The organism is Mesorhizobium sp. CC13 (genome assembly GCF_039907765.1).
Lineage (GTDB): Bacteria > Pseudomonadota > Alphaproteobacteria > Rhizobiales > Rhizobiaceae > Aminobacter.
This window is the reverse complement of sequence record NZ_JARDJI010000002.1, coordinates 503,719-558,516: the sequence shown is the minus strand read 5'-3', so window position 1 is coordinate 558,516 and position 54,798 is coordinate 503,719. Positions and strand designations below refer to the sequence as shown.

Here is a 54,798-nt window from a genome sequence, read left to right as displayed (position 1 = left end):
CCCCCCTCTGCCCTGCCGGCGTTCGTCGTTCGAAAAGCCAAGCAATTGGCTTTTCGTCGCCTTCGGCGACCACTCCTCACCCCCCACAAGGGGGGAGATCAGGCCGCCATCGACGTCCCGGCCAATCACCGACCTGCAAACCGCTGATCACGGCTAACCCACTCGCCCGGCAATCACTTTTGGCGAGCGGTCGCAGGATAGGCGCCGCCGGCGACGCGACTGATCTCCCCCCTTGTGGGGGAGATGGGCGGCAGCCCAGAGGGGGGTGGGAAGAAACGAGACTTTGAAATGGACGACCCTCAGGCAGGGACAAGGCGAAGGACCGCACAGACAGAAAAATCTCCGGCCCAGAGGAAAAGATCTCCACGTTGGGCCAAATCTCACGGCATGGATCCTAGGGTCCTCGCCACGGCGCTCACGCGCCTGCTTCACCCACATGACGACCCCGCGCCTACGCGTTCCGCCAACCTCGAGGCCGCAAGGATAAGCAGCTTGCGCTGGCGATTTGGCTTTGGCGCAGATGACGGCCGCAAGGCTGCACCCAGGTCGAAGGTCGAGCATGATCGCAGAGCCGCCGATCGCATTGGACAGCTTGCGCTGCCGCCCTGGCGGCGTCCCCCAATGAACGGACGACGAGGTCTCGACCGCCAAGACCTAGCTGGCAGCCCCGACCGCGACAGCTCTAGCTCGGCCTAGACCTAGTGGATCAGGGTGGGCCGCCCGCCGGGGACATGGCGCAGCCCCAGCGACGACAGCCGCTGCTTCTGTATAGACCTGATGATGGCTCGGGGCGGGCCGCCCGGCGAACATGGCGTCGGCGCAGCCCCGGCAATGACTGCCGCTGCCTCTGTTTGGACCTGATGATGGCTCGGGGCGGGTCGCTCGATGAACCTGACATCGGCGCAGCCCCGGCCACGACGGCCAATTCCTCGGCTTGGACCTGATAGCTCACGGCGGGCCGCTCGACGAACATGACGTCGACAGCGTCCTGGTCCGTCAAGAAATCTACGCCGTCGCGATCAGAACGGGATTTCGTCGTCGAGGTCGCGCGAACCGCCGCCACCGCCGCCCATGCCACCGCGGCCGCCGCCACCGCCGCCGCGGCCGTAACCCTCGGTCGGGCTCGACTGGCCGAAATCGGAGCCACGGCCGCCGCCGCCATAGCCACCGCCCTGCCCGCCGCCATAGCCGACCTGGCCTCCGCCACCGCTATAGCCGGACTCACCGCCCTGGCCGCGCGCGTCGAGCATCTGCAGCTCGCCGCGGAACTTCTGCAGCACGATTTCGGTGGTGTAGCGCTCGATGCCGTCCTTCTCCCATTTGCGGGTCTGGAGCTGGCCTTCGATGTAAACCTTCATGCCCTTCTTGAGGTACTGCTCGGCGACCTTGGCGAGGTTGTCATTGAAGATGACGACCTGATGCCACTCGGTCTTTTCCTTGCGCTCGCCGGAATTCTTGTCGCGCCAGCTTTCCGAGGTGGCGATACGCAGGTTGACGACCGGCTCGCCGGAATTGAGCCGGCGGATTTCAGGATCAGCGCCCAGATTGCCGACCAGAATGACCTTGTTGACGCTACCTGCCATGACACCGCTCCGCGCTCGTCCGAAACCAGATCCAAATTGTGAGGGCGCACATTAGCCCAATGCGCCATCCGCCCGCGCCCCCTGCGGGTGGAAAAGGACTTGCCGTCCACAAGTCATTTTCGTTCTTATTTTGTTCTATATCAGTCCACAACCATTGGCAAGAGCCGGCGGCATTGCCCGCATTTGGCCATCACGCCAAGCTGGTGCACCAGATTGACAGCTGCGAATGCCAAGGGCATCGTTGGCGTGCTTCATGGGGCGCATCGGCAGAACGCCGAAAGGGCAATGCCCACCTGGGACATCCAACTGCAATTGCGCCCATGCCGAGCCTCGAAAACCTCAGGAAGCAGGCCAAGCAATATCTCCGCTGGCATCGCCAGGGCTACTACCCGGTCGCCGCCGTGCTGAGAGCCGGCCTGCCGCGGTTCGCCTGCCTCGACGACGGCCAGATCATGCAGGCGAACTTCAAGCTCAGCGACGCGCAGGAATTGGTCGCGCGGCAACAGGGCTTCGACGGCTGGCAGGCGCTCAAATCGGGAGCCGATGACATGAGCCGACAAGACCTGCCGGCGCAGCCGCCTGTCCTTGCCGCGATTTCTGCGCAGCTGTTCGTCGCCGATATGGCCGCGTCCTGCGCCTTCTTCACCGAAAAACTCGGTTTCGCGGTCGATTTCGCTTATGGCGAGCCGCCCTTCTACGCCCAGGTCGTTCGCGACCATGCGCGCATCGCACTGAGGCTGGTCTGCGAACCGGTCTTCGTCGGCGATGTCCGTCGGCGCGAGCACCTGCTTTCAGCCTCGATCACCGTCGCAACCGCAAGCGAGATCAAAGAGCTGTTTGCGGAATTCCACGCCGCAGGGGTGACGTTTCACCAGACGCTGCGAAAGGAGCCCTGGGGCGCCCGCAACTTCATCGTGCTCGACCCCGATGGCAACCTGATCCTGTTTGCCGGACCGGCGGGCTAGGTAGGCGGCACGCCGTCGGGAAAGCAGCGGTCGCTAGCCTTCCAGCCGACCGGTTCGGTCTTGCGCGAGGGCAAGCTCGACCGCCGCCTCGGCATGAAGCTCCACCATGTCATGGGCAGGCACCGGGTAGTGTTCCATGGCCAGCAGCAGCGGCAGCTCGGTGCAGGCGACGACGATGCATTCCGCCCCCCGCTCCGCCAGCCCCTTGGCAAGTTGCAAGAGCAGCGCCTTCGAGTCCGGCTTCACCACGCCGAGCGTCAGTTCCTCGATGATGACGCGTTGCAAGGCGGCCCGCTCGTCCTCCGGCGGCACCAGCGCCTTGATGCCGAACTGCTTCTCCAGCCTTTCGCCCAGGAAGCCGAGCTCCATCGTGTAGCGCGTGCCCAACAGCCCTGCCCGTCTGTGCCCGGCGGCCTCGAGCGCCCTGCCGGCCGGATCGGCGATGTGCAGCAACTGGCCCGATGGCCGCAGCGGCCTTGTCGGCGACGCAATGCGGCGTCACCGCCGTCAGCATGGCGAAGGCCGCGCCGCCGGCCTCGAGATGCCGAGCCGCTTCTGAAACCACCGCGGCGACCCGCTGCCACTCGCCCTTGGCGGCGAGATCGTTGAGTTCGTCGAAGTCGAGCGTGAACATCAGCGAGCGTGCATTGTGATGCCCGCCCAGCCGCCGATGCGCCGCCTGGTTGACGAGACGATAGTAGAGCGCGCTGGATTCCCAGCTCATGCCCGATCAAGCCGATGAGCTGCGTCTGACGTTCGGCCATGGTTCTCCCCTCGCTCGGTCGAGCCTGGAGGGTCAGGTCGGAATGCGCTGTCGGGAAGACAAGAGCCGACCCTGGAGAAATTCCGCCGAATGCGCCGTGAGACTATCGGCGCAAGATATGGGGCGCAAAAATATGGCCCCGCCGCTCCCTGGAGCGCACGGGGCCGTTTTGTCGGGTTGTACCCTTGATTGCCGGGAGCGGTTTACCGGCTTTGCTCTCTCGGATGCTCGTGGCTCTCGGCCACCGATCCGACTACGGTTTCTGATTGTATGGGGGACAGCAGGTCACGGTCTGCGGGGCTGTTCACTCAGGAACGGCCAGGCACCTGCGCCTGCCGCGGCTCCGTCTCTCTAGCGGAACCTTTCGGGACTGTCCGGTGGAGTCATGCCTAGCTCCTACGTCAGTTGCGCCAAATGTACGCCTTCCGCTCAACTCGCGTGTCTGCGGCGTCTCGCAGACCGTCCGTAGCATGGTGAGGAGCCATTGAACGGGCTCGGCATCGGGCGACAAGGGCAGTCTGCATCCCTGATTCGGCCACGTCAACAGCAACATTGTCGGGCGGGAAAAATGTGAACGGCACACCGTCTTTCCGGATCTTGGCCCTGCCCCGCTCCTGCCATACCGTTGTCAGGATGCCGTTCGGCCTTTGTTCTTTTCGCTTGCCCGCCGGCGCCAAAGGCGCTTAAACGCTTGCCGGTGTGCGCGGCGCTGCTCTCGACCGGGCGTCGAAAATACCTACATAGGGGGATGGCCGGGCTCGCCCGCCACTCCGAGACATCCAGATTTGAGGCGGCGGCGCGGCAATGGCCGATCACAAGTACATTTCCATTCGCGGTGCGCGCGAGCACAATCTCAAGAACGTCGATCTCGACCTGCCGCGCGACAAGCTCATCGTCATGACCGGCCTTTCGGGCTCGGGAAAGTCGTCGCTCGCCTTCGACACCATCTATGCCGAGGGCCAGCGCCGCTACGTCGAGAGCCTCTCGGCCTATGCCCGCCAGTTCCTGGAGATGATGCAGAAGCCGGACGTCGACCAGATCGACGGCCTGTCGCCGGCGATCTCGATCGAGCAGAAGACGACCTCGCGCAACCCGCGCTCGACGGTCGGCACCGTCACCGAGATCTACGACTACATGCGCCTGCTGTTCGCGCGCGTCGGCGTGCCCTATTCGCCGGCCACCGGCCTGCCGATCGAGAGCCAGACAGTGTCGCAGATGGTCGACCGGGTGCTGGCGCTGGACGAAGGCACCCGCCTCTACATCCTCGCGCCCATCGTGCGAGGCCGCAAGGGCGAGTACAAGAAGGAACTGGCCGAACTGCAGAAGAAGGGTTTCCAGCGCGTCAAGATCGACGGCGCCTTCTACGAGATCGGCGACGCGCCGGCGCTGGACAAGAAGTACAAGCACGACATCGACGTGGTGGTCGACCGCATCGTCGTGCGTCCCGACCTCGCCACGCGCCTCGCGGATTCGATGGAAACGGCGCTGAAGCTCGCCGAGGGCCTGGCCGTGGCCGAGTTCGCCGACCGGCCGCTGGACGCCAGCCTGACCGGCGAGGACTCGGTCAACAAGTCCGCCAACGAAACCCACGAACGCATTCTCTTCTCTGAAAAATTCGCCTGTCCGGTGTCGGGCTTCACCATCCCCGAGATCGAGCCCCGGCTGTTCTCGTTCAACAACCCCTTCGGCGCCTGCCCGGCCTGCGACGGCCTCGGCAGCCAGCGCGCCATCGACCAGGCGCTGGTGGTGCCCGAGGACCATGTCTCGCTGCGCGAGGGCGCCGTCGCCCCCTGGGCCAAGTCGACCTCGCCCTATTACGCCCAGACGCTGGAGGCGCTCGGCAAGGTCTACGGCTTCAAGCTCGGCGACCGCTGGCGCGAGCTTTCCGGGGAAGCGCAAGATGCCATCCTGCACGGCACCGGCACGAAGGAGATCACCTTCAACTATGACGATGGCCTGCGCTCCTACAAGACGACCAAGACCTTCGAGGGCGTGATCCCCAACCTCGAACGCCGCTGGAAGGAGACCGAATCCGCCTGGATGCGCGAGGAGATCGAGCGCTTCATGTCGGCCACCCCCTGCCCGACCTGCGCCGGCTACCGCCTCAAGCCCGAGTCGCTTGCCGTCAAGATCGGCGGCAGGCACATCGGCGAGGTCACCGAGCAGTCGATCCGCAAGGCCAATGCCTGGTTCGAGGCGCTGCCGGCGCAGCTCAACGACAAGCAGAACGAGATCGCGGTGCGCATCCTCAAGGAGATCCGCGAGCGGCTGCGCTTCCTCAACGACGTCGGCCTCGACTACCTGACGCTGTCGCGCAACTCCGGCACGCTGTCGGGCGGCGAGAGCCAGCGCATCCGGCTGGCATCGCAGATCGGCTCGGGGCTGACTGGCGTGCTCTACGTGCTCGACGAGCCGTCGATCGGCCTGCACCAGCGCGACAATTCCCGCCTGCTCGACACGCTGCGCCACCTGCGTGACATCGGCAACACGGTCATCGTCGTCGAGCATGACGAGGACGCGATCCTGACGGCGGATTATGTCGTCGACATCGGCCCGGCCGCCGGCATCCATGGCGGCAGCATCATCGCCGAGGGCACGCCGCAGCAGGTGATGGCCAACCCCAATTCGATCACCGGCAAATATCTGTCGGGCGAACTGGAGATCGCCACGCCGCCGATCCGGCGCGAGCTCAAGAAGAACCGCCGCATCAAGGTCGTCGGAGCGCGCGGCAACAACCTCAAGAACGTCACCGCCGAAATCCCGCTCGGCACCTTCACCGCCGTCACCGGCGTGTCGGGCGGCGGCAAGTCGACCTTCCTGATCGAGACGCTGTTCAAGGCGGCTTCCCGCCGCATCATGGGCTCGCGCGAGCACCCGGCCGAGCACGACCGCATCGAGGGCTTGGAGTTCCTCGACAAGGTCATCGACATCGACCAGTCGCCGATCGGCCGCACGCCGCGCTCGAATCCTGCCACCTACACCGGCGCCTTCACGCCGATCCGCGACTGGTTCGCCGGCCTGCCGGAAGCCAAGGCGCGCGGCTACCAGCCGGGCCGCTTCTCCTTCAACGTCAAGGGCGGCCGCTGCGAGGCCTGCCAGGGCGACGGCGTCATCAAGATCGAGATGCACTTCCTGCCCGACGTCTACGTCACCTGCGACGTCTGCCACGGCAAGCGCTACAACCGCGAGACGCTGGAGGTGCTGTTCAAGGGCAAGTCGATCGCCGACGTGCTCGACATGACGGTGGAGGAAGGCGTCGAGTTCTTCGCGGCGGTGCCTGGCGTGCGCGACAAGCTCAGGACGCTCGACCAGGTCGGCCTCGGCTACATCCATATCGGCCAGCAGGCCAACACGCTGTCGGGCGGCGAGGCGCAGCGCATCAAGCTCGCCAAGGAGCTGTCGCGCAAGGCGACCGGCAAGACGCTCTACATCCTCGACGAGCCGACCACCGGCCTGCATTTCCACGACGTCGCCAAGCTGCTCGAGGTGCTGCACGAACTCGTCGACCAGGGCAACACGGTCGTCGTCATCGAGCACAACCTCGAGGTCATCAAGACCGCCGACTGGGTGCTCGACCTCGGCCCCGAGGGCGGCGACGGCGGCGGCGAACTGGTGGCTGCGGGCCGGCCGGAGGACATCGTCGCCGAGCCGCGCAGCTACACCGGCCAGTTCCTCAAGGAACTGCTGGAGAGAAGGCCGGGCGCGAGGAAGCGCGAAGCGGCGGAATAGCTCTGAGACAGACCTGTAGCAGGAGGGGGCAGTATGTCGATAAAGTTGCAGATTGCCCGCAACCAGCTGGGAGCTGCGCTTGAACTTTTCATTAGGAACAAGGACCCATTTTCCGTACAGGCCTTGGCGTGCGGTGGAAGCGAAGTAATCGAGGGACTGGCGTCACAGGCACAAATCCCCACTCTATCGACCCATATTCTGAGGACATTTCCGGACGTTGACATACGCAAGATAGCGGCGCTGCGGAATCAATATTGGAACGCGATCAAGCACTATCATAGGCGTGACAACTCAACTGCTCGGAACGACGAAGCGCTGTTGGCGGAATTCACAGACGCGGCAAACGACGCTCCCTTATTTATGGGCTGGCTGGACTATATGCTGCTGACAAAAATCCTACCTGTTGAAGCTCAAATCTTTCAAGTTTGGTGGTATGCAACAAACGAAGACAAGATGAATCCGGCAGTTGATCCAACTCCCTTTCGGACATTCTTTCCTCGAATTGGGGAAGTTGGCCGCATTGAACAAAAGCGTAGGCTTCGGAGAGCAGTCGAGAAATATCGAAATAATCGTGAGATTTTGGCCGATCCACGCACGGAGCGTGGTCCACTTCTGCGAAGTGCTTGACTGCGAGGGACTAAAAAGATGACCGCTTCAGGAAAAATCCGCGCCGGCATGGGCGGCTGGACGTTCGAGCCCTGGGAAGGAACGTTCTATCCCGAAAAGCTGTCCAAGGCGAAGCAGCTGACATTTGCCAGCAGTCAGGTGCCGGCGATCGAGGTCAACGGCACCTACTATTCCGGGTTCAAGGAGCCGACCTTCCTCAAATGGGCCAGCGAGGCGCCGGACGGCTTCGTCTTCACGCTCAAGGGCAACCGCTTCGTCACCAACCGCCGCGTGCTGGCGGAGTCCGGGGAGTCGGTCACGCGCTTCGTCACGCAAGGGATCACCGCGCTGGGCGACAAGCTCGGTCCGATCCTGTGGCAGATGGCGCCGACCAAGAAGTTCGACCATGACGACTTCGAGGCCTTCCTGAAGCTGCTGCCGGAGAAGCAGGACAGCATCATGCTGCGCCATGCCGTCGAGGTCCGCCATCCGAGCTTCGTCGTGCCCGAATTCGTGGCGCTGGCGCGCAAGCACAACGTGGCAATCGTCTATGCCGACCACGCCACCTACCCGGCGATCGCCGACGTGACCGGCGACTTCGTCTATGCCCGCCTGCAGACCGGCAGCGACGACAACCCCGACTGCTACGCGCCGAAGGCGCTGGACGAATGGGCCGGGCGGGCGAAAACCTGGGCGCAAGGCGGCGTGCCGGCCGACCTGCCCCGCGCCGACCCTTCGACCGACGCGCCCGTCAAGCCGCGCGACGTCTTCGTCTTCTTCATCACCGAGGGCAAGGTACGCGCCCCGCACGGCGCGATCGCCCTGATGAAACGGGTGAACGGAGGCTGAGCCGGGCACCGCGTTGCTTCCTTCCCACCCTGCTAGGTTTGCAGGACAGAGGGGGGTGGGAAGAAATGAGACGGTGAAAATGAGGGGAGATTGGCAGCTCCGGCGCGGGCGCTGCACTCCGTCCAGCACCCCTCATCCGCCTTCACTTCGTTCAGGCACCTTCTCCCACAAGGGGAAGGAAAGACGGCCCGCCCCTCACCCGCTCAACGCCGCGACGACCTCGCGCAGCGCGAGCGGAAGATCCTCGGCGATCAGGCCGGGGCCGAAGCGGCGGGCGGCGGCGGCATGCATCCAGACCGCGGCGCAGGCCGCCTCGAAATGCGGCATGCCCTGGGCCACGAGTGCCGCGACGATCCCTGACAGCACGTCGCCGGAACCGGCGGTGGCGAGCAGCGCCGTGCCGTTGGCGTTGATCGCCGCCCGCCCGTCGGGCGCCGCGATCACCGTGTCGGGCCCCTTGTAGACGATCGTTGCGTCCACCCTGGCGGCTGCCGCCCGCGCCCGTTCGAGCTTGGACAGCGCGGCATCGGCGGCGAGGTCGGGGAACAGGCGGCCGAACTCGCCGTGATGCGGCGTCAGCACCAGCGCCGGGCGGCCCTGCCGCCGGCGAGCCTCCAGGAAGCCCGCGCGCTTGTGCGACAGCGAGGTGATGCCGTCGGCATCGAGCACGAGCGTGCCGAAGCGTCCATGTCCTTGCATCATCAACTCGAGCGCGAAGCGGCCGACCTCCGGCTCCGGCCCCAGTCCCGGGCCGTAGACCAGCGCCGCGGGCCGGCGCGCCTCGAGGAAGGCTAGCGCGTCCTCGAGCCCGTCGCAGCGCCTGAGGATGATGGAGGTGAGATGTGCGGCATTGGTGGCCAGTGCCGATCCCGGCGACAGCACCGTCACCGCCCCTGCCCCGGCCCGCGCCGCGGCCATCGCCGACAGCCGCGCCGCGCCGGTGGCCGCGACCCCGCCGGAGAAGACGCCGACATGGCCGCGGCTGTATTTGTGGGCGTCGTTGGCCGGCGATGGAAACCGGCTGCGCCACCAGGCGGGATCGTTTTCCAGGCAGCGCGTGCCGGTGGCGGCGATCGTCGCGGTGGACATGCCGATGTCGGCAACGACGACCTCGCCGCAATGCTCACTTCCGGGTTGCAGCAGATGGCCGGGCTTCTTGCGCGCGAAGGTGACGGTCACGGCCGCATTGAACGTGGCGCCGAGCACCGCACCGGTTTCGCCCGATACGCCGGACGGCAGGTCGACTGCGACGACGGTCACGCCCGAGGCGTTCGCCCGCTCGACCGCCGCAAGGGCCTCGCCAGCCAGCGGCTTCGACAGCCCAGCGCCGTAGAGCGCGTCGACGACCAGGCAGCCTGGCTCCGGCAAGAAGCGCGAAAGCGGCTCCGGCGCGACCGGGCACTCGGCCGCCGCCAGTGCCGCGTCGCTGCCCGTCTTCGGCGTGCCGTCGGCGAAAAGCCTGACCGGCACCCCGCTTTCGCGCAGCAGGCGGGACACCACATAGCCGTCGCCGCCATTGTTGCCCGGCCCGCAGAGCACATGCACGGGGTGCGCGCCCGGATAGCGCGCCAGGACCAGATCGGCGACGGCGCCCCCTGCCCGGCGCATCAGGCCGATGCCGTCGATCGGCCCTGCCGCGATGGTCAGCCGGTCGGCCTCCGCCATCTCGTTCGGGGTCAGCAGTTCGAAGGCCATGGCACTATCCGTCCGGTCGTTGTCATGATGGTTATCACAGTGCGGGCGCGGACCGAAAGACACCGGTCAAAGCCCAATTCCTCGGCACAATGATGCATTTTTAGGCAGGCCCCGAGCGCAATTCGCGATGAAAATTTGTGCGCCCTCTGGTCAGCGGGGCGGAATCCGCCGCAATATCCCGTTTCTGCGGCCAGTGCGTGGGCAAACCGCTCAATTGTGTCGCAGGCGATGCAACTGGCATGCTTCGTGCTTCGATGAGCGCGAGCGGGTGCATCACCCCAAATGGATTCGGCAAGTGGAGGCCAGTATTCGCATGAAAAAGATCGAAGCGATCATCAAGCCGTTCAAGCTCGACGAGGTGAAGGAAGCCCTCCAGGAAGCAGGCCTCCAGGGCATCACGGTGACCGAGGCCAAGGGCTTCGGCCGCCAGAAGGGCCACACCGAACTCTACCGCGGCGCCGAATATGTCGTCGACTTCCTGCCCAAGGTGAAGATCGAGGTCGTGCTCGGCGACGAGGCCGTCGAGGCGGCCATCGAGGCCATCCGCAAGGCCGCCCAGACCGGCCGCATCGGCGACGGCAAGATCTTCGTCTCCAACATCGAGGAAGTGGTGCGCATCCGCACCGGCGAAACCGGCATAGACGCCATCTGACCCCTTTTTCTTCAGTCCATCCGATCCAACGTCATCAGACAGGAAAACAGCATATGACGACAGCCAGCGACATCATGAAGCAGATCAAGGACAACGACGTGAAGTTCGTTGACCTGCGCTTCACCGACCCGAAGGGCAAGCTCCAGCACGTCACCATGGACATCGCCGAAGTCGAGGAGGAAATGTTCTCCGACGGCGTCATGTTCGACGGCTCGTCGATTGCCGGCTGGAAGGCCATCAACGAGTCCGACATGGTGCTGATGCCGGACACGGACACGGTCCACATGGACCCGTTCTTCGCCCAGTCGACCATGGTGATCCTGTGCGACATCCTCGACCCGGTCTCGGGCGAGGCCTACAACCGCGATCCGCGCGGTACCGCCAAGAAGGCCGAGGCCTACATGAAGGCGGAAGGCATCGGCGACACCATCTTCGTCGGCCCGGAAGCCGAGTTCTTCGTCTTCGATGACGTCAAGTACAAGGCCGACGCCTACAACACAGGCTTCAAGCTCGACTCGACCGAACTGCCGTCGAACGACGACACCGACTACGAGACCGGCAACCTCGGCCACCGTCCGCGCGTCAAGGGCGGCTATTTCCCGGTGCCGCCGGTCGACAGCTGCCAGGACATGCGTTCCGAGATGCTGACGGTGCTGACCGAGATGGGCGTGCGCGTCGAGAAGCACCACCACGAGGTCGCCGCCGCCCAGCACGAGCTCGGCATCAAGTTCGACACGCTGGTCCGCAACGCCGACAAGATGCTGATCTACAAGTATGTCGTGCACCAGGTCGCCAACGCCTACGGCAAGACGGCCACTTTCATGCCGAAACCGATCTTCGGCGACAACGGCTCGGGCATGCACGTCCACATGTCGATCTGGAAGAACGGCAAGCCGACTTTTGCCGGCAACGAGTATGCCGGCCTGTCGGAGAACTGCCTCTACTTCATCGGCGGCGTCATCAAGCACGCCAAGGCGGTCAACGCCTTCACCAACCCGCTGACCAACTCCTACAAGCGCCTGGTGCCGGGCTACGAGGCGCCGGTGCTGCTGGCCTATTCGGCCCGCAACCGCTCGGCCTCGTGCCGCATCCCGTTCGGCTCGTCGCCGAAGTCGAAGCGCGTCGAGGTCCGCTTCCCCGATCCGGGCGCGAACCCCTATCTCGGCTTCGCCGCCCTGCTGATGGCCGGCCTCGACGGCATCAAGAACAAGATCCACCCCGGCCAGCCGATGGACAAGGATCTGTACGACCTGCCGGCCAAGGAGCTCAAGAAGATCCCGACCGTCTGCGGCAGCCTGCGCGAGGCACTCCAGAGCCTCGACAAGGACCGCGGCTTCCTCAAGGCCGGCGGCGTCTTCGACGACGACCAGATCGACAGCTTCATCGAGCTGAAGATGGCCGAGGTGATGCGCTTCGAGATGACCCCGCACCCGGTCGAGTACGACATGTACTACTCGATCTAAGGTTCGAGAAACAAAGCGAAAAAGCCCCGGAGCGATCCGGGGCTTTTTTATGCGCTGAGGCGCTGAATCGCTACGCGGCGCAGGCCATCCGCATGGCTCGTCAGCCCTCTCTCCGCTCCCTGGAAACGAAAAAAGCCCCGGACCGAAACCCGGGGCTTTGTTGTTCGACGCTGCCTAAAGGTTAGGCAGCTTCCTTGGTCTCGACGCTGGTCGGCACCGAAGCGATCGTCTTCAGGATCTGCGAGGCGATCTGGTAGGGGTCGCCCTGCGAGTTCGGGCGGCGATCCTCGAGATAGCCGCGATAGTCGTTGCGGACGAAGCTGTGCGGCACGCGGACCGAGGCGCCGCGGTCGGCCACGCCCCAGGTGAAGACGTGGATCGAAGCGGTCTCGTGCTTGCCGGTCAGGCGCAGGTGGTTGTCCGGGCCATAGACGGCGATGTGGTCGGCGCGGGCTTCGCCGAAGGCTGCCATCAGCGCCTCGAAATAGGCCTTGCCGCCGACTTCGCGCATGTAGGCGGTCGAGAAGTTGGCGTGCATGCCCGAGCCGTTCCAGTCGGTATCGCCGAGCGGCTTGCAGTGGTACTCGATGTCGATGCAGTACTTCTCGGTCAGGCGCTGCAGCAGGTAGCGCGCCAGCCAGATCTCGTCGGCCGCCTTCTTCGAGCCCTTGCCGAAGACCTGGAATTCCCACTGGCCCTTGGCCACCTCGGCATTGATGCCTTCATGGTTGATGCCGGCGGCCAGGCAGAGGTCGAGGTGCTCCTCGACGATCTGGCGGGCGATGTTGCCGACGTTCTTGTAGCCGACGCCGGTGTAGTATTCGCCCTGCGGAGCCGGGAAACCGCTCTCCGGGAAGCCGAGCGGGCGGCCGTCCTTGTAGAAGAAGTATTCCTGCTCGAAGCCGAACCAGGCGCCCTCGTCGTCGAGGATGCCGGCGCGGCTGTTGGACGGATGCGGGGTGACGCCGTCGGGCATCATCACTTCGCACATCACCAGCACGCCGTTGGTGCGGGCCGGATCGGGATAGACGGCGACCGGCTTCAGCACGCAGTCGGAGCTGCGGCCTTCGGCCTGCCGGGTCGAGCTGCCGTCGAAGCCCCATAGCGGAAGCTGCTCGAGCCTGGGGAATTCCGCGAACTCCTTGATCTGCGTCTTGCCGCGAAGATTGGGGGTCGGCGTGTATCCGTCCAGCCAAATGTACTCGAGCTTGTACTTCGTCATGCTGTCCTCTCAGTGTCGTGCTGCCGCCGGGGCGGCTGTTTTGCCGACATATGAGAAGCAAGCCTCGTGCCAACTGCGAAATGCAGCTGATGCAAGGCTTGGCACGACGGCACGCGATTGAAGTGCACAACAATTAGGCAGGTGGATGCCGGTCTCCGGCTCGTCCTGCACAAGCGACGTGCTGCGCCGCCCCGGCGGGTCAGGCCGGCTTCAGCGCGGTCAGCAGGGCAACGGCCGCCTGCATGTCGCGCTTGCGGTTGGCGCGGCGGGCGACGGCCTCGGAATCCTGGCCCCAGTGCTCGATCTGCCAGTCCTCATCGACGTGAGCGGCCGTCCAGGCCTCCTCGACGTCGAGTTCGCCCATCTCCACGGCCAGCGCCAGCAGCGCCGAACCGGTGAGCGCCGTCATGACATGCAGCGCTGCCAGCCGCATCGGCTCCGAGCGCTGCGAAAGATGGACGCCGAGCGCTGCGATCGCCTCGCGCGGCTGGTCGACATGCATCACGCCTTCGGCGAGCACGAAACGCGCGCCCAGCGACGCCCGCGCCCAGTCGATCACCGGATCCCAGGCATCCGACTGGCGCTGGACGAGCTTTTCCGGGCTGTCGGCGCGGTAGCACAGCAGATCCGAGGAGGCGAAGCGCAGGATGTCCTCGAGCACCGCCTGCGGGTCGGCGGCGACGCCGTCGATCGCCGTGTTGACGAGCCGCAGCACGGGCATGGTGAAGGGGTCGATGACTTCGGCCTGGGCGGCGAATTCGTCGGCGACGAGCTGCGCCGCCGCCGCGGTGGGCAGCGCGAGCAGGGCCTTGCCGGGCGTGCGCACCGACTTGCCGTCGAGCTGGACCGCATGGGCGCCGTCCGTTTCCGCCACCGATGCCTGCTTGTAGAAGCGCTTGGGCAGCGGCGTGCGCATCTGGATCTGCGCCCGGCGGATCGGATCGGGATCGGACAGCTGCGGGCCGGCTTCGAGATCGCTCAGAATGTCGCGCATGGTTCGCTCCTGTCAGTCGATGAGGGCCAGCAGTTCGGCGGGCGTGTCGATCACGGCATCCGCGCCGGTGGCGAACAGGCCTTCACGGTGGTGGTAGCCCCACGACACGCCGACCGCGCGTGCACCCGCGCTCTTGGCCATCTGCATGTCATAAATGGCGTCGCCGACCACCAAAGTCGAGGCCGGGTCGACGCCCATCTCAGCGCAGCATTCCAGCACCATGGCCGGATGCGGCTTCGACGGGCAGTCGTCCGCCGTGCGCACGGTGACGAAATAGCGTTCGAAGCCATGCGCTTCGAGCACGCGACGCACCCCTCGCCGCGACTTGCCGGTGACCATGCCGATCAGCACGTCGTCGCGAGCCGCCAATGTGCCTAATAATTGTGCAATGCCGTCGAACAGCGGCTCCTCGAAGTCGGGCCGGCGATGCGTGGCATTGAAATGTTCCTTGTAGCGGACAGCGAGTTGCCGGCACTCGTCGTCGAGCGGACGCTGCAAAAGGGCGGCGATCGCGATGTCGAGCGTCAGCCCGATGATGCCCTTGGTGGCGGCGGGCGTCGGAAGCGGCAGGCCGGCCTCGCGAAACGTCGCCACCATCGAGGCATGGATGATGTCGGCGCTGTCGACCAGCGTGCCGTCGCAATCGAAAAGTACGAGTTTCATGATGGTCCGGGGGTTCACTCGGGCGAGCCGCTTTCCTCGTCGAAGCCGATCAGGTTCCAGCTCTGGCGCATATGCGGCGGCATCGGTGCGGTGACGTCGATCACGCCCTGGTCGGGATGCGGGATGACGATGCGGCGGGCATGCAGGTGCAGGCGGTTCTGGATGCCGCCGGGGAATTCCCAGTTGGTGTCGTGCTCGAAATATTTCGGATCGCCGATGATCGGGCAACCGATATGGGCGGCGTGGACGCGCAACTGGTGGGTGCGCCCGGTATAGGGCTCCATTTCGAGCCAGGTCAGCGCCTGGGCCGCCTGCTCGAGGATGCGATAGTAGGAAACGGCATGGTCGGCGCCCTTTTCGCCGTGCTTGGCGATGCGCATGCGGTCGCCGTCCGGCGTCTGTTCCTTGATCAGCCAGGTCGAGATCTTGTCCTCGCGCTTGGGCGGCACGCCCTTGACCAGGGCCCAGTAGGTCTTCCTGGTTTCGCGGGCGCGGAAGGCCTCGGCGAGCTTCATCGCCGCAAGGCGCGTGCGGGCGACCACGAGCACGCCGGAAGTGTCGCGGTCGAGGCGGTGCACCAGGCGCGGCTTCTCGCCCTTCTTGTTGCGCCAGGCCTCCAGCATGTCGTCGAGATGGCGCGAGACGCCGGAGCCGCCCTGCACGGCAAGGCCGGCCGGCTTGTTGAAGACGAAGACCTTGGGGTCCTCGTAGAGCAGCATCTGGGCGAGCACGTCGCCATCATCCTGATTGCGCATGGTGCGCGCCGTCAGCGGCCCCTCGCCCTTCTTGTCGACGTCGAGCGGCGGAATGCGGATCACGTGTCCCGGCTCGACGCGCGTGTCGGCCTTGGCGCGGCCGCCATTGACGCGGATCTGGCCGGAGCGCAGCAGCTTCTGCAGATGGCCGAAGCCGAGCCCGGGAAAATGGGTCTTGAACCAGCGATCGAGCCGCATGCCCGCTTCGCCGGCTTCCACCGTGATCTGTTCGACGCCTGCCATCATTCACCTGTACGTTTCGAAGCGGCCCAATAGCATCAGCCGATGCTTCTTGCGAGCCACAAGCCGCAAAACAGCGCCAGGACCGCGCCGATCACGCTCGCGAGCGCATAACCCGCCGCCGAAACGGTCGCGCCACGTTCCCAAAGCGTCGCGACGTCGAGCGAAAAGGCAGAGAAGGTCGTGAAGCCGCCGAAGATCCCCGTAGCCACGAACAGCCGCAATTCGTTCGATGCGCCGGCGCGGCGCGCCAGCCAGCCGATGAACAGCCCCATGGTGAAAGACCCGACGATGTTGATGACCATCGTGCCCCAGGGAAAGTTCGGGCCGAACAGGCGCAGCGACACCAGGTTGACCAGATGGCGCAGCGAGGCGCCGATGGCGCCGCCCATTGCAACGAGAGATAGATGCAGCATGGCGACTACCTGCCTGCGCGCGCCATGGAGGTCAATGGGCAATGCGCCACACGAGGCCCGCTCAGGGCTGGAAGTGGGACCTGCAGGCATCCCAACTACGTTGTGGACAAGCCTTCGGCCTCCAAGGCCATTGTTGGGTCTGGCGCGAGCGGGTAATAGCATCGCTCTCATGCACCCTTCCAAGGACATCACCCGCCTGATCGAGATCATGGCAGCCCTGCGCGAGCCGGAAACCGGCTGCCCGTGGGACATCGAGCAGAACTTCGCGACGATCGCCCCCTACACCATCGAGGAGGCCTATGAGGTGGCCGACGCGATTTCGCGCAACGACATCGACCATTTGCGCGAGGAACTCGGCGACCTGCTGCTGCAGGTGGTCTACCACGCCCAGATGGCCGCGGAGGCCGGCGAATTCTCCTTCGGCGACGTGGTCCAGGGCATCACGACCAAGATGATCCGCCGCCATCCGCATGTCTTCGGCGACGCCGAGGCGCGCGAGGCGCGTTCGGCCAAGGGCATGTGGGAGAAGATCAAGGCCGAGGAGAAGGCCGAAAGGCGTTCCGCCCGCATCGCGCGCGGGCTCGACCCCGAGGACCACGGCAACGGCTTCCTGGACTCCGTGCCGGTAGCTCTACCGGCGCTGACGCGGGCGCTGAAGCTGCAGGAGAAGGCGGCGCGCGTCGGCTTCGACTGGGGCGAGGCAGCCCCCATCCTCGACAAGATCGAGGAGGAGATCGGCGAGTTGCGCGAGGCCATGGCCAAGGGCGACCAGGCGGCGATCAAGGACGAATTCGGCGACATGCTGTTTGCGCTGGTCAATCTCGGCCGCCACCTGCAGCTCGATTCCGAGGCGGCGCTCGGCGGCACCAACGACAAGTTCCGGACGCGTTTCCATTATGTCGAAAAGGCGCTGAACGAGGCCGGCAGCGGCCTGGAAGCGGCGACGCTCGACGAGATGGAAGCGCTCTGGCAGCAGGCGAAGACGGCGAAGTAGGTCGTCGCCGGCGAATGAGCTGGCTGCCCCAGCACACACGGGATTGAGACCCCCCCTCACCGGTTCGCTTCGCGAACCACCTCCCCCCACTTCGCGGGGGCGAGGAACCCAAGCTGGAGCAGCTCAGTGCCTGCCCTTGCGCACGATCCGAGCCGCGATCTCTTCGCGGGCCGAGGCCGTGGCCCTGATGGTCATCGACACGCTGCCGTCGTCGTTGTCGGTGCGCGAGACGACGTCGCCATTGCGGTAGAGCCAGTCGATCTGGCCGAGCTGGCTCGGTTCGAGCATCACGTCGATCGTTTCCAGCTCGCCCGAGACCCGTTGCTCGATGAGCGCGGTCAGGGCCGGAATCCCCTCGCCCGTGATCGCCGAGATCGCGATCGGCGGCGTCCCGCGGTCGCCGGAGCTGTCCGAAAGCAGGCGCTCGCGATTGCCCTCGTCGAGCTGGTCGATCTTGTTCCAGACTTCGATGACGCGGTCGGTATCGCCGGCATCGACGCCGAGATCGGCCAGGATGCGCTCGACGTCGTCGGCCTGGGCTGCCGTGTCGGGATCGGAAATGTCGCGGAGGTGGATGACGAGATCGGCCTCGACCACCTCTTCGAGGGTGGCGCGGAAGGCGGCGATCAGGTGCGTCGGCAGGTCGGAGATGAAGCCGACCGTGTCGGACAGGATGATCGGCGTGCCGTGCGGCAGCCGCACCCGCCGCAGCGTCGGGTCGAGCGTGGCGAACAGCATGTCCTCGGCGAGAACGCCGGCGCCGGTCAGCCGGTTGAACAGCGTCGACTTGCCGGCATTGGTGTAGCCGACGATGGCGACGACCGGGAACGGCACCTTGCGGCGCTTGGCGCGGTGCAGGTCGCGGGTGCGGCGCACCGTCTCCAGCTCGCGCTTGAGCTTGAGTATCTTTTCCTGGAGCGCGCGCCGGTCGGCCTCGATCTGGGTTTCGCCGGGACCGCCGAGGAAGCCGGCACCGCCGCGCTGGCGCTCGAGGTGGGTCCAGCTGCGCACCAGCCGGCCCTTCTGGTAATTGAGGTGAGCGAGCTCGACCTGCAGCGTGCCTTCCTTGGTGCGGGCGCGGCGGCCGAAGATTTCGAGGATCAGGCCGGTGCGGTCGAGCACCTTGGCGTTCATCTCTTTTTCGAGGTTGCGCTGCTGCACCGGCGTCAGCGGATGGTCGACGATGACCAGCTCGGCGCCGCGCTCCTTCACGATCTCGGCGAACTCCTCGACCTTGCCGCTGCCGAGCAGGGTTGCCGGCCGTGGTTCGGCGACCGCCACGACGGCCGTGTGCACCGGCTCGAGATCGATTGCCTTGGTCAGGCCCACGGCCTCGTCATGGCGCGCGTCGGACGAGCGCGACAGGCGTGGCCGCGCGCCGTCGTCGTCACCCTTGGCCTGGCGCGTGAGCACCGGCACGATGACGACCGCACGCGTGGGGGCTTTGTCGCCCCCTACCGAATCGGGTCCGTTGCTGGCACCGGCCTTGGAGCCGGAATTCCTATCGCGCGCCAATCAGCCGCCCTGGCTTTCCTCGCCGTCGAACATCTGAACCGGCTGGCTCGGCATGATCGTCGAGATGGCATGCTTGTAGACGAGCTGGGAATGTCCGTCGCGGCGCAACAAAACACAGAAGTTGTCGAAGGAGGTCACGACCCCGGTCAACTTCACGCCGTTAATGAGGAAAATGGTGAGTGGGTTTTTGCTCTTACGAACTGAATTCAGGAAAAGGTCCTGAAGATTCTGCGATCGTTCCGCCATTGTTTTTTTCTTTCGCCGATCCCTGTCTGCCCGCCAATGCGCCAAATTACACGGCCCATGTCAAGCCGGCAGACACCCCCTTGCCACAACCTGCAGCAAGCTGAACGAGATGAATTTAACCATTTACGCCCAAGCGGTTATCAGGCTTGGATTTTTTCCGCAACGTCAAAAAACGCCTCGCGCAGGGAAAGTGCCACCGAGCCGGGATGGCCGTTGGCGACCGGCTGGCCGTCGATCGCGACGATCGGCATGACCAGCGTCGTCGCCGCGGTGATGAAAGCCTCGCGCGCCGCCTTGGCCTCGTCGACGGTGAAGCCGCGCTCCTCGACCCTGAGGCCGAGCTTTGCCGCCACTTCCATCAGCGTGGTGCGGGTGACGCCCCTGAGGATGCCGTGGTCGGCCGGCCGGGTGACAAGCCGGCCGTCCTTGGTGACGATCCAGGCATTGGTCGCCGCACCTTCCTTGACCGTGCCGTCGGGATCGACGAACCAGGCTTCCTGGGCGCCGGCTTCCTTTGCCTGCTGGCGCGCCAGCACGTTGGGCAGCAGGCCGACCGACTTGATGTCGACCCTGTCCCAACGGTTTTCCGGAACCGTGATCACCTTGAGGCCGGCCGCTACCTTCCTGGCGGCGGCGGCCGGGTCGGTGCGCTTGGCGGTCACGACCAGCGCGGGGCGGGTTCCGGCCAGCGGGAAGACGTGATCGCGCGGCGCCACCCCGCGGGTGACCTGCAGGTAGACCATGCCGTTGACGACGCGGTTGCGGCGGATGACCTCGCGCATGATGTGGACCAGCGCGGCCCGCTTGAGCGGCCAGTCGATGCGCAGCTCGGACAGCGAGCGGTCGAGCCTGTCGAGATGCCGCTTGCTGTCGACGATGAAGCCGCGGGCCACCTCGCAGACCTCGTAGACGCCGTCGGCGAACTGGTAGCCGCGGTCCTCGATGTGCACGCTGGCATAGGCATGCGGGAGATAGCGGCCGTTGACATAGGCGATGCGCGGCATGAATTCGAACCCCTCGGCAAGTTTGCGGCGTTCTACCCGATCCCGGCCGGGCAGCAACGGAGATACTGGTGATCCAGGTCAGAAGAATTCCAGGCTGACACGGAACATCTGCTCGACCTGCTTGACCGCCTTGTCGAGCGCGAAGATGACGACGCGATCCTTCGGCCTGATCTTGACCGAGCCCCCCGGCTTGATGACCTGGCCATCCCGGTAGATCGCGCCGATGCGCATGCCGTCGGGCAGTTCGAGGTCGCGCAGCTGGGCTCCGACCAGCGGCGAGGTCTCGAGCGCCTCGGCCTCGATGATCTCGGCGGCTCCCCGCTGCACCGAATGCACCTGCCGGATGCGGCCGCGGCGGACATGCTGGAGCACGCGCGAAATGGTGACGGCGCTCGGATTGACATAGGCGTCGATGCCCAGCGACTTGGTCAGGTCGTGATAGGACGGGCTGTTGATGAGCGCCAGATTGCCCTTGCAGCCCAGACGCTTGGCCATGACGCTCGACAGGATGTTGACCTGGTCGTTGTTGGTCAGCGCCACCATGAGGTCGGCGTCCTGGATGTCGGCCTCGAGCAGGAGCTTCTGGTCGAGCGCGCTGCCGTTGAGCACCACCGTGCGGCGCAGCGCATCCGCCGCCTTCACCGCACGCTCCTTGCTGGCCTCGATGATTTTGATCCTGGTGCGCCCCTGACGCTGCTCGATGGTGCGCGCGACATAGAGCCCGATATTGCCGCCGCCGGCGATGACGATGCGCGTCGCTTCCTGTTCGTCGTGGCCGAACAGGCCGAGCGTGCGGCGCACCTGGTCCTTGGTGGTGACGACATAGGCGAGATCGCCGACCATGAGCTGGTCGGCCGAATGCGGGATGAACAGCTGGCCGTTGCGGCTGACGCCGACCACCGTCGATGGCAGGTCGGGGAAAAGCTCCGTGAGCTGGCCCAGCGGCGTGTTGATGACGGGGCAATCGTCGAGGCACTCGATCGCCACCATGACGATGCGGTTCTCGGCGAAGCGCACGACGTCGGTGGCGCCCGGCAGGGTGATGCGCCGAAGCACCATCTCGCCGACCTCGAGTTCCGGCGAAATGATGACGTCGATCGGCAGGTGGTCGCGCGAGAACAGATCCTGGTAGTGCGGCTGCAGATAGGCCTGGGAGCGGATGCGCGCCACCTTCATCGGCACGTTGAACAGCGCGTGCGCGACCTCGCAGGCGACAATGTTGACCTCGTCGAACAAGGTGACGGCGATGATCATGTCGGCGTTCTGGGCGCCCGCGGCCTCCAGCACCTCCGGATGCGAGCCGTGACCGACATAGCCGCGGACGTCGAGTGAATCGCGGACCGACTGGATCAGCTCCGGCGCCGTATCGATGATCGAGACGTCGTTCTTCTCGGCCGCCAGCCGTTCGGCGATGCCGTAGCCGACCTGCCCCGCTCCGCAGATGATCACGCGCATGTGGGATGTCTATCCTAGCTGGCCGGCGGCGTTCAGACGCCCAGCGACTTCAGTTTGCGGTGCAGGGCGGAGCGTTCCATGCCGATGAACTCGGCCGTCTTGGAGATGTTGCCGCCGAAGCGGTTGATCTGGGCGATGAGATATTCCTTCTCGAACATCTCGCGCGCCTCCCTGAGCGGCAGCGCCATGATGTGCTGGTCGGACTGGCTCGGCGCGCGCGGCATGACGTCGCCGATCTCGGACGGCAGGAGGTCGGCGGTGATCGGCGCCTCCGGATCGTCGCCGCGGGCGAGGATGAGCAGCCGCTCGATGTTGTTGCGCAGCTGGCGGACGTTGCCCGGCCAGTTGTGGGCCTGGAGCACGGCCAGCGCGTCGTCGCCGATGCGGCGCGGCTTGATGCCCGCCTGCTTGGCCATCTGCTTCATGAAGTTGTCGACGAGATAGGGAATGTCCTCGCGCCGCTCGGCGAGCCCCGGCACCATCACCGGGACGACGGCCAGGCGATGGTAGAGATCCTCGCGGAACCGCCCCTCGGCGATCATCGCCTCGAGATTCTGCGCCGTCGACGAGATGATGCGCACGTCGACCCTGACACGCTTGGTGCCGCCGACGCGCTCGAACTGCTGGTCGACCAGCACGCGCAGGATCCTGTTCTGCGTCTCGCGCGGCATGTCGGCGACCTCGTCGAGATAGAGGATGCCCTGATGCGCCTCCTCCAGCGCGCCGACCTTGCGCTCGCCACCGTTCGATTCGGTGCCGAACAGCTCGATCTCCATACGCTCGGGCGTGATCGTCGCGGCGTTCAGCGTCACGAACGGCCCCGCCTTGCGGCCCGAATGCGCGTGGATGGCGCGCGCCACCATCTCCTTGCCCGAACCGGACGGCCCGATGATCATCACGCGGCTGTTGGTCGGGGCGACGCGATCGATGGTCTGGCGCAGCTGGCTCATCGCCGAGGACATGCCGATCAGGTCCTGGGTGTCGCCGCTGCGCATCTTGAGCTCGGAGACTTCGCGCCTGAGCTTGGAGGTCTCGAGCGCGCGCTCGGCAATCAGGATCAGCCGGTCGGCCTTGAACGGCTTCTCGATGAAATCGTAGGCGCCGCGCCGGATCGCCGAAACGGCGGTCTCGATGTTGCCGTGGCCCGAGATCATCACCACCGGCAGATTGGGGTGCAACGTCTTGATCTCGTCGAGCAGGGCCAGCCCGTCCAGCCGCGAGCCCTGCAGCCAGATGTCCAGGAACACCAGGCGCGGCGCGCGATCGGCGATCGCGGCGAGCGCGCTGTCGGCATCGAACGCGGTGCGGGTTTCGTGGCCCTCGTCGCTCAGGATGCCGGCGACCAGTTCACGGATGTCTTCCTCGTCGTCGACGATGAGAATATCAGACGCCATTTCCGACCTTTTCGTTTTGTCCGTCCTGCGCTGCGTCTCCGGCATCGGCCGAGGGGGCCTCTTCGGCCGCCGCAGGCAAGATCATGCTGATCATCGCGCCGCGGCCGCCGTGGAAATCGGCAGGCGCGTCGTGAAGCTCCAATCTTCCGCCATGGTCCTCGACGATCTTCTTGACGATAGCGAGGCCGAGGCCCGTGCCTTTTTCGCGCGTCGTCATATAAGGCTCGAGCAGGCGCTGGCGGTTCTCCCGCGGCAGGCCCTTGCCGTTGTCGATGACATCGATGCGGATCGTCCGGCCCTCCCGCCTGGCGCGGATCCTGATGACGCCGCGCTCGCCGATCTGGCGTTCCACGGCCTCGATGGCCTCGGCGGCGTTCTTGATGACATTGCCGAAGGCCTGCGCCATCAGCCGGCTGTCGAACGTACCCTTGAGCGGTCCGGGCGGCACGTCGCGTTCGAAGGCGATGTCCGAACGGCTCACCTCGACCAGGAACGAGGCCTCGCGCAGCGGCTCGCGGATGTCGACGACCTTCATTTCCGGCTTCGGCATGCGCGCGAACGCCGAGAATTCGTCGACCATGCGGCCGATGTCGCCGACCTGGCGGATGATGGTGTCGGTGCACTGGTCGAAGACCTCGCGGTCCTCGGTGATGACCTTGCCGTAGCGGCGGCGGATGCGCTCGGCCGACAGCTGGATCGGCGTCAGCGGGTTCTTGATCTCGTGGGCGATGCGCCGCGCCACGTCCGCCCAGGCAGAGGTCCGCTGAGCTGTGACCAGGTCGGTGATGTCGTCGACGGTCACGACGAAGGACTTGTCGTCGGTTTCCTTGTCGCCCTCTTCCACGGTGACCTGCACGTTGAAGGTGCGCTCCGCCCCGGCACGGTAGAAGGTGACCTGCTCGCGATAGACCGGGCGTCCCGACCTGCGGCCGATCTCGAAGACGCGGCCGACATGCGGCAGGAGGACCGAGAGGTTCTGGCCGAGCGAGGCATCGGCCGGCAGCGCCAGCATGGCCTCGGCGGACCGGTTGACGATGGTGATGCTGCCGTAGGGGTCGACGCCGATGACGCTGGCGGTGACGCCCGAGAGCACGGCTTCCGAGAAACGCCGCCGCTCGTCGATGACGTCCTTGGCCGTCAGGATCTCGTTGCGCTGCGACTTGAGTTCCTGCAGCATCTTGTTGAACGTGCCCGCAAGCGCCGCCACGTCGCCGTCCGACGGCCGCACCGGAACCGAGACGTCGAGATTGCCGGTGGCGACCTCGTCGGCAGCGCCGATGAGCTGCCGGATCGGCCGCACCAGCCGGTCGGCGACGGCGATGCCGGTCCAGATGGCCGAAAGCACCACGATCAGCGTCAGGCCGAGGTAGAGCAAGGCGAAGGCGATCTGCGTGGTGCGCCGGTTGGCGCCGAGGTCGCGATACTCCTCGGTGTTGGCCGTCACGATCTGGCGCGCCCTGATCACGTCGGGGTCGACCAGGCGGATGGTGTAGAGGTAGAGCCCGTCGATCTCCCGCAGCTTGATGATCGCGCCGACGATGTTGCGCGTCCTCGGATCGATCAGCACCGGCTTGCCGTCGGCAGCGGCTTCCACCGCCGCTGCCGGCGGCTCCGGCATGGCAAAGTCGGCGCCCGTCTTGGCGCTCATGACGAAGGAGCCGTCGGGCTTGATCAGGGCTGCGTGGGCGAGCGCGCGCAGCTGCGCCTGCCTGCCCATGAAATCGAGGAAGCCGCCGCGGTCGAGGCCATAGAGCGACCGCGCATTGTCGAGGTCGTTGGCCATCGACAGCGTGGTGTTCTGCAGGTTGCGGGCGTTTTCCTGCACATAGGCTTCGGCGATCGACAGCGACGAATTGACGATCGTCTTGGTGCGGATCTCGAACCAGCGGTCGAGGCCGATGTTGAGCGTGATCGAGGCGACGATGGCGACGAGCAGCGCCGGCAGCGCCGCCACCAGCGCGAACATGGTGACGATGCGCACATGCAGGCGTGACGCCGCCTTGCCGTGGCGACGCGCCATGACGATGCGGCGCACCTCGAAGACGATCAGCCCGACGAGGATCAGGACAAAGCCGGCATTGATGGCGATCAGCGTCAACGTGGTCGTCGAATCGGGCGTGATCGGCGTCACGCCGACGAGAATGGCAAACGAGACCGCGGCCGTGACCAGGGCCGCGGCGATCGCCACCACGCCCGGAAGCGCGAGCAGCCGGCGGCCGTCCTGCGCGCCGCGCGGGCTAAAGATCGGTTGCTTCAGAGATGGAGTCTGAATCGCCATGCTGCCTTGTTGAGACGCGAATGCGTCACATCTATGCAACGCATTGTGGCGATTGTGCAACATTTCCGCCGCCGGCGAAAATGTTTCGTCGGCCTATCGACAGCTGGACTCGGCGGTGGCGATCAGCTGAGGCGCGACGATTTGTAGACGTTGACGCCGAGTTCGCGGATCTTCTTGCGCAGCGTGTTGCGGTTGAGCCCCAGGAGCTCGGCCGCCTTGATCTGGTTGCCGCGCGTCGCCGTCATCGAGGCGAGCACCAGCGGATATTCGACTTCCGCGAGGATCCGCTGGTAGAGGCCCGGCGGCGGCAGTTCGCCGGCGAACATGGCGAAGTAGCGCTGCAGGAAATGCTCGACGGCCTGGCCGACCGACAGGTCGTCGGGGATGAGATTGCCGCCGGGCATGACCGGCTGCTGCTCGCCGGTCTTGAGCTCCGCCTCGATGATCTCGGCCGAAATCTCGTCCTGGGGATAGAGTGCCGCCAGGCGCCGCACCAGGTTCTCGAGCTCGCGCACGTTGCCCGGCCAGGGATAGCGCTTCATCAGCTCCACGCCGGCGACGGAAATGCGCTTGGCCTGCAGGCCCTCGTTCATGCCCTGCTTGAAGAAATGGCGCACAAGATCCGGAATATCCTCGGCTCTTTCACGCAAGGCGGGCAGCCGCAGCGGCACCACGTTGAGGCGGTAGAACAGGTCCTCGCGGAACAGGCCCTGGTTGATCAGCGTACGCAGGTCCTTGTTGGTGGCGGCGACGATGCGGACGTCGGTCTTGATCGGGGTGCGCCCGCCGACGGTGGTGTATTCGCCCTGCTGCAGCACGCGCAGCAGCCGGGTCTGGGCCTCCATCGGCATGTCGCCGATCTCGTCGAGGAACAGCGTGCCGCCTTCGGCCTGCTCGAAACGGCCGGTCGAGCGGTTCTGCGCGCCGGTGAAGGCACCCTTTTCGTGGCCGAACAGCTCCGATTCGATCAGGTCGCGCGGGATGGCGGCCATGTTGATCGCCACGAACGGGCCGCTGCGGCGCCGGCCATACTCATGCAGCGCGCGCGCCACCAGTTCCTTGCCGGTGCCCGACTCGCCGGTGATCATGACCGTGAGGTCGGTCTGCATCATGCGCGCCAGCATGCGATAGATGTCCTGCATCGCCGCCGAGCGGCCGACCAGCGGCATGGCGTCGGGCTGCTCGTCGTGGCGCGCGTCGAGCTTGGGCCGCCGCGGCTCGGCGAGCGCGCGGTTGACGATCGAGAGCAGCTCGGTCAGGTCGAAGGGTTTTGGCAGATATTCGTAGGCGCCGGTCTCGGACGCGCGGATCGCGGTCATGAAGGTGTTCTGCGCGCTCATGACGATGACCGGCAGCTCCGGCCGCGCCTTCTTGATGCGCGGCAGCATGTCGAAGGCGTTCTCGTCGGGCATCACCACGTCGGTGATGACGAGGTCGCCCTCGCCCGCCGCCACCCAGCGCCACAGCGTGGCGGCATTCGACGTCACCCGCACGTCGTGGCCCATGCGCGACAGCGCCTGGTTGAGCACCGTGCGGATGGCGGCGTCGTCGTCGGCGACGAGGATGTTTCCGCGCTGGCTCATGCGTGATCTCCCTGGATGTCGGCGTCCGGCGCCTGCAACTCCTTCCAGGCGGGCAACAGGATGCGGAAGGTGGTGCCACGCGGGGTCGAATCGCATTCGATCACCCCGCCATGGTCGCCGACGATCTTGGCGACGAGCGCTAGACCAAGGCCCGAGCCGTTGGGCTTGGTGGTGATGAAGGGGTCGAACAGGATCGGCAGGATGTCTTCGGAGACGCCTGGCCCGTTGTCGTGGACGCAGAATTCGAGCGGCAGCGACACGCGGTCCTGGGTGCCGGGGATCGACATGCGGATGCCGGAGCGGAAGGCGGTAGACAGCGTGATCTCGCCGCCCGGCTGGTGGCCGATGGCCTCGGCGGCGTTCTTCACCAGGTTGAGGAAGACCTGCACCAGCTGGTCGCGGTTGGCATAGACCGGAGGCAACGACGGGTCGTAATCCTCCAATATCTTGATGCCGTTGGCAAAACCGTTGCGGGCAATGGCCTTCACATGGTCGAGCACGACGTGGATGTTGACCGGATAGCGGTCGATCGGGCGCTCGTCCGAAAACACCTCCATGCGGTCGACGAGGGCCACGATGCGGTCGGTTTCGTCGGTGATCAGCCGCGTCAGCGCCCGGTCCTCGTCGGAGGCGGAGAGTTCGAGCAGCTGGGCCGCGCCGCGAATGCCCGAGAGCGGGTTCTTGATCTCGTGCGCCAGCATGGCGGCGAGGCCCGTCACCGAACGCGCCGCACCCCGGTGCGTCATCTGGCGGTCGATCTTGTCGGCCACCGAGCGCTCCTGCAGCATCAGCACCACCGATCCCCGCAGTTCCGGCACCGGCGACACGTAGATGTCGACCATCTTCTCGATGCCGAGGCGCGGCGAGGAGACGTCGACGCGGTACTCGTTGACCGGCGTGTTGCGCTCGCGCACCTGCTCGACCAGCGTCAGGATCGGGCTGCCGAAGGGGACGAAGCGGGACAGCTCGCTGCGCGCCAGCACGGCGGCGCTGGAGCGGAAGAAGTCCTCGGCGTCGGCGTTGGCGAAGGTGATGAAGTTGTCGCGCCCGATCATGATGACGGGGCGGCGGATCGTGTTGAGCACGATCTGCGCGGCATCGGCGGCGGCCGGAACCATGCTGGAGCTCATGCCGCATTCCTTTCGGGCAAACTTCCACCGAACGACGCAAGGGCTTCACGCAACGACGAAATCACCTGTTTTGGTTCGAAGGATGTGAGCACCCCGCGACGCAGATCGTCCGACACGTCGCGGGTATGTCGCTCGAGATACCAGCCGAGGTGCTTGCGTGCCTGGCGCAGGCCGCTTTCGGTGCCATAGAGCGCGAGCATGTCTTCGTAATGGGCAACGACATAGTCAGCCAATTCAGCTGCGGACGCCGGCACGCCGGCAGCCGTCCCCCCTTGAGCGGCAGCGGCGATCGCGCCCGCCGTCCAGGGCGCTCCATAATGCGAACGCCCCGCCATCACGGCATCGGCGCCCGACTGCGAAAGAATTTCGGCCGCGTCCTCGGGCGTGGCGACGTCGCCATTGGCGACCACGGGAATGCTCACTGCCTGCTTGACGCGGGCGATCGCGCGCCAGTCGGCCCTGCCCTGGTAGAACTGGCAGCGCGTGCGGCCATGCACGGTCACCATCCTGACGCCGGCCTGTTCGGCGCGACGGGCGAGTTCCGGAGCGTTAAGTGCGTCGTCGTCCCAGCCGAGCCGCATCTTGACGGTGACCGGCACCTCGACCGCCCCGACCACCGCATCGATCAGCGTCAGCGCGAAGTCGAGATCGCGCATCAGCGCCGAGCCGGCATAGCCGCCGGTCACCTTCTTGGCCGGGCATCCCATGTTGATATCGATTACATCGGCACCTTCGCCGGCGGCGATGCGGGCGCCCTCGGCCATATGGGCGGCCTCGCGTCCGGCAAGCTGCACCATGTGGACCGGCAGGCCGGAATGGCGGATGCGGAAGCCGCTGGAGCCCCGCCCCTTGGCGAGCTCGCCGCTGGCGACCATCTCGGAAACGACGAGGCCGGCGCCATGTGCATGGGCGCGCGTGCGGAACGCCTCGTCGGTCACGCCCGACATCGGCGCCAGGAACACGCGGTTGCGGATCGTCACGTCGCCGATCGACAACGGTTCGCCGAGTTTCGCCAGATCAATCATGCACAAAAACAAAGCATCATTCGCCTCTGCACAATGAGTAGACAGGTTCGCCCTATTGTGCAACTGCGAAATGACAGCCGAATGAGGCGCTTTCGGGATTCCTCTGGCCTTCTACGATGCGCGCGACTAAGCCTCACCTCATGAACGACAGAGCCTTGCCTAAAAGCCGCCAGCCAAACGTCGCCGCCGTCATCGTCGCGGCCGGACGCGGCGAGCGCGCCGGCCAGGCCGACGGCCCCAAGCAATATCGCAGGATCGGCGGCAAGGCCGTCATCTGGCACACGCTCAAGGCATTTCTCGAGCATCCGCGGATCGGCCCGGTGGCGGTCGCCATCCATGCCGACGACGCCGAACTTTTCGCCGTGGCCGCGGGAGAATACGCCGCCCGCGTCACGACTGTCGTCGGCGGCGCGACGCGGCAGGATTCGACCCGCTTCGCCCTGCTCGCGATCAAGGACGCGGCCCCCGCCGCGGTCCTGATCCATGACGGGGTCCGGCCCTTCGTCGGCGCCGAGGTCATCGACAGGACGATCGCCGGCATCGACGACAAGCACGGCTCGCTGCCGTCGCTGCCCGTTTCCGACACGCTGAAGAAGGAAGCCTTCGACCGCACCGTGGCGGAGACGGTGCCGCGCGCCGGCCTTCATTCGGCGCAGACGCCGCAGGGTTTTCCGTTCGTGCCGATCTTTGCCGCGCACCAGCGCGCCTTCGCGGCCGGGCGCAGCGACTTCACCGACGATGCCGCCATCGCGGAATGGGCAGGCATTCCCGTCCGGCTGGTGCTCGGCTCGCCCGACAACGTCAAACTCACCTGGGCACGGGACATCACCATGGCCGACCAGCGCCTTTCCGGCCAGATGCCGCATTTTCCCGACGTCCGCACCGGCAACGGCTATGACGTGCACTCCTTCGAGGCCGGCGACCACGTCACCCTGTGCGGCGTGAATATCCCGCATTCGAAGAAGCTCAACGGCCACTCCGACGCCGATGTCGGCCTGCACGCGCTGACCGACGCGCTGCTCGCCACCTGCGGCGCCGGCGACATCGGCACGCATTTCCCGCCTTCCGATCCGCAGTGGAAGGGGGCGGCCTCGCGCCTGTTCGTCGAGCATGCGGCGGCCATCGTGCGCTCGCGCGGCGGCCGCATCGCCAATGCCGACATCACGCTGATCTGCGAGGCGCCGCGCGTCGGACCGCACCGGGCGGCGATGACGGCCGAGCTCTCCGATATGCTGCACATCGCGCCCGAGCGCATCTCGATCAAGGCCACGACCAACGAGAAGCTGGGCTTCGTCGGCCGCGAGGAAGGCATCGCGGCGATCGCCACGGCAAGCGTGGTCTATCCGGGCGAGCTGCCGGAATGAGCGACACCAGCGCGCTTGCCGCCGCCCTGCTCGAAGCCTGCGAGGCGCGCGGCCTGATGATCGCGACCGCCGAGAGCTGCACGGGCGGCATGATTGTCGCGGCCCTGACCGACATCGCCGGCTCGTCGGCCGTGGTCGACCGCGGCTTCGTCACCTATTCCAACGAAGCGAAGATGGAGATGATCGGCGTCTCCGAGGCGACGCTCAAGGCGCACGGAGCGGTCTCGCGCGAAACGGCGCTCGAGATGGCCGCCGGCGCTCTCGCCCATTCGCGCGCAAGCCTCGCGCTCGCCGTCACCGGCATTGCCGGCCCGGGCGGCGGCTCGGCCGAAAAGCCGGTCGGCCTCGTCTGGTTCGGAGTTGCCCGAAAGGGCATGCCGGCGGAGGCCGAGTTCCGCCTGTTCGACGACAAGGGCCGCGACTTCATCCGCCACGAAACGGTGAGGACGGCGCTGGGGCTGGGGTTGAAGGCTACGGGCCAGGCCGGCTACGCGGCCCCGTAGATCGCGTCCGCACGCTTCTCGAAGGCTTCCGCGAACATGCGGAAGGCGCGGTCGAACATCGTGCCCATCAGCGCGCCGAGGATGCGGCTCTTGAACTCGTAGTCGATGAAGAACTCGACTTCCGAACCGCCGCCGGGCGCGCCGACGAATTTCCACTCGTTGGTGAGGTAGCGGAACGGCCCGTCGAGATATTTGACGTCGATGGTGTGTTCGGTCGGCGTCAGCAGCACCTGGGTCGTGAAGGTCTCGCGGATCGCCTTGTAGCCCACGGTCATGTCGGCCACGAGGACTTCGCGGCCGTCGCGCTCGCGGCGGGTGCGCACGTTGAGCGCCTCGCACAAGGGTAGGAACTCGGGATATTTCTCGATATCGGCCACGAGGGCGAACATCTCGTCCGGCGAGTGGCCGACGTGGCGCGTGGTCTCGAACTTCGGCATCCGCTGGCGAACGTCAGGCCCGCTTCGCCAGCATCGCCTCGCGCGCGGCGCGCAGCTTGGCGAAGTCGTCGCCGGCATGGTGCGACGAGCGCGTCAGCGGGCTGGACGCCACGAGCAGGAAGCCCTTGGTCCTGCCGATGGTGGCGTAGGATTCGAATTCTTCCGGGGTGACGAACTTCTTGACCGGATGATGCTTCTTCGACGGCTGCAGGTACTGGCCGATGGTCATGAAGTCGACATTGGCCGTGCGCAGGTCGTCCATCAGCTGCAGCACCTCGTTCCGCTCCTCGCCGAGGCCGACCATGATGCCGGACTTGGTGAAGATCGACGGATCGAACTCCTTGACCCGCTGCAGGAGGCGGATCGAATGGAAATAGCGCGCGCCGGGACGAACAGTCAGGTAGTTCGACGGCACGGTTTCGAGATTGTGGTTGAAGACGTCCGGCTTGGCGGCGACGACGATCTCGAGCGCGCCCTCCTTGCGCAGGAAGTCTGGCGTCAGGATCTCGATGGTCGTCTGCGGCGTCAGCCGGCGGATAGCGTGGATCACGTCGGCGAAATGCCGGGCGCCGCCGTCGGCGAGATCGTCGCGGTCGACCGAGGTGATGACGACATGTGTCAGGCCCATCTGGGCGACGGCCTTGGCGACGCTCTCCGGCTCGTTGGGATCGAGCGCGGTCGGGATACCGGTGGCGACGTTGCAGAAGGCGCAGGCGCGGGTGCAGATCTCGCCCATGATCATGAAGGTGGCGTGCTTCTTTTCCCAGCACTCGCCGATGTTGGGGCAGCCGGCCTCCTCGCACACAGTGACCAGCTTGTGCGACTTCACGATCTCGCGCGTTTCCTGGTAGCCGCGCGAGACCGGCGCCTTGACGCGGATCCAGTCGGGCTTGCGCAGAACCTCCTGGTCGGGCCGGTGGGCCTTTTCGGGGTGCCGCGCGCGCGGACGGTCTTTGAGATCGAGCACAGTGACCATCGGTTCTTCCTACTGAGGCCGCGGCGGTTGCGAGCGGCCGAAAATCCAGAGCAGCAGTATCGCGCCGGCGATGGCGACGATGAGGTTGCCCGCGAACCCGTAATAATTGATGCCGAGCAGCCCCGCCAGTGTGCCGCCGACAAATGATCCGGCAACGCCCACCAGCATGTTGGTGAGGAAGCCGTGGTCGCGGTTCATGGTGCGTTCGGCGACATAGCCGGCCAGGAAGCCGATGAGCAGCATGCCGAAGAACCCGACACCGGGCATGCCGAGAATTCCGTAGCTTGGCTCCATCGCTCCTCTCCGGCCAGGTCTCGCCCGGCCCACAGACACGCAGCCCAGCATATAGTGCCAACCGGCGCGCCGCGAAAGGCGCGCCGGCGCCTGGCCGCTATGCGTTGAGCGCACGCCCGTAGGCGTCGAGCACGCTTTCCTTCATCATTTCCGACAGCGTCGGGTGCGGGAAGACCGAGTGCATCAGCTCTTCCTCGGTCGTCTCCAGGTTCATGGCGACAACGAAGCCCTGGATCAGCTCGGTGACCTCGGCGCCGATCATGTGGGCGCCGAGCAGCTGGCCGGTCTTCTTGTCGAAGATGGTCTTGATGAAACCCTGGTCCTCGCCGAGCGCGATGGCCTTGCCGTTGGCGCCGAACTGGAAGCGGCCGACGCGGATGTCATGGCCGGCTTCCTTGGCCTTGGCCTCGGTGAGGCCGACGGAGGCGACCTGCGGGTTGCAGTAGGTGCAGCCCGGGATCTTCGACTTGTCGAGCGCGTGCACGCCCGGCAGGCCGGCGATCTTCTCGACGCAGATGACGCCCTCGTGCTCGGCCTTGTGGGCGAGCATGGGCGGGCCGGCGACGTCGCCGATGGCGTAGACGCCCGGCACGTTGGTGCGGCCGTAGCCGTCGACCACCACGCAGCCGCGGTCGGTCTTCACGCCGAGCACTTCCAGGCCGAGATTCTCGATGTTGCCCTGAACGCCGACGGCCGAGATCAGGCGGTCGGCGGTGATCTTCTCGACCTTGCCGTCCTTCATCTCGACATGGGCGGTGACCGAGTTGGCGCCCTTCTCGACCTTGGTGACCTTGGCGTCGAGGATGATCTTCATCCCCTGCTTCTCGAACTGCTTCTTGGCGAAGGTGGAGACCTCGGCATCCTCGACCGGCATGACCTGCGGCAGGAGCTCAACCACGGTCACCTCTGCGCCCATGGTGCGGTAGAAGCTGGCGAATTCGATACCGATGGCGCCCGAGCCCATGACGACCAGCGACTTCGGCATCTCCTGCGGCACCATGGCCTCGAAATAGGTCCAGATCAGCTTGCCGTCCGGCTCGATGCCCGGCAGCGCGCGCGGCCGCGCGCCGGTGGCCAGGATGATGTGCTTGGCGGTGTAGGTGCCCTCGCCCTTGGTGTTCTTGGGCGCCGGATGCTGCGGCTCCATCGGCTTCTTCGACGACTTGGAGACGACGATCTCGCCCGGCTTGGTGAGCTTGGCCTCGCCCCAGATAACGTCGACCTTGTTCTTCTTCATCAGGAAGCCGACGCCGCCATTGAGGCGGGCGGAGACGCCGCGCGAACGCTCGACCACCGCCTTGACGTCGGCGGTCACGGTGCCGTCGATCTTGAGGCCGTAGTTCTTGGCGTGCTCGGCATAGTGCTTGATCTCGGCCGAACGCAGCAGCGCCTTGGTCGGGATGCAGCCCCAGTTTAGGCAGATGCCGCCGAGATGTTCGCGCTCGACGATCGCGGTCTTGAAGCCGAGCTGGGCGGCGCGGACCGCGGTGACATAACCGCCGGGGCCGGAGCCGATGATGATGACGTCGTAGTTCTCAGCCAAGGCGTTTCTCCAGTCCTAGAGTTCCAGCATCACGCGCACGATGGGCGCGAGCGCATGGCCTATTTTCCGTGTGTTTTCAGCGTCGAGATGCACCCCGTCGAGCGGCGTGGTGACGGCCGCCGAGCCGGCATCGAAGAAACCGCAGCCGACCTCGTCGGCAAGCTGCGCATAGAGCGGCGCGAGCTTGTGCGAGGCCTTGTCGCCGCCGGCGAACATGTCCTTGAACTCGGCATTGTCGGTACGGCTGACCGCGGGGGGCGAAACCAGCAGGATTTCGGGTGCCGTATAGTCCATGCCGTGGTCGTAGTTGCGGACGATGGACACCAGCCGCGCCATGCCCTGCTTGGCGGCCAGCGGATTGCCGTGGATCCACGGCTTCATATCGTTGGCGCCGAGCATGATGACGACGAGGTCGAGCGGTGTGTGGGTGCCGAGGATGGTCGGCAAGGCGCGCGCGCCGTTGCGGTCCGTGCCGGCAAGATGGTCGTCGAAGGCGGTGGTGCGCCCGTTCAGCCCCTCGGCGATGACCTGGACGCCCTTGCCCAGTTCCGCCTGCAGGACGCTTGGCCAGCGGTCCTCGAAGGCGTGACGGCCGGGGCCGGCGGCGTCATAGCCCCAGGTCAGCGAGTCGCCGTAGCAAAGAACGGTTTTCATGAAAGGGTCCTCGGTCGCTGCCCCCTCTGCCGCTGAAGGCGAATGCCCTCCCCGCGGACGAGGAGGGCGAATGCCTTACACCAGCATGCCCATCGGGTTTTCGATGTAGCGCTTGAAGGCGGCGAGCAGTTCGGCGCCGAGCGCGCCATCGACGGCGCGGTGATCGGTGGACAGCGTGACCGACATCATGTTGGCGATCTTGATCTCGCCGTTGCGGACGACAGCACGCTCCTCACCCGCGCCGACCGCCAGGATGGTGGCATGCGGCGGGTTGATGACGGCGGAGAAGTCCTTGATGCCGAACATGCCGAGGTTTGAGACCGCAGTCGTTCCGCCCTGGTATTCCTCGGGCTTCAGCTTGCGGTTGCGGGCCCTGCCGGCAAGATCCTTCATTTCATTGGAAATGGCCGACAGCGTCTTGATGTCGGCCTGGCGGATGATCGGGGTGATCAGCCCGCCCGGGATCGACACGGCGACGCCGACGTCGGCGTGCTTGTGCTTGACCATGGCCTGGTCGGTCCACGACACGTTGGCATCGGGCACGGCCTTGAGCGCCAGCGCCATCGCCTTGATGACCATGTCGTTGACCGAGAGCTTGTAGGCCGGAACCTCGCCCTTTTCGGTCTTGACGGCCGGTGCGGCGGCGTTGAGCTGGGCACGGAGCGCCAGCAGCGCGTCGATGTCGCAGTCGAGCGTGAGGTAGAAGTGCGGAATGGTGCTCTTCGCCTCGACCAGACGGCGCGCGATGGTCTTGCGCATGTTGTCGTGCGGGACGAGTTCGTAGCTGCTCTCTTCGAACAGCTTGAGCACCTGGTCGTCCGACATGCCCCTGGCAGCGGGTGCGGCGGCAGCCGGAGCGGCGGCCGGCGCCTTCGCGGAGGGCGCCGCCTTGGCGCCGCCACCGGCGATGGCAGCCTCGACGTCGGCCTTGACGACGCGGCCATGCGGGCCGGTGCCTGCAACCGCGCCGATGTCGACGCCGGCATCCTTGGCGATGCGGCGAGCGAGCGGCGAAGCAAAGGTACGGCCCTCGCTCGCGGCCGCAGCGCCGTTGGTGGCCGCCGGCTTCGCAGCCGGTGCGGCTGCGACCGGCGCAGGTGCCGCGGCAGGAGCCGCCTCGGGCTTCGGCGCCTCAGCCTTGGGAGCCGCGGCCTGTGCGCCGTTGCCGCCCTTGGCGGCGGCGGACGCATCCTCGCCTTCGCCGGCAAGAATGGCGATCAGCGCGTTGACCTTGACGCCTTCGGTGCCGGCCGGAACGACGATCTTGGCAACGGTGCCCTCGTCGACGGCTTCCACTTCCATCGTCGCCTTGTCGGTCTCGATCTCGGCGATCACGTCGCCGGGCGAAACCTTGTCGCCTTCCTTGACCAGCCACTTTGCGAGGTTGCCCTCTTCCATGGTCGGCGAGAGGGCCGGCATGGTAATGTTGATAGGCATTCTTAGGCCTCCTGCCGAGCAATTGCTTCGACAAGCTCAAGGCGCTTGCCGCGAACGTCTCTTCCCAAGGAATTTGCTAGTACGATTGAAAACACTAGGAAATACGCGACGAACGAGATTGCGTACGCCACGTAAACTACGACGTTGAACACCGTCTGCTCTTCCATCCCGGTCGAAAAAAGCAGGGCCGGAAGAAAAAGGCTCAAGACGCCGTTAATGACCATCCCCAGTACAATGCCTGCAAGAATGGTTTTCCAGAAGATGGACCAAGCAACGCCCCAGATTTCGCTGAGCGGGACCATAATCTCACCTCACCGATACGTGACTGCTTTGACCGCCTCGATCACTTCGCCGACATTCGGCAAAGCCAGCTTTTCGAGATTGGCGGCGTAGGGCATCGGCACATCCTTGCCGGCGATGGTGATGACGGGCGCATCGAGATGGTCGAAGGCGCGCTGCGACACCTGGTTGGCGATGAAATCGCCGACCGAGGACTGCGGGAAGCCTTCTTCGACGACCACCAGCCTGTTGGTCTTCTTGACCGAGGCGACGATGGTGTCGAGGTCGAGCGGACGGATGGTCCGGAGATCGATGATTTCGGCGTCGATGCCCATGGCGGCGAGCTCGGCCTCGGCCTTGACCGCATAGGTCATGCCGATGCCGAAGGACACGATGGTGACGTCCTTGCCCGGCTTGTGGATGCGCGCCTTGCCGATCGGCAGGACGAAATCGTCGAGCTTCGGCACGTCGAAGTGCTGGCCGTAGAGGATTTCGTTTTCGAGGAAGATAACCGGGTTCGGATCGCGGATGGCGGCCTTGAGCAGGCCCTTGGCGTCGGCGGCCGTGTAGGGCATCACGACCTTGAGGCCGGGGATGTGGCCGTACCAGGCGGCGTAGCACTGCGAGTGCTGGGCCGCGACGCGGGCCGCGGCACCGTTCGGGCCGCGGAACACGATCGGCGCGCCCATCTGGCCGCCCGACATGTACAGCGTCTTCGCCGCCGAGTTGACGATCTGGTCGATCGCCTGCATGGCGAAGTTGAAGGTCATGAACTCGACGATCGGCTTGAGGCCGGCCATCGCGGCACCGACGCCGACGCCGGCGAAGCCGTGCTCGGTGATCGGGGTGTCGACCACGCGGCGCGGGCCGAATTCCTGCAGCAGACCTTGGGTGATCTTGTAGGCGCCCTGGTACTCGGCGACCTCCTCGCCCATGATGAAGACGTCGGCGTCACGGCGCATTTCCTCGGCCATGGCGTCGCGAAGCGCCTCGCGCACCGTCATCGACACCATCTCGGTGCCGGCGGGGATGTCCGGGTCGGCAGCGACTTCGGTCTTCGGCGCGGCCGCGACGGGTGCGGCAGCCTCGCTCTTGGCAGGCGCCGGCGCAGCGGCGGCGGCAGGCGCTTCGGCCTTCGCCGGAGCGGCAGCCTTGCTGATGTCGGCCGAGCTTTCGCCGTCCTGCAGAAGCACGGCGATCGGCGTGTTGACCTTGACCCCCTCGGTGCCGGCACCGATCAGGATCTTGCCAAGCGTGCCTTCGTCGACGGCCTCGACTTCCATCGTCGCCTTGTCGGTCTCGATCTCGGCGATCACGTCGCCGGCGACGATCTTGTCGCCTTCCTTCTTCATCCACTTGGACAGATTGCCCTCTTCCATCGTCGGCGAGAGCGCAGGCATGAGAATTTCGATCGGCATCTTTCGCCCTCCCTTAGATCACGATGTCGGTCCAGAGCTCGGAAACGTCCGGCTCGGGATCGGTCTGGGCGAAATCGGCGGCATCGGCCACGATGTCGCGGACATCCTTGTCGATGGCCTTGAGGTCGTCCTCGCTCGCCCACTTCTTGGCGAGCACGCGCGCCTTGACCTGCTCGATCGGGTCATGCTCGGAGCGCATCTTCTGGACTTCGTCCTTCGAGCGGTACTTGGCGGGGTCCGACATGGAGTGGCCGCGATAGCGGTAGGTCTCCATCTCGAGGATGATCGGCCCGTTGCCCGAGCGGCACCATTCGGTCGCCATGTCGCCGGCAGCCTTGACCGCGCGCACGTCCATGCCGTCGACCTTGATGCCCGGAATCTTGAAGGAGACGCCGCGCTGCGAGAAATCCGTCTCGGCCGAAGCGCGCGTAACGGCGGTGCCCATGGCGTAGCGATTGTTCTCGATGACGTAGATCACCGGCAGCTTCCACAGCGCGGCCATGTTGAAGCTTTCGTAGACCTGGCCCTGGTTGGCCGCGCCGTCGCCGAAATAGGTCACGGACACATTCGGGTTCTCGCGGTAGCGGTTGGCGAAGGCGAGGCCCGTGCCGAGCGAAACCTGGGCGCCGACGATGCCGTGGCCGCCATAGAAGTGCTTTTCCTTGGAGAACATGTGCATGGAGCCGCCCTTGCCTTTCGACAAGCCGCCCCGGCGCCCGGTGAGTTCCGCCATGACGCCACGCGCGGACAGGCCCATGGCAATCATGTGGCCGTGGTCGCGATAGGCGGTGATCATCTGGTCGCCTTCGATCAGCGACATCTGCAGGCCGGTGACGACCGCTTCCTGACCGATATAGAGGTGGCAGAAGCCACCGATGAAGCCCATGCCGTAGAGCTGGCCGGCCTTTTCCTCGAAGCGGCGGATGAGCAGCATCTCGCGGTAGGCGGAGAGTTCCTGCTCTTTTGAGAATTCGGTTGGCTTGGGTGCTACCGGACCCGATTTAGAATCTGACTTGGCTTTGGCGGGCGCACGTTTCGCGGCTGTAGCCATGCATCACTCCCTTGATCGTCTCTTTACGGACATTGGAGGAGATCATGCATTGCCCTCCTCTCCATGTAGTTGACGCTAGCACGGAGGATGCCCTTACGCCATGCGGAAAAATGCATAGCAGGCATGCGGTTAAGGGCCTAGAATTGCTGGATTTCTTGGCGATTAACTGACTTCGAGTTAATTCGCGCGCGCGAACGGCCGCATGATCGTCAGCTCGTCGGCACCGGACACATTGAGCGTCCTGCGCGCCTGTTCGTCAAGCATGTCCTTCTCGAGGCTGCCGTCATAGAGCATCTGCACCCGGCGCTCGATCTCGATCCGCTGCGCCTTGACGGTGTCGAGCCGCGCCTGCAACTCGACGGCCCGGGCCTGATAGCGGTATTTCGAATAGATGCCGAATTCGCCGTTATAGGCGTGGAAGCCGAAATAGGAGAGGAAGACCGCCGCAAGCGCCGGGACGATCAGGCGACCCGTATTCCTCTGCTTGTGATGGCGTGTCCACATGGCCCGTCCCCTCTTCTGTGCTCTTGTCGCTCCATTGTGCTTAATGGACGGTTACGAGCCGGGGACGCGGAAGCGTGCGCGCAACAAAAAAGGCGGGGCAGCAGCCCCGCCTCTTCCAGTCTGGATTGCAGCGATATCAGCCGCGCAGGATCGACCTTCCGGCAAAGCGCGCCTGCGGGCCGAGCTCTTCCTCGATGCGGATCAGCTGGTTGTACTTGGCGGTACGGTCCGAGCGGGCCAGCGAGCCGGTCTTGATCTGGCCGCAGTTGGTGGCGACCGCGAGATCGGCGATGGTCGAATCCTCGGTCTCGCCCGAGCGGTGCGACATGACGGCGGTGTAGCGCGCCTTGTGCGCGGTTTCGACGGCGTCGAGCGTCTCGGTCAGCGAGCCGATCTGGTTGACCTTGACTAGGATCGAGTTGGCGACGCCCATCTTGATGCCGTCGCGCAGGCGGGCCGAATTGGTGACGAACAGGTCGTCGCCGACCAGCTGCACCTTGTCGCCGCACAGGTCGGTCAGGTACTTCCAGCCTTCCCAGTCGTCCTCGGACATGCCGTCCTCGATCGAGATGATCGGGTAGTCGGCGGCGAGCTTGGCCAGGTACTTGGCCTGGGCCTTGGGGTCACGCGTCTTCTTCTCGCCTTCATAGACGTAGGCGCCGTCCTTGAAGAACTCGGTGGCAGCGCAGTCGAGCGCCAGCGCCACGTCCTCGCCCGGCTTGAAGCCGGCCTTCTCGATCGAGGCCATGACGAAATCGAGCGCGGCCTGGGCGCTCTTGAGGTTCGGCGCGAAGCCGCCCTCGTCGCCGACATTGGTGTTGTGGCCGGCTTCCTTGAGCCCCTTCTTCAGGGTGTGAAAGATTTCCGAGCCCCAGCGCACGGCATCGCGCAAGCTGGGCGCGCCGATCGGCATGATCATGAATTCCTGGAAGTCGATCGGATTGTCGGCATGGGCGCCGCCGTTGATGATGTTCATCATCGGCACCGGCAGGACGCGGGCGTTGGGGCCGCCGACATAGCGGTAGAGCGGCAGGCCCGAAGCCTCGGCCGCGGCCTTGGCGACGGCGAGCGAGACGCCGAGGATGGCGTTGGCGCCGAGGCGGCTCTTGTTGGGGGTGCCGTCCAGCTCGATCATCGTCTGGTCGATGTGGATCTGATTCTCGGCTTCCATGCCGCCGATCGCCTCGAACAGCTCACCATTGACGGCCTCGACGGCGCGCTCGACGCCCTTGCCGAGATAGCGGGGGCCGCCGTCGCGCAGTTCCATCGCCTCATGGGCGCCGGTGGATGCGCCCGAGGGCACCGCGGCGCGGCCCATCGAGCCGTCTTCGAGAACGACGTCCACCTCGACGGTGGGATTGCCGCGGCTGTCGAGAATCTCGCGACCTACGATTTCGATGATTGCAGTCATAAAGGCATCCCCGGGATCTGTGCGACTAGATGGAGCGGTTGGATTTCCGCGCCCGTCTTAGCCAAAGCAGAGGAAAAGGCAATCGCACCCGCCGAAATATCACGCAACGTCAGGCGCGGATTCACTTTCGGCGATGGCCTGTCATCATATTTCATCTCAACAGGCAGGCATCGGCCAACACTTTCGGGTAAATTGTCGGCGCGCGGGGCGAAACAGAGGGAGTTTCGCCATGAGCCAGTTGAGTGGTATCCTGAGTTTGTTCTTCATCGCCGCGGCGTTCCTTACTTCCTGCGACAGCCAGCCGCCCCCTCAGGGCTCGTCGCAGATCCGGATTATTCCGAGTACCAAGTAGCCGCAGCGCTCATCGAAAAGCCCCGCAACCGCGGGGCTTTTCTCTTTCCGGCAAGGCCGATCCCATCAATGCCAATAGGGCTCGACCTGGTAGTGGGCGAAAGAGGCATCGCGCGCCGCCCGACCGTCGTCTTCGGTCAGTTCCTTGACGGAATAGGCCGGCGCGGCCTTCAGCTGATCGGTCGAGAACGGCACCACATAGCCGCCAAGCCTCGTGTCGTAGTCCAGAGTGGACCACGGAACGGCATGATATTTCTCGCCGATGCCGAGGAAGCCGCCGAAGCCCACGACGGCGAACATGATGTCGTTGGACGTCTTCTCCAGCATGACGTCCTCGATGCTGCCGATGGATTCGCCGGCGGCGTTGTAGACATTGGTGCCGATGACCCGCGATGCGGGTATGGCTTCGGTATGGCCGGTGACAGTCGTCATGGTCCTGCTCCTGTTTGGTTACGGGATGCAGGGTTAACGATGCCCCGGCGGACAGGTTCCAGTGATTTTCGGCCGCAGACGCAGGCGCGAACGCGTCAGTCGGTGAGGATGAAGGTCACCTTCATGTTGACCCGGTAGGCGACGATCTTGCCGTTCTCGACGACGACCTTCTGGTCCTGAATCCAGGCCCCTTCCACGTTCTTCAGCGTCTTCGAGGCGCGGGCGATGCCCTCTTCGATGGCGTCCTTGAAGCTCTTGGTCGACGACGAGGTGATTTCCGTAACGCGGGCAACAGACATGGAACTCCTCCTGCTGAAATGCTCAGTCACGAGGAAAGCCTACGCCCGGCAAAAGCCGGGCTCAAGCTGGAGTTGCAGGCGGGACGCCCCGAATCCGGGGCGGCGCTTCATCCCTTGGCGATGCGGTCGAAGGCCATCAGCCGTTCGAGCAGCGCCGGCATGTCCTTGAACGGCACCATGTTGGGGCCATCCGACGAGGTCGAGTTGTCGGGATCCTCGTGCGTCTCGATGAAGACGCCGGCAACCCCGACTGCGACCGCGGCTCGCGCAAGCGTTTCGACGAAACGGCGCTCGCCGCCCGAGGTGGCGCCCTGCCCGCCCGGCTGCTGCACCGAATGGGTGGCGTCGAAGATCACGGGTGCGCCGATGTCGGCCATGATCGGCAGCGCACGCATGTCGGAGACCAGCGTATTGTAGCCGAAGGAGGCGCCGCGCTCGGTCACCAGCACGTTCGGATTGCCCGAGCCGGTGACCTTGGCGACCACGTTCTTCATGTCCCAGGGCGCCAGGAACTGGCCCTTCTTGACGTTGACGACCTTGCCGGTCCTGGCGGCGGCCACGAGCAGGTCGGTCTGGCGGCTGAGGAAGGCCGGGATCTGCAGCACGTCGACCACTTCGGCGACGATGGCGCACTGCTCCTCATTGTGGACGTCGGTGATGACGGTGACGCCGAGCTCCTTGCGCAGGTCGGCGAAGGCCGGCAGCGCAGCCTCGAGGCCGGCGCCGCGCGTGCTCGACAGAGAACTGCGGTTGGCCTTGTCGAAGCTCGACTTGTAGACGAAGCCGATGCCGAGCTTCTGGGTGAGTTCCTTGAGCTTGCCGGCCATGTCGAAGGCGTGCTGGCGCGATTCGAACTGGCACGGGCCGGCGATCAGCGACAGCGGCGCATCGTTGGCGAAGAGGGTCTTGCCGACCGTGACGTTTGCATTCGGCTTGGTCATTTCTGTTCCTCGAAGATGAAGGCTGTACCCTGCCCGGGCGCCGGCGGAATCACCAGCCGATGGTCGCTTAGATCGTGCTCGATGCCGCGACCTGCAAGGAGAGCATGCGCCGCAGCCAGATCGCCGACTGCAAAGACGATGCCGCCGAGGCGGATATTGTCGCCGCCTGCAGCGGCCCGGACGACGAAACCGGCATTGGCAAGCGCAACCTTGAAGCCGTCCGGCTTCGTCTCGGTCTTGCTGCGCGCGAGCGTCGACAGGAAGGCTGTGGCCGCCGCGGTGTCGCCCGCATCCGCTTCGACGGCGACGACCCGACGGACACCGTTTGCGTGGATTTGCAGGGCGCCGCGGTCGACCTTGGGCGCGTTGGCGCGCTCGCAGGTAAAGAAGAACGCATCGCCCGCCGGCTCGGCAGCGAAGGCGAGCCGGAACGACGCGACGTCGGCGCGCCCCGTGGCGTCGACGACGGGCCGCGAGAAATCGAGCCGCGGCCCGGCGGACAAGGCAGCCGACAAGAATTCCGCGTGGTCGGCATCGGCGTCATCACTGGCAAAGACGACCGCAGAAAAACCTTCGTCGCCATGGGCGGCACGGAACGAACGGTCGCGCGCCACAAACACGTTGCTTTCCGCAACGGCCCTGTCGGCGGCCGAGGCATCGCCCACGGCGAGCGGTTCCAGGAAGGTGCCGTCGGCGAGGTAGACGCACGCGTTGACCGTGCCGAAGGGGTGGACGCCTACCGGCGCCACGGTGAAGCCGAGCGAAGACAGGCGTGCGCGCGCGACCGCAAGGTCGGCGGTCGGCAGGACCACATGGTCGAGGGCGCGTGGCCCGGCTTGGACGTTCCTGGTCATCGGCCAGCGCTGTGCCTCAAATCGTCATTTCGCGCAAGGTTCTGGGCCGGGCCCTCCCCCGGCGACCAGCTCGCCGAGGCGGCGCACCGTGTTCCAGTTGCGCGACGTGCCGATGCCGCCGGCGCGCCTGGGCGTGAGGGCCCCGAGCAGCCTCGACGCGCCGACACTGCGCGAGAAATAGAGCCAGATGTCGCCGTTGACGGCGGCGAGTTTCTCGTCGGCAGCGACATAGGGTCGAAGCCGCTCGATGACATCAGCTGTTACCGGCTCGCGCATGACGCGCACCGCCACCTGGTCGGGATCGCGGCCGGCTTCCTCTGGAAACGGATTGGCGGCGACGAGCTTCAGCCATGCCTCGCCGTCGCGGACTATGATGTCCACATGCTTGCCGAACTTTTGCGCGAAGGCCGCTTCGAGCGACCGCTCCAGCTCGGCAACCGAGCTGCCATTGGCCTCGAAGACGAGATTTCCGGTCGCGACCAGCGTACGCGGGTTGGCGAGGCCGAGGCCGGCCGCCATGGCGCGCAGGTCGGACATGACGACGCGCCGGCCGGGGCCCAGGACGATGCTGTAGAGGAGCGCGACATAGGTGGTCATGCGCCGCGCAGACCCGGAAAGATGTTGCGCGCCGGCGAGGTCCCGTCGGCGCGCATCAAAATCAGACCAGCCGGCTCTGCTCGACGGCGGCCTCGATGAAACTCGCAAACAGCGGATGCGGCTCCAGCGGCCGGCTCTTCAGCTCCGGATGGTACTGGACGCCGATGAACCAGGGATGGTCGGGATATTCGACCGTCTCCGGCAGCACGCCGTCCGGCGACATGCCGGCGAAGACCAGGCCACACTCTTCGAGGCGATCCTTGTAGTCGATGTTGACTTCGTAGCGGTGGCGATGGCGCTCGGAAATGTCGGTGTCGCCATAGACCTCGGCGATCTTCGAGCCCGGCGTCAGCTTGGCGTCATAGGCGCCGAGCCGCATCGTGCCGCCAAGATCGCCGGTCACCTTGCGCTTCTCGAGCATGTTGCCCTTGAGCCATTCGGTCATCAGTCCGACCACCGGCTCCCTGGTGGCTCCGAACTCGGTCGACGAGGCATGCTCGATACCGGCGAGCGAGCGCGCCGCCTCGATGCAGGCCATCTGCATGCCGAAGCAGATGCCGAAATAAGGCACCTTGCGCTCGCGGGCGAATTTGGCCGCCAGGATCTTGCCTTCCGAACCACGCTCGCCGAAGCCGCCGGGCACCAGGATGCCGTGGACCTTCTCCAGGAACGGCGCGGGGTCTTCCTTCTCGAATATCTCGCTTTCGATCCAGTCGAGCTTGACCTTGACGTTGTTGGCGAGGCCGCCATGCGACAGCGCCTCGATCAGCGACTTGTAGGCGTCCTTGAGGCCCGTATACTTGCCGACGACGGCGATGGTGACCTCGCCCTCCGGGTTGTGGATGCGCTGCGACACATTCTGCCAGGCATCGAGGCGCGGCTTGGGCGCCGGGTCGATGCCGAAGGCGGCGAGCACTTCCGAATCCAGGCCTTCCTTGTGATAGGCAAGCGGCACGTCGTAGATGTGGCCGACGTCGAGCGCCTGGATGACCGCGGATTCACGCACGTTGCAGAACAGCGACAGCTTGCGGCGCTCTTCCTTGGGAATGTCGCGGTCGGCACGGACCAGGAGGATGTCGGGGGCAATGCCGATCGAGCGCAGTTCCTTGACCGAATGCTGCGTCGGCTTGGTCTTGAGCTCGCCCGCGGTCGGAATGTAGGGCATGAGCGTGAGGTGGACATAGACCGCATTGTTCCGCGGCAGGTCGTTGCCGAGCTGGCGGATGGCCTCGAGGAACGGCATCGCCTCGATGTCGCCCACCGTGCCGCCGATCTCGCAGAGCACGAAGTCGTACTCGTCGTTGCCGTCGAGGATGAAGTTCTTGATCTCGTCGGTGACGTGCGGAATGACCTGTACGGTCGCGCCGAGATAGTCGCCGCGCCGCTCGCGTTCGATGATGTTCTTGTAGATGCGGCCGGTGGTGATGTTGTCGCTCTGGTTCGCCGAACGTCCGGTGAACCGCTCATAGTGTCCGAGATCGAGGTCGGTCTCCGCCCCGTCGTCCGTCACGAACACCTCACCATGCTGGTAAGGCGACATCGTGCCGGGGTCGACGTTCAGATACGGATCGAGCTTGCGGATGCGCACGCGATAACCGCGTGCCTGCAGAAGGGCTCCGAGAGCCGCTGCGGCAATGCCTTTTCCAAGGGAAGAAACCACGCCGCCGGTGATGAAAACATATCGCGCCATGGGAGTCATCGCTTAACGCGGCCAAATCGATTCCGCCAGAGAAAAATCCGCCGCGTCGGACTTTTCCCTATCTGGCTGTTCGGTGCTGCGACCCGGAAGGAGCGCAAACAAAAAGGCCGGCGTGACCGCCGGCCCGCTCTCTTCGCTTCGGGAGGACTGCGAAAGTCGCTCCGAAACGAGCCTACATAACGATGACTTCGGTGCCCATCTTCACGCGGTTGTAGAGGTCCATGACATGGTCGTTGACCATGCGGAAGCAACCGTTCGAGGAATTGGTGCCGATCGTCTGAGGCTGGTTGGTGCCGTGGATACGGATATGGGTATCCTTCTTGCCCTGGTAAAGGTAGATGGCGCGCGCGCCGAGTGGATTGTCGGGTCCGCCGTTCATGCCGTCCTTGTACTGGCCGTATTTCTTGGGCTCGCGCTCCTGCATCTCCTTGGTCGGGATCCAGCGCGGCCATTCCTGCTTGTCGCCGACGGTGGCCTTGCCCTTGAACTCGAGACCTTCGCGTCCGACGGCGATGGCATAGCGGCGGGCGGTCGAGGACGACTCGACCAGGTAGAGGTAGCGCGCGCCGGTATCGACCACGATCTGACCGCGCTCGTAGCCCGAGAACGCCACGTCCTGCGGCTCGAAATCGGACTTCACCTTGAACTGCTTCTTCGCCTGTTTGGCCTGCAGCACGGCATCGAGCGCGCGTGTCTGCGGCAGCATCGAAGGCTGCTGCGCCGCACCGCCGAACAACCCGGCAAACAGGCCGGCCTGCTTCGGAGCCGCCGCGCTTTCGCTGCGCAGCTCGCCGCTGTTGCCGGCCGATGCGACTTCCATGGCCTCGGGCGCGAGCGGCGCAACCGGCTGCGCGACTGCCAGCGGCTTCAGATCGCGCTTGGGCGTGGGAGCGGCGGCCGGAGCAGCCGAGGCAAGCTGGGTGCTGGCCTTCTCCGCCTTCTTGACCCGGGCGAGCTCGCGCGCCTGCTCCGCCTTCTGCTTGGCGGCTTCGCGCATGGCCATCTTCTTGGCCTCGAGCATCTTCAGCCGGGCCGCTTCCTTGTCAGCCCTGATCTTGGCTTCCAGCTCGCGGATGCGCGCCAGATCGGCGTCAGTCGGCTTCTTCTTCCGCGTGAGCGCCTTCAGCTCCGAAGCGTCGCTCTTCGCTGCGATTGCCACGACGTCGCCTGCAACCTGTGGCTGCGGAGGCGCAACCGTGCCGGCCGGCGTGGCGGCGATGGCGGCCGAGCCCATGAGGGTGGCGCATAGACCTGCTAAAAGGATGCGGCGGAGCTGCATGGCGAAGAAATCCCGAACGTTCAGCGCGAAAAGAAATGCGCGGCAACGCGCGGTGCCCCCAAGGCTCCCGTCCATTCGCCGCGGTTCAGCTATAATCGAATAGCCGGAGCCGTCTCAAGGGAGACCGCTCCGGCTACACAAGGGAAATTCGAAGATTTTGCAGCATTTGCCGCAACTGTGTTCAAACAACAACAGGTTGCGGCGCCGACGGTTCGTTACTGGTTCGGAACCTGGGGCGTGGCAGGCGCGGGCGCGGGCTGCGTGGTGGTCCCGGACGCCGCAGGCGCCGTCGCCGGAGCCGCAGGCTCGGTCGTCGTGGCAGGAGCCGTCGTGCCCGACGCCGGGGCCGAGCCGCCGAGCTGATCGAGAACGCCCTTGCCGCCGGTCGTGCTGCCGCCCTGGGTGGCCGGTGCGCGGTCCAGGATGTCGATGGGCTTCTCGCCATAGCGGGCTATGATCGACAGCGTCAGCGAGGTGACGAAGAAGAGCGTGGCCAGGATCGCGGTCGCGCGTGTCAACGCGTTGGCGGCGCCACGCGCGGTCATGAAGCCCGAACCGCCGCCGATGCCGAGGCCACCGCCCTCCGAACGCTGCAGGAGCACCACGCCGACGAGCGCGAGCACGATCATCAGGTGGATGACGATGAGGATGGTTTCCATTGGGCGTCCTGGGATCTTTCCTGGCGGGATTTCGCCGGCGCGCACTCGCGCCAGGCATTCCGGAGGCGGCTCATTACAATGCTTTCACGGCTTTTCCAAGCCCGCCGCCCGAATATGGGGCGACACCCCGGCATTGCAACCGCCGCCGCCCGAAATTCAGAGCTTGCGGTAGGCCTCGGCGATGCCGAGGAAATCGGCCGCCTTGAGGCTTGCGCCGCCGACGAGGGCGCCGTCGACATTGGCAACCGCCAGCAATTCGGCGGCATTGGACGGCTTGACCGACCCACCATAGAGAATGCGCATCTTGGCCGCCGGCGCGCCCAGGAGTTCCGTCAGCCGGGCGCGGATATGGGCATGCGCCTGGGCCACGTCATCGGCGGTCGGGGTGAGCCCCGTGCCGATCGCCCAGACCGGCTCGTACGCGATCACCGAATTGGCCGGCGTCGCCGTGGTGGGGACCGAGCCGGCGACCTGCCTGGACAGCACCGAAAGCGTTGCCCCTGCCTCGCGCTCCTCGCGCGTCTCGCCGATGCATATGACGGCGACCAGGCCCGCGCGCCAGGCAGCCTCGGCCTTGGTCAGAACCACGGCGTCGCTCTCGCCATGGTCGGTCCGGCGCTCGGAATGCCCGACGATGACGTGGCTCGCGCCCGCATCCTTCAGCATTTCCGCCGAGATGTCGCCGGTATGCGCGCCGCTTTCCTTGGCGTGGCAGTCCTGGCCGCCGGCCTTGACCGGGGTGCGGTGGAGAATTTCGGCGGCCCGCGACAAAAGCGTCGCCGGCACGCAGATCAGGGATTCCGTATCGGCGTCGAGACCACCCATGAAGCCGTTGGCGATGCCTCGCAACTCGTTGAGAGATGCGCTCGTCCCGTTCATCTTCCAGTTACCGGCGACGAGTGGGCGAATTCCTGGCGTCATGTGCTCTTCCTTCGGAAACGATCTTCGTTCGGGCCCCCTCACTACCAAAAACAAGCCACAAAGCAATCGACACTGGCGCTGAAGGGCGCTATTGCGCTTCGTTCATATCAAGCGTCGCAGACGCCCGAAGACCGGAACGGAAAATGCTCGACACGCTTAGAAATGCTGCCGGAACCTGGGTAGCAAAACTTCTGCTGCTGTTGCTCGTCGTGAGCTTCGCGATCTGGGGCATTTCCGGCTCGATGCTCGGCGGCTTCGGCAGCGACAAGATCGTCACCGCCGGCAAGACCAGCGTTTCCGGCGTCGAGTACCGCCTCGCCTACGATCGCCAGATCAGCGTGCTTTCGCAGCAGTTCGGCCAGCGGCTGACGCGCGACCAGGCACGGGCCTTCGGCATCGACAACCAGGTCCTCGCCCAGCTGGTGGCCGGCGCGGTGCTGGACGAACAGGCCCGCAAGCTGGGCCTCGGCCTCTCCAAGGAAAGCCTGGCGCAGCTGACCTGGCAGGATCCGGCCTTCCAGGGGCAAGACGGCCAGTTCAACCGCCAGGCCTTCGACTTCATCCTCAGGCAGATCGGCATGCGACCCGAGGACTATCTCAAGAACCGCGCCCAGGTGGCCGTGCGCCAGCAGATCGTCGAAGCGGTTTCCGACGGCATGAAGGCCCCCGACACGCTGCTGCGCGCAGTCGCGCTCTACCGCGGCGAAGACCGCACGATCGACTACCTGGCTCTGCCCAAGTCGCTGGTCGAGCCGATCGCGGCACCCACCGACGACGTGCTCAAGGCATGGTTCGAGGAAAACAAGAAGACCTATGCGGCGCCCGAGTATCGCAAGCTGAAATATGCGAAGCTGGAGCCCGAGGACATCGTCGACCTCGGTTCGGTGACAGACGATCAGATCCGCCAGGACTACGACCAGAACAAAGCCCAGTTCACGACGCCCGAGACGCGCAAGATCGAGCAGCTGGTGTTCCCGAACGCCGAGGCCGCCAAGGCTGCGTCCGACGCGATCAAGGGCGGCGCGAGCTTCGACAAGATCGTAACCGACCAGGGCAAGACCTCACACGACGTGCTTCTCGGCAACGTGACGAAGGACAAGGTAGCCGACAAGGTCGTCGCAGATGCCGCCTTCGCCATGCAGGCCAACCAGGTCAGCGACGTTATCCAGGGCAATTTCGGCCCGGTGATCGTGCGCGTCAGCGAGATCACGCCCGCGTCGACGAAGGCGTTCGACGAGGTGAAGGACCAGATCCGCAAGGACCTGGCGCTGGCGGAAGCCAACCGCATCCTGCTAGACGTGCACGACTCCTACGAGGACGCGCGCGCGGGCGGCGAGTCGCTGCAGGCGGCGGCCGAAAAGCTGAAGCTCAAGGTCGTCACCATCGATGCCATCGACCGCGCCGGGCAGCAGCCCGACGGCAGCGTGGTCAACGGCCTGCCGGAGTCGCGCAACCTCATCGAGGCCGCCTTCGAGGCGGAGTCCGCCATCGAGAACGAGCCGCTGAACACGGGCACCAATGGCTTCGTGTTTTACGAGGTGGAAGGCATAACCCCGGCGCGCGACCGCGCGCTCGACGAGGTTCGCGAAAAGGTCGTGGCCGACTGGACCGCGGCCGAGGCGAAGAAGCGCCTCAACGAGAAGGCGGGCGAACTGGAGAAGCGGCTCAAGGACGGAGCTGCGCTCGACGTCATCGCGGGCGAACTCAAGCTCGAGAAGCAGACCAAGCGCGGCCTCAAGCGCGACACCGACGACGCCGACTTCGGCCGCGACGGCGCGGCCGCCATGTTCGCCATGGGCCAGGGCGGAACCGGCGTGATCCCCTCGCCCACCGGCGACGCCCAGATCCTGTTCAAGGTCGCCGAGGTGTTCGAGCCGGCCGGCGCCGACGCCGCCTCGGTGCCGGAGGACGTGCAGAAGACCTTCGCCTCGGGGATGTCGGACGACCTGCTCGACCAGCTCGTGGCGCAGCTGCAGAGCGAATATCAGGTCACCGTCGACCAGAACGCCATCACCCGTGCACTTGCGGTGGGGACGCCATGAGCGCGCTGAAGCCACATATCGCCAAGGTCGCGGCAGGTAGCCCGCTCACCTTCGAGGAGGCGCGGGAGGCCTTCGACATCATCATGTCGGGTGAAGCGACGCCCGGCCAGATCGGCGGCTTCCTGATGGCGCTCAGGGTGCGCGGCGAGACCGTCAGCGAAATCTCCGGCGCCGTCGCCACCATGCGCGACAAGATGCTGCGCGTCGAGGCGCCGGCGGACGCTGTCGACATCGTCGGCACGGGCGGCGACGGCTCGCACAGCGTCAACATCTCGACTGCCTCGGCCTTCGTCATTGCCGGCGCCGGCGTGCCGGTCGCCAAGCACGGCAACCGCGGCCTGTCCTCGCTCACGGGTGCCGCCGACGTGCTGACCGCGCTCGGCGTCAAGATCGACCTGACGCCAGAGGCGATCGGCCATTGCATCCACGAGGCCGGCGTCGGCTTCATGTTCGCGCCCGCTCATCATCCCGCGATGAAGCATGTCGGCCCGACTAGGGTCGAACTCGGCACCCGCACCATCTTCAACCTGCTCGGCCCTCTCTCCAATCCGGCCGGCGTCAGCCGGCAGCTGGTCGGCGTGTTCTCGCCCGAATGGGTCGAGCCCGTCGCGGAAACGCTGAAGGAACTCGGCACGGAGAGCGCCTGGGTCGTGCATGGCGACGGCTACGACGAGATCACGACCACCGGCGAAACCAGGATCGCCGCGCTGTCGGGCGGCAAGATCGGCACCTTCACCCTGACGCCCGAACAGGTGGGCCTCGCCCGCCACAGCCGCGAAGAGCTGCGCGGCGGCGATTCGGCCTACAATGCAGCTGCCCTGCGCGCCGTGCTCGAGGGCGTGCCGGGCGCCTATCGCGACACCGTGTTGATGAACGCCGGCGCGGGCCTCGTGGTAGCCGGCAAGGTCGCAACCATCGGCGAAGGGGTCGCACTGGCCGTCAAGTCGATTGACGGCGGCCGTGCCCGCGCGGTGTTCGAGCGCCTCGTCGCCGTCTCGAACGGATAGCATCATGGCCGACATCCTGCGCCGCATCGAAGCCTACAAGCGCGACGAGATCGCCGCGGCCAAGGCGCTCACGCCGCTTGCCGACCTGAAGGCACGGGCGCGCGACGTGGCCCCGCCCAGGGGGTTCCTCGCGGCGCTCGAGGCGAAGCGCAGCCAGGGCCGCTTCGGGCTGATCGCCGAGATCAAGAAGGCGAGCCCGTCAAAAGGCCTGATCCGCGCCGATTTCGATCCGCCGGCGCTCGCCCGCGCCTATGCCGAAGGCGGGGCGGCCTGCCTTTCGGTGCTGACGGACACGCCGTCCTTCCAGGGCGCGCCGGAGTTCCTGACCGCCGCCCGCGACGCCTGCACCCTGCCCGCCTTGCGCAAGGACTTCATGTTCGAGCCCTACCAGGTGCACGAAGCCCGTGCCTGGGGTGCGGACGCCATCCTCATCATCATGGCGAGCCTGACGGACGACGACGCCAGGCGGCTCGAGGAAACGGCCTTCGAACTCGGCATGGATGCGCTGATCGAGGTCCACGACGAGGCCGAGACGGAGCGGGCCCTTAAGCTCGCCTCGCGCCTGCTCGGCATCAACAACCGCAACCTGCGCAGCTTCGAGGTGAGCCTGGAGACGTCCGAGCGGCTGGCGCCGATGGTCCCGGCGGACCGCCTGCTGGTCGGCGAGAGCGGCATCTTCACCCACCAGGATTGCCTGAGGCTTGAAAAATCGGGCATCGGCGGCTTCCTCGTCGGCGAGAGCCTGATGCGCCAGGCCGACGTGGCTGCTGCCACGCGGGCGCTGCTCGAAGGCAGCCCGGTCGCGGCGAGCGCCTGACATGGCCGCCCTCACCCACATCGGCGCCACCGGCGAGGCCAACATGGTCGACGTCGGCGACAAGGCCGAAACGACCCGTACCGCGATCGCCGAGGGCACAGTGACGATGCGCCCCGAGACGCTGGCGCTGATCCTGTCCGGCAACGCCAAGAAGGGCGACGTGCTGGGCACGGCGCGCATCGCCGGCATCATGGCCGCCAAGCGCACGCACGAGCTGGTTCCCCTCTGCCATCCGATTCTCTTGACCAAGGTGTCGGTCGAGATCGAGCCGGACGAATCGCTGCCGGGCCTCAGGGTGACGGCGCTGGCGCGCGTCACCGGCAAGACCGGCGTCGAGATGGAGGCGCTGACCGCCGCCGCCGTCGCCTGCCTGACCATCTACGACATGGCCAAGGCCGCCGACCGCGGCATGGTGATCTCCGGCATCCGCCTGGTCGAGAAGACCGGCGGCAAGTCGGGCGACTACAAGGCTGTCGACTAGATGGCGCTGCTGCCGGTCGCCGACGCGCTTGAACGGCTGCTCGAAAGCGCTGCCCCGGCGGGCACGGAACGCGTCGGCCTCGACGAAGCTTCCGGACGTGTGCTTGGCACGCCGCTCCACGCCTTGCGCACCCAGCCGCCCTTCGATGCCTCGGCCATGGACGGCTATGCGGTGATCGCGCAGGACATCGCCGACCTGCCCGCCCGGCTTGCGGTGATCGGCGAGGCGGCTGCCGGGCGGCAGTTCGCAGGGAAAATCGCGCGCGGACAGGCCGTGCGCATCTTCACCGGCGCGCCGGTGCCGGCCGGCGCGGACACGGTGGTCATCCAGGAAAACGTGCGCGATCTCGGCAACTGCGAAGTCGAGGTGGTCGAGCCGACCGCGCCCGGCCGCAACATCCGCCTCAAGGGCCTCGACTTCAGCGAAGGCGACCTGATCCTCGACGCCGGCCGCCTGATGGACCCCGCCGCGCTGTCGCTCGCGGCGGCCGCCAACCATCCGACGCTCGAGGTGCAGCGCGCGCCGCTGGTCGCGATCATCGCCACCGGCGACGAACTGCTGCCGCCAGGAAGCTCGCCCGGCCCCGACCAGATCATCTCGTCCAACGCCTACGGCGTGGCGGCCATTGCCCGCTCGGTCGGCGCCCGCGTCCTCGATCTCGGCATAGCGGCCGACAAGACCGGATCGATCTCGGCACTCGTCCGGCAGGCGCTCGACGCCGAAGCCGAGGTGATCGTCACCCTCGGCGGCGCCTCGGTCGGCGACCATGACCTGGTGCACGGCGTGCTGACCGGCCTCGGCATGAAGCTCGATTTCTGGAAGATCGCCATGCGCCCGGGCAAGCCGCTGATGTTCGGACGGCTCGGTGACACCCGCTGCATCGGCCTGCCCGGCAACCCGGTGGCGAGCCTCATCTGCTCGCACCTCTTCCTGAAACCGGTTCTGGCGAAGCTCGGCGGGCGGCCCTATGCGCCGGACATCCGCGAGGCCGTGCTCGGGGCGCCCATGAAGGAAAACGACCTGCGCCAGGACTACGTGCGCGGCGTGGTGCGCAAGACCGACGCCGGCCTCGTCGCCGTGCCCTTCGGGGTCCAGGACTCGTCGATGCTGCGAACGCTGGCCGACGCCAATTGCGTCATCATCCGCGAGCCCTTCGCGGGGGCCGCCGAATCTGGCACTGGCTGCCTGGTGCTGATGCTGCGCTGAGCGCCCCTCGGCACCTTCACCAAAATTTAATCGGTTGCGGAACACAACTGGAACATATAGTGTTTGTTCCGGGTTTGTTTTTCTTTCGATTCCCTTGGGGGCAGCGATGCTGACGCGCAAACA

Annotated in this window: 52 protein-coding genes (1 of these 52 only partly in view); 15 read left to right on the top strand and 37 right to left on the bottom strand. The window is 65.8% G+C overall.

Going from position 1 to position 54,798, the window contains the following annotated elements; translation table 11 throughout:
* Positions 1-1,019: 1,019 nt before the first annotated feature.
* On the bottom strand, positions 1,020-1,583 hold the full coding sequence (gene ssb, locus PV773_RS05775) for a single-stranded DNA-binding protein (RefSeq protein ID WP_347965414.1): 564 nt from the start codon (positions 1,581-1,583) through the stop codon (positions 1,020-1,022).
* A 320-nt stretch (positions 1,584-1,903) separates the two neighbouring features.
* Between ssb and PV773_RS05770 the strand changes: the two genes are divergently transcribed.
* Positions 1,904-2,548 (top strand): VOC family protein, encoded by a 645-nt coding sequence (locus PV773_RS05770; RefSeq protein WP_347965435.1) that lies wholly within the window; start codon positions 1,904-1,906, stop codon positions 2,546-2,548.
* A gap of 33 nt (positions 2,549-2,581) precedes the next feature.
* On the opposite strand, the gene PV773_RS05765 is transcribed toward PV773_RS05770, so the two are convergent.
* Positions 2,582-3,001 (bottom strand): amino acid racemase, encoded by a 420-nt coding sequence (locus PV773_RS05765; protein WP_347965413.1) that lies wholly within the window; start codon positions 2,999-3,001, stop codon positions 2,582-2,584.
* A 1,114-nt stretch (positions 3,002-4,115) separates the two neighbouring features.
* Here PV773_RS05765 and uvrA point away from each other — a divergent pair.
* From uvrA to PV773_RS05750, 3 genes are read left to right on the top strand one after another with little or no spacing between them, the layout of a single operon-like run.
* Complete coding sequence (gene uvrA / locus PV773_RS05760) at positions 4,116-7,040, top strand: excinuclease ABC subunit UvrA (RefSeq protein ID WP_347965412.1); 2,925 nt, start codon at positions 4,116-4,118, stop codon at positions 7,038-7,040.
* 33 nt (positions 7,041-7,073) lie between these two features.
* Positions 7,074-7,667: a hypothetical protein gene (locus PV773_RS05755; protein WP_347965411.1), complete on the top strand. Its 594-nt coding sequence runs from the start codon at positions 7,074-7,076 to the stop codon at positions 7,665-7,667.
* Positions 7,668-7,685: 18 nt separating this feature from the next.
* Positions 7,686-8,495, top strand: a complete 810-nt coding sequence (locus PV773_RS05750; protein WP_347965410.1) for a DUF72 domain-containing protein — start codon at positions 7,686-7,688, stop codon at positions 8,493-8,495.
* Between the two features lie 195 nt (positions 8,496-8,690).
* Here the strand turns inward: PV773_RS05750 and PV773_RS05745 are convergent, their stop codons facing one another.
* On the bottom strand, positions 8,691-10,190 hold the full coding sequence (locus PV773_RS05745; protein ID WP_347965409.1) for an NAD(P)H-hydrate dehydratase: 1,500 nt from the start codon (positions 10,188-10,190) through the stop codon (positions 8,691-8,693).
* 313 nt (positions 10,191-10,503) lie between these two features.
* Here PV773_RS05745 and PV773_RS05740 point away from each other — a divergent pair, with 313 nt between their 5' ends.
* Both PV773_RS05740 and glnA read left to right on the top strand, forming a co-directional pair.
* The gene (locus PV773_RS05740) at positions 10,504-10,842 is read left to right on the top strand and encodes a P-II family nitrogen regulator (RefSeq protein ID WP_340041484.1); all 339 of its coding nucleotides are present in this window, start codon (positions 10,504-10,506) and stop codon (positions 10,840-10,842) included.
* A gap of 53 nt (positions 10,843-10,895) precedes the next feature.
* Positions 10,896-12,305, top strand: a complete 1,410-nt coding sequence (gene glnA / locus PV773_RS05735) for a type I glutamate--ammonia ligase (protein ID WP_340041483.1) — start codon at positions 10,896-10,898, stop codon at positions 12,303-12,305.
* Between the two features lie 181 nt (positions 12,306-12,486).
* On the opposite strand, the gene PV773_RS05730 is transcribed toward glnA, so the two are convergent.
* The 5 genes from PV773_RS05730 to crcB form a co-directional block, all read right to left on the bottom strand.
* Positions 12,487-13,527, bottom strand: a complete 1,041-nt coding sequence (locus tag PV773_RS05730; protein ID WP_347965408.1) for a glutamine synthetase beta-grasp domain-containing protein — start codon at positions 13,525-13,527, stop codon at positions 12,487-12,489.
* Positions 13,528-13,726: 199 nt separating this feature from the next.
* The gene (locus PV773_RS05725; protein ID WP_347965407.1) at positions 13,727-14,521 is read right to left on the bottom strand and encodes an ATP12 family chaperone protein; all 795 of its coding nucleotides are present in this window, start codon (positions 14,519-14,521) and stop codon (positions 13,727-13,729) included.
* Between the two features lie 12 nt (positions 14,522-14,533).
* The gene (locus PV773_RS05720) at positions 14,534-15,184 is read right to left on the bottom strand and encodes an HAD family hydrolase (RefSeq protein ID WP_347965406.1); all 651 of its coding nucleotides are present in this window, start codon (positions 15,182-15,184) and stop codon (positions 14,534-14,536) included.
* A gap of 14 nt (positions 15,185-15,198) precedes the next feature.
* Positions 15,199-16,182: an RluA family pseudouridine synthase gene (locus PV773_RS05715; RefSeq protein WP_340041488.1), complete on the bottom strand. Its 984-nt coding sequence runs from the start codon at positions 16,180-16,182 to the stop codon at positions 15,199-15,201.
* Between the two features lie 35 nt (positions 16,183-16,217).
* Positions 16,218-16,595 (bottom strand): fluoride efflux transporter CrcB, encoded by a 378-nt coding sequence (gene crcB / locus PV773_RS05710; RefSeq protein ID WP_347965405.1) that lies wholly within the window; start codon positions 16,593-16,595, stop codon positions 16,218-16,220.
* Positions 16,596-16,764: 169 nt separating this feature from the next.
* Between crcB and mazG the strand changes: the two genes are divergently transcribed.
* Positions 16,765-17,589 (top strand): nucleoside triphosphate pyrophosphohydrolase, encoded by an 825-nt coding sequence (gene mazG / locus PV773_RS05705; RefSeq protein ID WP_347965404.1) that lies wholly within the window; start codon positions 16,765-16,767, stop codon positions 17,587-17,589.
* A 123-nt stretch (positions 17,590-17,712) separates the two neighbouring features.
* Here mazG and hflX read toward each other — a convergent pair whose 3' ends face one another.
* The 9 genes from hflX to dusB all read right to left on the bottom strand — a co-directional run bounded on the left by hflX (position 17,713) and on the right by dusB (position 29,219).
* Positions 17,713-19,008: a GTPase HflX gene (gene hflX / locus PV773_RS05700; protein WP_347965434.1), complete on the bottom strand. Its 1,296-nt coding sequence runs from the start codon at positions 19,006-19,008 to the stop codon at positions 17,713-17,715.
* A gap of 96 nt (positions 19,009-19,104) precedes the next feature.
* Entirely contained in the window at positions 19,105-19,350 is a 246-nt protein-coding gene (gene hfq / locus PV773_RS05695) for an RNA chaperone Hfq (protein ID WP_018428055.1), read from the bottom strand.
* Between the two features lie 140 nt (positions 19,351-19,490).
* Positions 19,491-20,354 carry a D-amino-acid transaminase gene (locus PV773_RS05690; RefSeq protein WP_347965403.1) on the bottom strand — a complete coding sequence of 288 codons (864 nt, stop codon included), beginning with the start codon at positions 20,352-20,354 and terminating at the stop codon, positions 19,491-19,493.
* Positions 20,355-20,432: 78 nt separating this feature from the next.
* Positions 20,433-21,809, bottom strand: coding sequence for a Trk system potassium transporter TrkA (gene trkA, locus PV773_RS05685; protein ID WP_347965402.1), 1,377 nt, complete (start codon positions 21,807-21,809; stop codon positions 20,433-20,435).
* 32 nt (positions 21,810-21,841) lie between these two features.
* Positions 21,842-23,203, bottom strand: a complete 1,362-nt coding sequence (locus PV773_RS05680; RefSeq protein WP_347965401.1) for a sigma-54 dependent transcriptional regulator — start codon at positions 23,201-23,203, stop codon at positions 21,842-21,844.
* Positions 23,193-25,481, bottom strand: coding sequence for a PAS domain-containing sensor histidine kinase (locus tag PV773_RS05675; protein WP_347965400.1), 2,289 nt, complete (start codon positions 25,479-25,481; stop codon positions 23,193-23,195). The genes PV773_RS05680 and PV773_RS05675 overlap by 11 nt, the downstream gene beginning before the upstream one ends.
* A 122-nt stretch (positions 25,482-25,603) precedes the next feature.
* Positions 25,604-27,064: a nitrogen regulation protein NR(I) gene (ntrC, locus tag PV773_RS05670; RefSeq protein ID WP_347965399.1), complete on the bottom strand. Its 1,461-nt coding sequence runs from the start codon at positions 27,062-27,064 to the stop codon at positions 25,604-25,606.
* Positions 27,061-28,194: a nitrogen regulation protein NR(II) gene (locus PV773_RS05665; RefSeq protein WP_347965398.1), complete on the bottom strand. Its 1,134-nt coding sequence runs from the start codon at positions 28,192-28,194 to the stop codon at positions 27,061-27,063. The genes ntrC and PV773_RS05665 overlap by 4 nt, the downstream gene beginning before the upstream one ends.
* Positions 28,191-29,219, bottom strand: a complete 1,029-nt coding sequence (gene dusB / locus PV773_RS05660; RefSeq protein WP_347965397.1) for a tRNA dihydrouridine synthase DusB — start codon at positions 29,217-29,219, stop codon at positions 28,191-28,193. The genes PV773_RS05665 and dusB overlap by 4 nt, the downstream gene beginning before the upstream one ends.
* A 155-nt stretch (positions 29,220-29,374) precedes the next feature.
* Between dusB and PV773_RS05655 the strand changes: the two genes are divergently transcribed.
* Together PV773_RS05655 and PV773_RS05650 are read left to right on the top strand one after the other, a co-directional pair.
* Positions 29,375-30,583: a bifunctional 2-C-methyl-D-erythritol 4-phosphate cytidylyltransferase/2-C-methyl-D-erythritol 2,4-cyclodiphosphate synthase gene (locus PV773_RS05655; protein WP_347965396.1), complete on the top strand. Its 1,209-nt coding sequence runs from the start codon at positions 29,375-29,377 to the stop codon at positions 30,581-30,583.
* Positions 30,580-31,086 (top strand): CinA family protein, encoded by a 507-nt coding sequence (locus PV773_RS05650; protein ID WP_347965395.1) that lies wholly within the window; start codon positions 30,580-30,582, stop codon positions 31,084-31,086. Before PV773_RS05655 ends, PV773_RS05650 begins: the two co-directional genes overlap by 4 nt.
* Here the strand turns inward: PV773_RS05650 and PV773_RS05645 are convergent.
* The 20 genes from PV773_RS05645 to tpiA all read right to left on the bottom strand — a co-directional run bounded on the left by PV773_RS05645 (position 31,071) and on the right by tpiA (position 49,122).
* Positions 31,071-31,523 (bottom strand): type II toxin-antitoxin system RatA family toxin, encoded by a 453-nt coding sequence (locus PV773_RS05645; protein WP_347965394.1) that lies wholly within the window; start codon positions 31,521-31,523, stop codon positions 31,071-31,073. The genes PV773_RS05650 and PV773_RS05645 overlap by 16 nt on opposite strands.
* Before the next feature lie 13 nt (positions 31,524-31,536).
* Entirely contained in the window at positions 31,537-32,499 is a 963-nt protein-coding gene (gene lipA, locus PV773_RS05640) for a lipoyl synthase (protein WP_347965393.1), read from the bottom strand.
* A gap of 9 nt (positions 32,500-32,508) precedes the next feature.
* On the bottom strand, positions 32,509-32,793 hold the full coding sequence (locus tag PV773_RS05635; protein ID WP_347965392.1) for a GlsB/YeaQ/YmgE family stress response membrane protein: 285 nt from the start codon (positions 32,791-32,793) through the stop codon (positions 32,509-32,511).
* 97 nt (positions 32,794-32,890) lie between these two features.
* Positions 32,891-34,336, bottom strand: a complete 1,446-nt coding sequence (gene lpdA / locus PV773_RS05630; protein ID WP_347965391.1) for a dihydrolipoyl dehydrogenase — start codon at positions 34,334-34,336, stop codon at positions 32,891-32,893.
* Between the two features lie 15 nt (positions 34,337-34,351).
* Positions 34,352-34,990 (bottom strand): SGNH/GDSL hydrolase family protein, encoded by a 639-nt coding sequence (locus tag PV773_RS05625; protein ID WP_347965390.1) that lies wholly within the window; start codon positions 34,988-34,990, stop codon positions 34,352-34,354.
* 75 nt (positions 34,991-35,065) lie between these two features.
* Positions 35,066-36,427, bottom strand: coding sequence for a pyruvate dehydrogenase complex dihydrolipoamide acetyltransferase (locus PV773_RS05620; RefSeq protein ID WP_347965389.1), 1,362 nt, complete (start codon positions 36,425-36,427; stop codon positions 35,066-35,068).
* Positions 36,428-36,429: 2 nt separating this feature from the next.
* The gene (locus PV773_RS05615; protein WP_347965388.1) at positions 36,430-36,729 is read right to left on the bottom strand and encodes a hypothetical protein; all 300 of its coding nucleotides are present in this window, start codon (positions 36,727-36,729) and stop codon (positions 36,430-36,432) included.
* 9 nt (positions 36,730-36,738) lie between these two features.
* Positions 36,739-38,124 carry a pyruvate dehydrogenase complex E1 component subunit beta gene (locus PV773_RS05610; RefSeq protein WP_347965387.1) on the bottom strand — a complete coding sequence of 462 codons (1,386 nt, stop codon included), beginning with the start codon at positions 38,122-38,124 and terminating at the stop codon, positions 36,739-36,741.
* Positions 38,125-38,137: 13 nt separating this feature from the next.
* The gene (gene pdhA, locus PV773_RS05605; protein ID WP_347965386.1) at positions 38,138-39,175 is read right to left on the bottom strand and encodes a pyruvate dehydrogenase (acetyl-transferring) E1 component subunit alpha; all 1,038 of its coding nucleotides are present in this window, start codon (positions 39,173-39,175) and stop codon (positions 38,138-38,140) included.
* 177 nt (positions 39,176-39,352) lie between these two features.
* Complete coding sequence (locus PV773_RS05600) at positions 39,353-39,679, bottom strand: septum formation initiator family protein (protein ID WP_347965385.1); 327 nt, start codon at positions 39,677-39,679, stop codon at positions 39,353-39,355.
* 136 nt (positions 39,680-39,815) lie between these two features.
* Complete coding sequence (gene eno / locus PV773_RS05595; RefSeq protein ID WP_347965384.1) at positions 39,816-41,090, bottom strand: phosphopyruvate hydratase; 1,275 nt, start codon at positions 41,088-41,090, stop codon at positions 39,816-39,818.
* A 417-nt stretch (positions 41,091-41,507) separates the two neighbouring features.
* Positions 41,508-41,873 (bottom strand): PRC-barrel domain-containing protein, encoded by a 366-nt coding sequence (locus PV773_RS05590; protein WP_347965383.1) that lies wholly within the window; start codon positions 41,871-41,873, stop codon positions 41,508-41,510.
* Positions 41,874-41,968: 95 nt separating this feature from the next.
* The gene (locus PV773_RS05585; RefSeq protein WP_347965382.1) at positions 41,969-42,172 is read right to left on the bottom strand and encodes a dodecin family protein; all 204 of its coding nucleotides are present in this window, start codon (positions 42,170-42,172) and stop codon (positions 41,969-41,971) included.
* 107 nt (positions 42,173-42,279) lie between these two features.
* A complete protein-coding gene (kdsA, locus tag PV773_RS05580; RefSeq protein WP_347965381.1) occupies positions 42,280-43,113 on the bottom strand; it encodes a 3-deoxy-8-phosphooctulonate synthase in 834 nt (277 codons plus the stop codon).
* The gene (locus PV773_RS05575; RefSeq protein WP_347965380.1) at positions 43,110-43,967 is read right to left on the bottom strand and encodes a VOC family protein; all 858 of its coding nucleotides are present in this window, start codon (positions 43,965-43,967) and stop codon (positions 43,110-43,112) included. The genes kdsA and PV773_RS05575 overlap by 4 nt, the downstream gene beginning before the upstream one ends.
* A gap of 24 nt (positions 43,968-43,991) precedes the next feature.
* A complete protein-coding gene (locus PV773_RS05570) occupies positions 43,992-44,564 on the bottom strand; it encodes a DUF1697 domain-containing protein (RefSeq protein ID WP_347965379.1) in 573 nt (190 codons plus the stop codon).
* 61 nt (positions 44,565-44,625) lie between these two features.
* On the bottom strand, positions 44,626-46,254 hold the full coding sequence (locus tag PV773_RS05565) for a CTP synthase (RefSeq protein ID WP_347965378.1): 1,629 nt from the start codon (positions 46,252-46,254) through the stop codon (positions 44,626-44,628).
* A 181-nt stretch (positions 46,255-46,435) separates the two neighbouring features.
* A complete protein-coding gene (locus PV773_RS05560; protein ID WP_347965377.1) occupies positions 46,436-47,422 on the bottom strand; it encodes a L,D-transpeptidase family protein in 987 nt (328 codons plus the stop codon).
* 335 nt (positions 47,423-47,757) lie between these two features.
* Entirely contained in the window at positions 47,758-48,201 is a 444-nt protein-coding gene (gene secG, locus PV773_RS05555) for a preprotein translocase subunit SecG (RefSeq protein ID WP_347965376.1), read from the bottom strand.
* Positions 48,202-48,357: 156 nt separating this feature from the next.
* Positions 48,358-49,122 carry a triose-phosphate isomerase gene (tpiA, locus tag PV773_RS05550; protein WP_347965375.1) on the bottom strand — a complete coding sequence of 255 codons (765 nt, stop codon included), beginning with the start codon at positions 49,120-49,122 and terminating at the stop codon, positions 48,358-48,360.
* 143 nt (positions 49,123-49,265) lie between these two features.
* On the opposite strand from tpiA, the gene PV773_RS05545 reads away from it, so the two are divergent.
* The 6 genes from PV773_RS05545 to lexA form a co-directional block, all read left to right on the top strand.
* The gene (locus PV773_RS05545) at positions 49,266-51,164 is read left to right on the top strand and encodes a peptidyl-prolyl cis-trans isomerase (RefSeq protein ID WP_347965374.1); all 1,899 of its coding nucleotides are present in this window, start codon (positions 49,266-49,268) and stop codon (positions 51,162-51,164) included.
* Entirely contained in the window at positions 51,161-52,171 is a 1,011-nt protein-coding gene (trpD, locus tag PV773_RS05540; RefSeq protein WP_347965373.1) for an anthranilate phosphoribosyltransferase, read from the top strand. Before PV773_RS05545 ends, trpD begins: the two co-directional genes overlap by 4 nt.
* Before the next feature lies 1 nt (position 52,172).
* Positions 52,173-52,988, top strand: coding sequence for an indole-3-glycerol phosphate synthase TrpC (gene trpC / locus PV773_RS05535; RefSeq protein WP_347965433.1), 816 nt, complete (start codon positions 52,173-52,175; stop codon positions 52,986-52,988).
* Position 52,989: 1 nt separating this feature from the next.
* Entirely contained in the window at positions 52,990-53,469 is a 480-nt protein-coding gene (gene moaC, locus PV773_RS05530; protein WP_347965372.1) for a cyclic pyranopterin monophosphate synthase MoaC, read from the top strand.
* The gene (glp, locus tag PV773_RS05525) at positions 53,470-54,675 is read left to right on the top strand and encodes a gephyrin-like molybdotransferase Glp (protein ID WP_347965371.1); all 1,206 of its coding nucleotides are present in this window, start codon (positions 53,470-53,472) and stop codon (positions 54,673-54,675) included.
* A 106-nt stretch (positions 54,676-54,781) separates the two neighbouring features.
* Positions 54,782-54,798, top strand: the 5' end (the start) of a protein-coding gene (gene lexA / locus PV773_RS05520) for a transcriptional repressor LexA (RefSeq protein ID WP_347965370.1). The gene runs 700 nt beyond the window's last position; 17 of the gene's 717 nt are visible here — the first part of the coding sequence; the start codon lies at positions 54,782-54,784; the stop codon falls past the right edge of the window.

Bases quoted from the DNA above. Each gene is read 5' to 3' on its own strand.
- PV773_RS05545 (WP_347965374.1), top strand. From the start codon at position 49,266: ATGCTCGACACGCTTAGAAATGCTGCCGGAACCTGGGTAGCAAAACTT.
- PV773_RS05665 (WP_347965398.1), bottom strand. From the start codon at position 28,194: ATGAGCTCCAGCATGGTTCCGGCCGCCGCCGATGCCGCGCAGATCGTG.
- PV773_RS05575 (WP_347965380.1), bottom strand. From the start codon at position 43,967: ATGACCAGGAACGTCCAAGCCGGGCCACGCGCCCTCGACCATGTGGTC.
- mazG (WP_347965404.1), top strand. From the start codon at position 16,765: ATGCACCCTTCCAAGGACATCACCCGCCTGATCGAGATCATGGCAGCC.
- PV773_RS05715 (WP_340041488.1), bottom strand. From the start codon at position 16,182: ATGGCAGGCGTCGAACAGATCACGGTGGAAGCCGGCGAAGCGGGCATG.
- pdhA (WP_347965386.1), bottom strand. From the start codon at position 39,175: ATGGCTACAGCCGCGAAACGTGCGCCCGCCAAAGCCAAGTCAGATTCT.
- dusB (WP_347965397.1), bottom strand. From the start codon at position 29,219: ATGATTGATCTGGCGAAACTCGGCGAACCGTTGTCGATCGGCGACGTG.
- PV773_RS05620 (WP_347965389.1), bottom strand. From the start codon at position 36,427: ATGCCTATCAACATTACCATGCCGGCCCTCTCGCCGACCATGGAAGAG.
- PV773_RS05755 (WP_347965411.1), top strand. From the start codon at position 7,074: ATGTCGATAAAGTTGCAGATTGCCCGCAACCAGCTGGGAGCTGCGCTT.
- PV773_RS05720 (WP_347965406.1), bottom strand. From the start codon at position 15,184: ATGAAACTCGTACTTTTCGATTGCGACGGCACGCTGGTCGACAGCGCC.
- PV773_RS05675 (WP_347965400.1), bottom strand. From the start codon at position 25,481: ATGGCGATTCAGACTCCATCTCTGAAGCAACCGATCTTTAGCCCGCGC.
- PV773_RS05740 (WP_340041484.1), top strand. From the start codon at position 10,504: ATGAAAAAGATCGAAGCGATCATCAAGCCGTTCAAGCTCGACGAGGTG.
- trpD (WP_347965373.1), top strand. From the start codon at position 51,161: ATGAGCGCGCTGAAGCCACATATCGCCAAGGTCGCGGCAGGTAGCCCG.
- PV773_RS05565 (WP_347965378.1), bottom strand. From the start codon at position 46,254: ATGGCGCGATATGTTTTCATCACCGGCGGCGTGGTTTCTTCCCTTGGA.
- secG (WP_347965376.1), bottom strand. From the start codon at position 48,201: ATGGAAACCATCCTCATCGTCATCCACCTGATGATCGTGCTCGCGCTC.
- kdsA (WP_347965381.1), bottom strand. From the start codon at position 43,113: ATGACCAAGCCGAATGCAAACGTCACGGTCGGCAAGACCCTCTTCGCC.
- PV773_RS05570 (WP_347965379.1), bottom strand. From the start codon at position 44,564: ATGACCACCTATGTCGCGCTCCTCTACAGCATCGTCCTGGGCCCCGGC.
- glp (WP_347965371.1), top strand. From the start codon at position 53,470: ATGGCGCTGCTGCCGGTCGCCGACGCGCTTGAACGGCTGCTCGAAAGC.
- glnA (WP_340041483.1), top strand. From the start codon at position 10,896: ATGACGACAGCCAGCGACATCATGAAGCAGATCAAGGACAACGACGTG.
- tpiA (WP_347965375.1), bottom strand. From the start codon at position 49,122: ATGACGCCAGGAATTCGCCCACTCGTCGCCGGTAACTGGAAGATGAAC.
- PV773_RS05610 (WP_347965387.1), bottom strand. From the start codon at position 38,124: ATGCCGATCGAAATTCTCATGCCTGCGCTCTCGCCGACGATGGAAGAG.
- lipA (WP_347965393.1), bottom strand. From the start codon at position 32,499: ATGGTCACTGTGCTCGATCTCAAAGACCGTCCGCGCGCGCGGCACCCC.
- ssb (WP_347965414.1), bottom strand. From the start codon at position 1,583: ATGGCAGGTAGCGTCAACAAGGTCATTCTGGTCGGCAATCTGGGCGCT.
- eno (WP_347965384.1), bottom strand. From the start codon at position 41,090: ATGACTGCAATCATCGAAATCGTAGGTCGCGAGATTCTCGACAGCCGC.
- PV773_RS05680 (WP_347965401.1), bottom strand. From the start codon at position 23,203: ATGGCGTCTGATATTCTCATCGTCGACGACGAGGAAGACATCCGTGAA.
- PV773_RS05645 (WP_347965394.1), bottom strand. From the start codon at position 31,523: ATGCCGAAGTTCGAGACCACGCGCCACGTCGGCCACTCGCCGGACGAG.
- PV773_RS05585 (WP_347965382.1), bottom strand. From the start codon at position 42,172: ATGTCTGTTGCCCGCGTTACGGAAATCACCTCGTCGTCGACCAAGAGC.
- trkA (WP_347965402.1), bottom strand. From the start codon at position 21,809: ATGCGCGTGATCATCTGCGGAGCGGGGCAGGTCGGCTACGGCATCGCC.
- PV773_RS05600 (WP_347965385.1), bottom strand. From the start codon at position 39,679: ATGTGGACACGCCATCACAAGCAGAGGAATACGGGTCGCCTGATCGTC.
- moaC (WP_347965372.1), top strand. From the start codon at position 52,990: ATGGCCGCCCTCACCCACATCGGCGCCACCGGCGAGGCCAACATGGTC.
- hfq (WP_018428055.1), bottom strand. From the start codon at position 19,350: ATGGCGGAACGATCGCAGAATCTTCAGGACCTTTTCCTGAATTCAGTT.
- PV773_RS05770 (WP_347965435.1), top strand. From the start codon at position 1,904: ATGCCGAGCCTCGAAAACCTCAGGAAGCAGGCCAAGCAATATCTCCGC.
- PV773_RS05635 (WP_347965392.1), bottom strand. From the start codon at position 32,793: ATGGAGCCAAGCTACGGAATTCTCGGCATGCCCGGTGTCGGGTTCTTC.
- PV773_RS05725 (WP_347965407.1), bottom strand. From the start codon at position 14,521: ATGCGCGACATTCTGAGCGATCTCGAAGCCGGCCCGCAGCTGTCCGAT.
- PV773_RS05745 (WP_347965409.1), bottom strand. From the start codon at position 10,190: ATGGCCTTCGAACTGCTGACCCCGAACGAGATGGCGGAGGCCGACCGG.
- PV773_RS05730 (WP_347965408.1), bottom strand. From the start codon at position 13,527: ATGACGAAGTACAAGCTCGAGTACATTTGGCTGGACGGATACACGCCG.
- ntrC (WP_347965399.1), bottom strand. From the start codon at position 27,064: ATGAGCCAGCGCGGAAACATCCTCGTCGCCGACGACGACGCCGCCATC.
- PV773_RS05750 (WP_347965410.1), top strand. From the start codon at position 7,686: ATGACCGCTTCAGGAAAAATCCGCGCCGGCATGGGCGGCTGGACGTTC.
- PV773_RS05590 (WP_347965383.1), bottom strand. From the start codon at position 41,873: ATGACGACTGTCACCGGCCATACCGAAGCCATACCCGCATCGCGGGTC.
- PV773_RS05690 (WP_347965403.1), bottom strand. From the start codon at position 20,354: ATGCCGCGCATCGCCTATGTCAACGGCCGCTATCTCCCGCATGCCTAT.
- crcB (WP_347965405.1), bottom strand. From the start codon at position 16,595: ATGCTGCATCTATCTCTCGTTGCAATGGGCGGCGCCATCGGCGCCTCG.
- PV773_RS05625 (WP_347965390.1), bottom strand. From the start codon at position 34,990: ATGAAAACCGTTCTTTGCTACGGCGACTCGCTGACCTGGGGCTATGAC.
- PV773_RS05650 (WP_347965395.1), top strand. From the start codon at position 30,580: ATGAGCGACACCAGCGCGCTTGCCGCCGCCCTGCTCGAAGCCTGCGAG.
- uvrA (WP_347965412.1), top strand. From the start codon at position 4,116: ATGGCCGATCACAAGTACATTTCCATTCGCGGTGCGCGCGAGCACAAT.
- PV773_RS05615 (WP_347965388.1), bottom strand. From the start codon at position 36,729: ATGGTCCCGCTCAGCGAAATCTGGGGCGTTGCTTGGTCCATCTTCTGG.